The organism is Geitlerinema sp. CS-897, assembly GCF_028368005.1.
Classification (GTDB): domain Bacteria; phylum Cyanobacteriota; class Cyanobacteriia; order Cyanobacteriales; family Geitlerinemataceae; genus Baaleninema; species Baaleninema simplex.
On the sequence record NZ_JAQNCQ010000035.1, the window covers coordinates 1 to 42,604 of the forward strand.

General features: G+C 52.5%; 36 protein-coding genes and 1 pseudogene. 22 read left to right on the forward strand and 15 right to left on the reverse strand.

Features of this window, described 5'->3' with window-relative positions:
* Positions 1–497 precede the first annotated feature (497 nt).
* The gene (locus POG22_RS01665) at positions 498–1,697 is read left to right on the forward strand and encodes a PP2C family serine/threonine-protein phosphatase (protein ID WP_498903242.1); all 1,200 of its coding nucleotides are present in this window, start codon (positions 498–500) and stop codon (positions 1,695–1,697) included.
* Between the two features lie 36 nt (positions 1,698–1,733).
* Complete coding sequence (locus tag POG22_RS01670; protein WP_498903243.1) at positions 1,734–2,216, forward strand: hydrogenase maturation protease; 483 nt, start codon at positions 1,734–1,736, stop codon at positions 2,214–2,216.
* Here POG22_RS01670 and POG22_RS01675 read toward each other — a convergent pair.
* From POG22_RS01675 to POG22_RS01685, 3 genes are read right to left on the reverse strand one after another with little or no spacing between them, the layout of a single operon-like run.
* Entirely contained in the window at positions 2,213–2,920 is a 708-nt protein-coding gene (locus POG22_RS01675; protein ID WP_498903244.1) for a DUF3318 domain-containing protein, read from the reverse strand. The two genes, POG22_RS01670 and POG22_RS01675, sit on opposite strands and share 4 nt — an antisense overlap.
* Before the next feature lie 55 nt (positions 2,921–2,975).
* Complete coding sequence (locus POG22_RS01680; protein ID WP_498903246.1) at positions 2,976–3,143, reverse strand: hypothetical protein; 168 nt, start codon at positions 3,141–3,143, stop codon at positions 2,976–2,978.
* 35 nt (positions 3,144–3,178) lie between these two features.
* Entirely contained in the window at positions 3,179–4,945 is a 1,767-nt protein-coding gene (locus POG22_RS01685; protein ID WP_498903248.1) for a sensor histidine kinase, read from the reverse strand.
* Positions 4,946–5,342: 397 nt separating this feature from the next.
* Between POG22_RS01685 and POG22_RS01690 the strand changes: the two genes are divergently transcribed.
* On the forward strand, positions 5,343–7,055 hold the full coding sequence (locus tag POG22_RS01690; RefSeq protein WP_498903250.1) for an alpha/beta hydrolase: 1,713 nt from the start codon (positions 5,343–5,345) through the stop codon (positions 7,053–7,055).
* A 278-nt stretch (positions 7,056–7,333) separates the two neighbouring features.
* Entirely contained in the window at positions 7,334–8,566 is a 1,233-nt protein-coding gene (locus POG22_RS01695; protein WP_498903251.1) for a hybrid sensor histidine kinase/response regulator, read from the forward strand.
* A gap of 20 nt (positions 8,567–8,586) precedes the next feature.
* Here the strand turns inward: POG22_RS01695 and POG22_RS01700 are convergent, their stop codons facing one another.
* A complete protein-coding gene (locus tag POG22_RS01700) occupies positions 8,587–9,582 on the reverse strand; it encodes an aspartate carbamoyltransferase catalytic subunit (RefSeq protein ID WP_017659320.1) in 996 nt (331 codons plus the stop codon).
* Positions 9,583–9,612: 30 nt separating this feature from the next.
* On the opposite strand from POG22_RS01700, the gene POG22_RS01705 reads away from it, so the two are divergent.
* Positions 9,613–10,101 (forward strand): hypothetical protein, encoded by a 489-nt coding sequence (locus POG22_RS01705; protein WP_017659321.1) that lies wholly within the window; start codon positions 9,613–9,615, stop codon positions 10,099–10,101.
* Positions 10,102–10,337: 236 nt separating this feature from the next.
* On the opposite strand, the gene POG22_RS01710 is transcribed toward POG22_RS01705, so the two are convergent.
* Entirely contained in the window at positions 10,338–12,173 is a 1,836-nt protein-coding gene (locus POG22_RS01710) for a ribonuclease J (RefSeq protein ID WP_498903254.1), read from the reverse strand.
* Positions 12,174–12,228: 55 nt separating this feature from the next.
* Between POG22_RS01710 and POG22_RS01715 the strand changes: the two genes are divergently transcribed.
* The gene (locus tag POG22_RS01715; protein WP_498903255.1) at positions 12,229–12,441 is read left to right on the forward strand and encodes a hypothetical protein; all 213 of its coding nucleotides are present in this window, start codon (positions 12,229–12,231) and stop codon (positions 12,439–12,441) included.
* A gap of 29 nt (positions 12,442–12,470) precedes the next feature.
* On the opposite strand, the gene dapA is transcribed toward POG22_RS01715, so the two are convergent.
* Positions 12,471–13,364, reverse strand: coding sequence for a 4-hydroxy-tetrahydrodipicolinate synthase (gene dapA / locus POG22_RS01720; RefSeq protein ID WP_017659324.1), 894 nt, complete (start codon positions 13,362–13,364; stop codon positions 12,471–12,473).
* 8 nt (positions 13,365–13,372) lie between these two features.
* On the reverse strand, positions 13,373–14,428 hold the full coding sequence (locus tag POG22_RS01725) for an aspartate-semialdehyde dehydrogenase (protein ID WP_051044176.1): 1,056 nt from the start codon (positions 14,426–14,428) through the stop codon (positions 13,373–13,375).
* Positions 14,429–14,463: 35 nt separating this feature from the next.
* On the opposite strand from POG22_RS01725, the gene POG22_RS01730 reads away from it, so the two are divergent.
* From POG22_RS01730 to clpX, 4 genes are all read left to right on the forward strand, one after another.
* The gene (locus POG22_RS01730; RefSeq protein ID WP_150128442.1) at positions 14,464–14,841 is read left to right on the forward strand and encodes a hypothetical protein; all 378 of its coding nucleotides are present in this window, start codon (positions 14,464–14,466) and stop codon (positions 14,839–14,841) included.
* Between the two features lie 140 nt (positions 14,842–14,981).
* Positions 14,982–16,367 carry a trigger factor gene (gene tig / locus POG22_RS01735; protein ID WP_498903257.1) on the forward strand — a complete coding sequence of 462 codons (1,386 nt, stop codon included), beginning with the start codon at positions 14,982–14,984 and terminating at the stop codon, positions 16,365–16,367.
* Positions 16,368–16,522: 155 nt separating this feature from the next.
* Positions 16,523–17,188 carry an ATP-dependent Clp endopeptidase proteolytic subunit ClpP gene (clpP, locus tag POG22_RS01740; RefSeq protein WP_017659328.1) on the forward strand — a complete coding sequence of 222 codons (666 nt, stop codon included), beginning with the start codon at positions 16,523–16,525 and terminating at the stop codon, positions 17,186–17,188.
* Positions 17,189–17,347: 159 nt separating this feature from the next.
* Positions 17,348–18,676 carry an ATP-dependent protease ATP-binding subunit ClpX gene (clpX, locus tag POG22_RS01745; RefSeq protein WP_498903259.1) on the forward strand — a complete coding sequence of 443 codons (1,329 nt, stop codon included), beginning with the start codon at positions 17,348–17,350 and terminating at the stop codon, positions 18,674–18,676.
* Positions 18,677–18,680: 4 nt separating this feature from the next.
* On the opposite strand, the gene POG22_RS01750 is transcribed toward clpX, so the two are convergent.
* The 4 genes and pseudogenes from POG22_RS01750 to POG22_RS01765 form a co-directional block, all read right to left on the reverse strand.
* Entirely contained in the window at positions 18,681–20,975 is a 2,295-nt protein-coding gene (locus POG22_RS01750) for an EAL domain-containing protein (protein ID WP_063716792.1), read from the reverse strand.
* 230 nt (positions 20,976–21,205) lie between these two features.
* The gene (locus tag POG22_RS01755) at positions 21,206–21,652 is read right to left on the reverse strand and encodes a response regulator (RefSeq protein WP_063716793.1); all 447 of its coding nucleotides are present in this window, start codon (positions 21,650–21,652) and stop codon (positions 21,206–21,208) included.
* Between the two features lie 33 nt (positions 21,653–21,685).
* Positions 21,686–23,959 carry an ATP-binding protein gene (locus POG22_RS01760; protein ID WP_498903260.1) on the reverse strand — a complete coding sequence of 758 codons (2,274 nt, stop codon included), beginning with the start codon at positions 23,957–23,959 and terminating at the stop codon, positions 21,686–21,688.
* A 105-nt stretch (positions 23,960–24,064) separates the two neighbouring features.
* Positions 24,065–25,543: pseudogene (locus POG22_RS01765) on the reverse strand (DNA translocase FtsK); the annotation flags it as partial.
* A 75-nt stretch (positions 25,544–25,618) separates the two neighbouring features.
* On the opposite strand from POG22_RS01765, the gene POG22_RS01770 reads away from it, so the two are divergent.
* Both POG22_RS01770 and POG22_RS01775 read left to right on the forward strand, forming a co-directional pair.
* On the forward strand, positions 25,619–27,079 hold the full coding sequence (locus POG22_RS01770) for an AAA family ATPase (protein WP_063716797.1): 1,461 nt from the start codon (positions 25,619–25,621) through the stop codon (positions 27,077–27,079).
* Positions 27,079–27,798, forward strand: a complete 720-nt coding sequence (locus tag POG22_RS01775; protein ID WP_498903261.1) for a ParB N-terminal domain-containing protein — start codon at positions 27,079–27,081, stop codon at positions 27,796–27,798. Before POG22_RS01770 ends, POG22_RS01775 begins: the two co-directional genes overlap by 1 nt.
* Positions 27,799–28,039: 241 nt before the next feature.
* On the opposite strand, the gene POG22_RS01780 is transcribed toward POG22_RS01775, so the two are convergent.
* Both POG22_RS01780 and POG22_RS01785 read right to left on the reverse strand, forming a co-directional pair.
* A complete protein-coding gene (locus POG22_RS01780) occupies positions 28,040–28,447 on the reverse strand; it encodes a hypothetical protein (RefSeq protein WP_498903263.1) in 408 nt (135 codons plus the stop codon).
* Positions 28,448–28,530: 83 nt separating this feature from the next.
* Positions 28,531–30,246 carry an ABC1 kinase family protein gene (locus tag POG22_RS01785; protein ID WP_498903265.1) on the reverse strand — a complete coding sequence of 572 codons (1,716 nt, stop codon included), beginning with the start codon at positions 30,244–30,246 and terminating at the stop codon, positions 28,531–28,533.
* A 282-nt stretch (positions 30,247–30,528) separates the two neighbouring features.
* Here POG22_RS01785 and POG22_RS01790 point away from each other — a divergent pair, with 282 nt between their 5' ends.
* The 9 genes from POG22_RS01790 (at position 30,529) to POG22_RS01830 (ending at position 39,710) form a co-directional block, all read left to right on the forward strand.
* Positions 30,529–30,882 (forward strand): hypothetical protein, encoded by a 354-nt coding sequence (locus tag POG22_RS01790; RefSeq protein ID WP_498903267.1) that lies wholly within the window; start codon positions 30,529–30,531, stop codon positions 30,880–30,882.
* A gap of 67 nt (positions 30,883–30,949) precedes the next feature.
* Entirely contained in the window at positions 30,950–31,315 is a 366-nt protein-coding gene (locus tag POG22_RS01795; RefSeq protein ID WP_498903269.1) for a YtxH domain-containing protein, read from the forward strand.
* A 10-nt stretch (positions 31,316–31,325) separates the two neighbouring features.
* Complete coding sequence (locus POG22_RS01800; RefSeq protein WP_498903271.1) at positions 31,326–31,832, forward strand: DUF948 domain-containing protein; 507 nt, start codon at positions 31,326–31,328, stop codon at positions 31,830–31,832.
* 400 nt (positions 31,833–32,232) lie between these two features.
* Positions 32,233–33,660, forward strand: coding sequence for a hypothetical protein (locus POG22_RS01805; protein WP_498903273.1), 1,428 nt, complete (start codon positions 32,233–32,235; stop codon positions 33,658–33,660).
* Between the two features lie 421 nt (positions 33,661–34,081).
* On the forward strand, positions 34,082–34,534 hold the full coding sequence (rimP, locus tag POG22_RS01810; RefSeq protein ID WP_498903275.1) for a ribosome maturation factor RimP: 453 nt from the start codon (positions 34,082–34,084) through the stop codon (positions 34,532–34,534).
* 99 nt (positions 34,535–34,633) lie between these two features.
* Positions 34,634–35,944, forward strand: a complete 1,311-nt coding sequence (gene nusA / locus POG22_RS01815) for a transcription termination factor NusA (protein WP_498903277.1) — start codon at positions 34,634–34,636, stop codon at positions 35,942–35,944.
* Complete coding sequence (locus POG22_RS01820) at positions 35,941–36,276, forward strand: YlxR family protein (RefSeq protein WP_498903279.1); 336 nt, start codon at positions 35,941–35,943, stop codon at positions 36,274–36,276. Before nusA ends, POG22_RS01820 begins: the two co-directional genes overlap by 4 nt.
* A 5-nt stretch (positions 36,277–36,281) precedes the next feature.
* Complete coding sequence (gene infB, locus POG22_RS01825) at positions 36,282–39,338, forward strand: translation initiation factor IF-2 (protein ID WP_498903281.1); 3,057 nt, start codon at positions 36,282–36,284, stop codon at positions 39,336–39,338.
* 150 nt (positions 39,339–39,488) lie between these two features.
* Positions 39,489–39,710, forward strand: a complete 222-nt coding sequence (locus tag POG22_RS01830; protein WP_017659344.1) for a hypothetical protein — start codon at positions 39,489–39,491, stop codon at positions 39,708–39,710.
* A gap of 301 nt (positions 39,711–40,011) precedes the next feature.
* Here the strand turns inward: POG22_RS01830 and queF are convergent, their stop codons facing one another.
* The gene (gene queF, locus POG22_RS01835) at positions 40,012–40,455 is read right to left on the reverse strand and encodes a preQ(1) synthase (protein ID WP_063717542.1); all 444 of its coding nucleotides are present in this window, start codon (positions 40,453–40,455) and stop codon (positions 40,012–40,014) included.
* A 187-nt stretch (positions 40,456–40,642) separates the two neighbouring features.
* On the opposite strand from queF, the gene POG22_RS01840 reads away from it, so the two are divergent.
* Positions 40,643–41,305: a hypothetical protein gene (locus POG22_RS01840; RefSeq protein ID WP_063717543.1), complete on the forward strand. Its 663-nt coding sequence runs from the start codon at positions 40,643–40,645 to the stop codon at positions 41,303–41,305.
* 244 nt (positions 41,306–41,549) lie between these two features.
* Here POG22_RS01840 and POG22_RS01845 read toward each other — a convergent pair whose 3' ends face one another.
* On the reverse strand, positions 41,550–42,356 hold the full coding sequence (locus tag POG22_RS01845) for a radical SAM protein (protein ID WP_026097435.1): 807 nt from the start codon (positions 42,354–42,356) through the stop codon (positions 41,550–41,552).
* Positions 42,357–42,604 lie beyond the last annotated feature (248 nt).

The window sequence follows — 42,604 nt, forward strand, 5'->3', positions numbered from 1 at the left end:
TTACTATGCAAGAAATCGCTGAAACCCTTACAGTATAAGAGTTTTTGCTAAACTGTATAAAAAGGCAGCTCAAATCGAGAAATCCCTTGCCAGATAAAGGCTACAAGCATTTACCCTACACACCAAGGTCGGAAGAGCCACAAATTTTTTATCAAAATTTCAACTGTTAATTATGTATAGCCAGCCCAACTGATTCGTGAAATCCTGTAATCTGAAAGTACTATAGCACGGCGATCCCAACTACAGAAGGCGTTCACAACTTAAATGATTCTGCTATAGGTTGGGTTGAATTTACGAAACACAACACACCATCGCTCGAAAAACTCAGCATTTGTTATTCTTGAAATTTTATGACGACGAATGTATTTTTTATTTCGAGCATTATCTTGGCATTCGATCGCTCGTCCAAAAATCTCAGTGGTTGGGTTGGGTTTGGCGAGGCTCCACCCAACCTATCACTCAAATTCTCGAACCCTATGAATTGAAACACGCGCAAAATGGTTACAGTCACACCTCCCAAAACAGAATCCCAAAAAGCTGACAATTTCTTCGACATTTGCAATCTCAGTCTAAATAAAAAAGGCGAAGAACTTTGTGGCGACAAGGTTAAATTTATTAAAACCGAGCGTAAAAGTACCATCGTCCTGTCGGACGGGTTGGGAAGCGGTGTGAAAGCCAATATTTTGGCAACTTTAACCAGTGAAATTCTGATTACCATGTTGAACGCCGACGTTCCCCTCGAACAGGTGATGGAAACGGTCATCGGAACGCTACCGATTTGTCAAGTTCGTAAAATTGCTTATGCGACGTTTACGATTATTCAAATCGACCATTTCTCAAATCAATTTAAAATCATAAACTTCGACAATCCTCCGATTTTTTATTTCAAAAAAGGTCGAATTATTAAACTCGAAGAACGGGTCGATCGCATTCTCGAGCGCAAAATCAAAGTCGCCGAAGGAACCCTAGAACGCGGCGATTTTCTCGGTGCGATTAGCGACGGCGTTCTGTACGCCGGACTCGGCGACACCATGAATTTCGGTTGGGGATGGGACAACATCGCCAAATACATGGAAAACCTGTTTGTCCATCAAGTCCCGACAGCGCGAAGTATTCTGCAAAGTGTTCTCGACGAAACGCGATCGCTCTACCGGGGACAGATTGGAGACGATGCGTCCTTAGTGGGGGTTTACGTCCGTCGGCGCAACCCGTTAATGATCTTCACCGGCCCGCCGCTAGACGTGACACAAGACGAAGTGTACGCCGAACGGTTGCTGAGTTTTCCGGGTCGAAAAGCCATCTGCGGCGGTACTACGGGAAACATCGTCGCCAACTATATGGGGGAGACTGTAGAAATGGATATTTCCACCATGCGAAAAGAGTTACCGCCAATTGGAAAACTCAGCGAAATTAACTTGGTAACGGAAGGAATTCTAACGATTTCCAAAGCCACAGAAATTTTGAGAAAATGCCACTGCGATATCGATCGCCTTCCGTTCGATCGCAACGGCGCGATTTTATTGGCACAAGAAATCCTCGAAGCAGATTCGATTTTCTTCCTCATCGGCCAGCAAATCAACGAATTCTATCAAAACCCCTTACTTCCAAAAAATATTTCGATTCGCCGCAACTTAGTCGAAGAACTGGTGCAACTGCTACGCGACCATCAAAAAGAAGTCGATCTCGAATATTGTTAAATTTCAAACAGTTAATTCTCTCGATCGATTGTCTCAATGCTAGTTATCGGATACGGAAACTCACTACGAGGAGACGACGGAATCGGACGAGCGATCGCCGAACAGGTGGCGTCGTGGAACCTTCCCCACGTACGATCGCTCAGCCTGCACCAACTTACCCCAGAACTGGCCGAAGAACTCTCTAGGGTCGATCGCGCCGTATTTATCGATGCTTGTATCGACGGCGACAGCGTCCGTATCGAACCCATCGACGCCGACAAAAACAGCCAAGTTCTCGGCCATTCCCTGACGCCGCGATCGCTGCTGGGGATGGCACAATGGCTGTACGATCGCGCCCCCGAAGCCTGGTTGATTTCCGTTCCCGGCGAAACCTTCGAGTTTAGCGATCGCCTCTCCCCAACCGCCGAAGGTTACGTCACAGAGGTTCTCGCTCTCGTTCGAGACTTATTCACCAAAAACCCCGATTCCTCACAGAAACCGGGGTCAAATACCTCAAAACCATCGAGTCGAATCGATTAATACTCGTAAGGATTCGATTTCGTCGCCGTCGGATTGGGAATCGGATTCGGCGAAGCCGGGGGAGATTGACGACCGCGTTTGGTTTTCGCTTGCGCTTTCGCTTTCGAGGCGCTGCGGCGCAACGCATCCAATCGCGTTTCGTACTGCTTGCGAAGGCGTTTCTTCGGCGTTTGTTCGATGAGCGTTTTCAGAGCGCTTCCCAAACTCTTATAAGCATTCGGTAACGTATACCCGAACCGAGACGCCAAAGCAACCGCTTTTTCGTCCGCCTCGATCGACTCCCGCAACGCCTTTTCGCTGTTGTTCTTCTGATACAGCCGATATCCCGACACGCCGCACAACGCCAAGGCTAGCAACAACAACACGCCGTCTTGAACCCACAGTTCGCCGACCGCACCGCCGAGACCGATCGCCAACGCCGCCATTTCCCACCCTTCGCGGGGAATCGTATCGTTTTGAATGCGGGCGACTTCGTGCCAAAACAGTAAATTCCGTTGGTCGAGGGCGAGGTTGTCCCACTTCACCAAATCGATGGCGATTTCAACTTCGTCCTTACTGAGTTCTTCGCAGCGAATCAAGGGCGGATCGATTTCCGTAGTTTTCTCCACCGTAACCCAGCTTTGCAGTTCTGGGGGAAGCAACCCTCTCAGACGACGGAGTTCGTTAATTTCAGCCTTAGCAGCAGACGTAGCGTAGGAGGTCATAGAACGGATTCAGGCAATAGACGACTAAAGACGAAGATACCTCGATCGTAGCAAATCACCACCGTTTTGAGTTTTCCCAGGCAGTGAGGATACCGGTCGCGATCGACACCAACACCCCCACCCACAATACACCGCCGGGAATAAAACCCAACACCTGAAAACCTCGCAGAATCCAAACCGCAAAGGTCAAACCCACCAAACTCAAAAAAATACGAAACATCATAAAATTCCCAAACTCTCTTGAAATCGCCATCGACGTTACCGTTTTTTCGCTGACGATCGCCCGACCGGAAGCGTGACCGTCACTCGAGTTCCCTCACCCGGTCGAGACTGAAGTTCGATCGCCCCTCGGTGTTTTTCGACGATGCGATAACAAATCGACAACCCCAACCCCGTACCTTTTCCCACCGGTTTCGTCGTAAAAAACGGATCGAATACCTTTTCGCGAACTTCAGCCGACATTCCGCAGCCGTTATCGGCGATCGCGACCCAAACCGTTTCTTTATCAGGTCGGCCTGTCGCAACGACGATCGTGGGTTCCTCCACATCCGCTTCTAAAACAGCATCGATGGCGTTGCCTAACAAACTCATCCACACCTGATTTAACTCCGAAGGATAACATTCGATCTTCGGCAACGCTCCATATTTCTTCAACAAACGGATCCGATTTTTCAAACGGCGGTCCAACAACACCAGAGTACTCTCGATGCCCTCGTGTAAATCCGCCGTCTTTGACGCCGACTCGTCAAGTCGCGAAAAATTCCGTAGAGATTCGACGATCTGACGAATGCGTTCGGCACCGTGTTGAATCGAATCTAATGCCTTGGGTAAATCCTCAAACAAATACTCCAACTCAATTTCTTCGATGGCGATGCGAAGGTTCGCCGTGCCTTCGGGAAACTCCTGTTGGTACAGGCTCAACAACTGTAAAATATCCTCGACGTACTCTTTCGTATGAATGACGTTACCGTAAATAAAATTGACCGGGTTGTTGATTTCGTGAGCGACACCGCCGACTAACTGTCCCAAACTGGACATTTTTTCAGTTTGAATCAGTTGAGCTTGGGTGGTTTGTAAGCGATCGAGCGCGTTTTGCAGGTCTTGATTTTTCTCCTGAAGTAGTTTTTGCGTTCGATCGAGGGCATCCATCGCCTGTTGTCGTTCGCCAATTTTCCGACTCAGTTCGGCGTTCGTCCGTTCGACGGTTCGGTGGGTGTAAATGTAATCCAAAATCAACCCAAATAACGGAACCCCGTAAGCGACGATTTTCAAAAAGTGGGCGATGTTAAAGTGGTTGTCGAACAGCATCTGCGATCCGAACGCCATGTGGAGCTGCGTTACGGCGTTGGGAATCGTGCTGATAATAAGGGCGTGAGAAAACAAGCTGGGATAGAGCTTGTAAAACGCCGGGTAGAGGACGAGTCCCGACAGGAGGAACAGCAATAACGGCACCACGTCCCAGGGTCGCGTGACGAAGGCGTCGGGAAACTGCGTTTCTGGAAGAACGGCACTGGTGGCACACCAGCGAACGACGGCGTAGGCTAGCATCCCGCATCCGAGGCTAATGGCGAAGACAAATCCAATGCTGCGCTGCCATTTTTTAGGTTTGGCGACGAGAAAAACGCTCACTCCAACGGCTGCCAGTACAGCGTTACTCAAGCGACAAATCGCCCAGGTGAAGGGGATGAGGTTGCGGTTGTCGGCAACGACTTCGATAAGGCGATCGGCCGCCAGCGTGTGGAACGCGTCCATAACGCCTGCGAAAAACAAGGCGACGCCGATGGTGGGAGTCGTCACGTCGCGCACGATCGCGAAATGAGCCAACGCCAGTATGACTGTAAAAATCGCCGTACAAAAGGCACTCCATTCGAGTAGTGTATGGGTAAAGCTACCCGCCAGCGTTTGGTGAAGAACGTCTGTCAGTCGATCGGGCGCAATACCGTCGATCGCCTCGAGGTGGAGAAGGTCTTGGGGCGTTCCGAAATCTACTCCTAAGAGGTTGAGGAGCGTCGGAATCGCACACACGAGGACGACCAGAAAGATCGATAATTTGGGAAGTTGGGTTCGGATCTCGTGTGTCTGTGAGGGAATTCGAGCGAACAAGAGCATTCAAAATCTGAGAACCGTTAACAGGTCGATCGACGTTCTAAGACGGGCGATCGCATTAGTCTTTCATTGGGTGAGGGGCAATCCCGACTCCTCAAATTCTACGATCGTTGTTGCGATCTTTGAGAATCCCTCCTAACAGCGAAGGTCGGGGAAACGTTTCGATAATACTCGAGCGCTCTACGATCTCCCCACGGCTTGCCCGATCGAGACGAGATCGAGATCCTTCTAAAAAAACCTTGTTAAAGTAGGGATTAACGCAACTGTTCGACCGGGCAGTTCGGTGGTTCGACCGCTGTTGTGTTCTGTAACTTTAATGGTTTCGTTTCTCAGCCCCGTAGCGTTTTTGACGCGACAGCACAACAGAATTTTGTCTTTGCCGATCGCCAACCGTCGACGATTTTGGGGCAGTCTGTGGGTTGGCTTGGCGATCGCTTGGGGACAGCCTAGCCTCGGTGCAGAACAGGTATCCGCCACTTACGGCGTGTTCGAGCGCACCCTGTCGGTCGATGCCCTCGAAGCCTATGCCAAATACGGACAGGTCGATGGCGAACTCGCTCCCTATTTAAACTTAGCTCCCCGAGACAGCCGCGATACCTTGCGCGAAGTTCTGTCGGCTCGTGCCGATCTCGACCCCGTCGCCGTTTCGCAATTTTTGTATACTCCCCAAGGAGAAGCATTGTTACAACGACTCGGACAGGCAATTCAATCCGGGTCTGGTGGGTCTGGCTTTAAAGGACTGCGATCGGCACTAATCCTCGCTGCGGCAGACGAAGAAGGCTTAACCTTACTGAACGTATTGCGCCACTTTCCCACCCCCACGCTGCGGGTCAATTTCAACCAGACCTTTCGCATGGCGCAACAGTTGCAAACTCTCGTCAGTGCCAACGAAGCGGCTTTAGCTGAGGTGCGAGAACAGTCCCGGCGAGAAGCTGAGGCGGAGAACCTTTCCTCCGATGGATTCGCCGATTTGAGCCAACCGGGACGACTGACTTGGGACGAAATTTCGATGACCTTGCGAGATCCCCGCCGCAATCCCCCTTGGGGTCATCGTTTCCCCGTCGATTTGTACGTTCCGAGAACGACCGAACCGACGCCGATTATCGTCATTTCTCATGGCTTGGGGTCCGATCGCAACGCGTTTCGCTATCTGGCCGAACATTTGGCCTCCCACGGGTTCGCGGTCTTCGTCCCCGAACATTCTGGCAGCAACGCCAAGCATATGGAAGCGCTGCTGGCCGGTCAAGAGCAGGAAATTGCCAAACCGCAAGAATTCGTCGATCGCCCCTCGGACGTCAGCTTTCTTCTCGATACCATCGCGGTTTTGTCCCGCACCGATCCCCAGCTACACGACCGTTTCGATTTCGATCGCGTCGGCGTCGTCGGTCAGTCTTTCGGGGGCTATACGGCCTTGACGCTGGCCGGTGCCGAACTGAATTTAAGTCATTTAGCGCAAACCTGCGATCGCGCTCGGGAAGAGCAATCGTGGAACGTCTCGTTTCTCTTGCAATGTCGGGCTTTAGCGATTTCGGGCCAGCAGCGGCAGTTTCGCGATCCCCGCATCCGAGGGGCGATCGCGATCAACCCCGTTGGGAGCGCCCTGTTTGGTCGATCGGGCTACCAGCGCATCGAGATTCCCATCGCGATCGTTGCCAGCGGTGCCGATACAGTCGCCCCTGCCCTTCTCGAACAAATTCAACCCTTTCGTTGGTTGAACGTTGCCGAACGCTATCTGTTCGTGTTGGGCGGCGGTACCCATTTCTCGACGATCGGCGAGTCCGAAGAGGAAGCGGTGTCCCTTCCGTCGGCGGTGGTCGGGCCCGATCCCAGTTTGGCTCGCGATTACGTCAGAGCGTTGAGTCTGGCGTTTTTCCAAACCTATATTGTCGAAAATTTCGAGTTTCGCGACTATCTCAGCGCTACTTACGTCCGAACGCTCAGCCGCGACCCGATTTCCCTGCACTTGGTACGCCAGCTCGAGGACACCCCCCTCGAAACGGCCTGTACGACTGTAGCAGATTGTTTGTAAGAAATTTCTCGTGAAGTTCACGGTGTCGGTCTTATCGTTCCAGAGTCTTGGTGCGATCGCACTGAACGATCGACCGCGAAATGCGACAATAGTTATAGCTGGGTGCGTCGCGATCGCAACATACAACCGTCGTGCAACCGTGGTGAACCCCAATGATAGAATACCTCAATTTCCAGGGTTCGATACGACACAGCCCACTCGGACGAAACGAAGCCCGACGCTCGAGGTAAGAGTAGGAAGCGATCGATACTACTCGTGAAGAGAATCAAGTATGTGAAATGGAAGACATCCTCATCGTAGACGACCAACCGGACAATTTACGGGTGTTATCGAGCCTATTAGAACAAAAAGGCTACAGTGTGCGTCGTGCCATTCACGGAAAAATTGCTTTGAACGCAGCTCGAGCCGACCCGCCAGTTTTAATTTTGCTCGATATCATGATGCCTCAAATGGATGGCTATGAAGTCTGTCAGCAGTTAAAAGAAAACGAGCAGACGCGCGATATTCCCATTATCTTTCTCAGCGCGCTCGGCGATGTCACTGAAAAAGTCAAAGCCTTTGAAGTCGGAGGTGTCGATTACATTACCAAACCGTTTCAATTTCCTGAAGTTTTAGTCCGCATCGAACATCAACTGACTCTTCAAGCTCTCAAGCAAGAAACTCAACGTCAAAACGAATTTCTACAACAGTTAAACTCTCAACTCGAAGAGCGAGTTGCCAAACGAACTGCTGAACTGCAACAAAAAACGGAGCAGTTAATTTCTGTTGAAGAAGAATTACGACGTGCGTTAGCAAAAGAAAAGGAAATTAATGAGTTTAAAAGTCATATCATTACCACTATTTCTCATGAGTATCGAACGCCATTGACTACGATATTTTCTACGTCCGAGCTTCTCGAACATTACCGCCACAAACTGAGCGAAGAAAAGTTTGTTAAATATTTAAAACGCATTCAAGAATCGGTAAAATATTTAACATCGCTGTTTAATGATGTGATATTCGTCGATCGAATGCAGCTCGGACAACTCGAACTCGATCGTGAAGAAGTCGATTTAAAATTATTGTGCTGCGAGGTTATCGATCGCTTAAAACCTAATATAAAACCCGGACAATCTTTAAAGTTTTCTCATCAAATTATAGAAACGATCGAGCCCAGTATTCAAAATACTTGGGATAAAGATATTTTATTCCAGATTTTACATAATTTGCTGTCAAATGCTATTAAATTTTCCTCAGAACAGAGCGAGATCGATCTTGAGTTAATCGAAACACAACACGCCATTCAATTTAAGATTGGCGATCGGGGTGTGGGAATCCCACCAGATAGCTTAGAACGCTTGTTCGAGTTGTTTTATCGCGGTAAAAACTCGAAAAATACTCGTGGAACGGGCTTAGGCTTAACCATAGTCAAAAAGTGCGTCGATCTCTGTAACGGCGAGATCGCCGTCGAAAGCGAAGTGGGTGCGGGAACCACCTTTACGGTCACGCTCCCTCGACAAAACCTCTCTTGACGCGATCGCTCGAAAGCGTTTCACAGACTCGAACCGCCACCCATGAGATAGAGAAGTGCCATTCGTACGGCGACCCCACTCGTCACTTGAATTTGAATCAAACTCAACGCCGGATCGTCCATCACGTCAGAACTGAGTTCGACCCCGCGATTGACCGGCCCGGGATGGAGCAGGCGAACGTCGGGACGACAAGCTTTCAGGCGATCGCGTGCGATGCCGAAATGTTGGTGATACTCCCGCAAACTGGGCAATAAGTGTTCCGTCATACGCTCGTGCTGCAAGCGCAGTGTCATCACGAAATCGGCATTTTCCAACGCGGGTTCGAGCGCCCAGTGTAACTGTAACCTGTCTGGGTGGTGGAGACCCATCGCCTCGACAAACAACTTCGGCAGTAACGTCGGCGGTGCGGCCAAATGAACCTCTGCCCCACTTTCGGTCAAACTCCAAATATTCGATCGCGCCACCCTCGAGTGCAAAATATCCCCGACGATGGCGATCTTTTTCCCCTGCAACAACTCCGTTCGTGGATGTTCGGGATCGAGAAACCGACAGATCGTAAAGAGATCTAACAACCCTTGTGACGGGTGTTCGTGCTGGCCGTCTCCGGCGTTGAGAACGCCCACGCGAGTTCCGAGTCGCTCCATCTCCCGCGCGATCGCCTGGGGAACCCCGGCTTCCCGATGGCGAATTACCATCATGTCAGTTCCCATGGCAAGGTAGGTCTTGGCAGTATCTAAAATGGTCTCTCCCTTCGTCAAAGACGAAGAACCGGGGGCAAAATTAAGAGTATCGGCAGACAGGCGTTTCGCCGCTAACTCGAAACTGCTGCGAGTCCGAGTCGACGGCTCGAAAAACAGGTTCGTCACGACTCGCCCTTGAAGCGTGGGGACTTTCTTCGTACCTCGGGATAACACCTCCCGAAAACTCGCGGCCGTTCTCAACACGATGTCGTATTCCGACACCGAAAAATCTTCGAGTGAAAGAATGTGGCGGCGCGTCCAAGGGGTTGTAGCCATTACCGAAAAATCGATTGCGGAGGTCGTCTCATGCACAGTATCCAATCATATCTGGTATCGGTCGTTACGGGGGCGATCGTCAGTTTCGGCGCGTCGGGAGCGGTATTCGCCGAGGTGATGCCGAACCCGTTGCCTTCCCCCGCGACGGCTTCGGACATCGAGCAAGATACCGTCGAACTCACGGTGTACCGCCCCGATTTATTCTGCGAAACCCTGTTACCGGAAACGGTAGAAGTGCCGCGAAGCAATCCCCTTGAAGGGGCAGTGGGTCATGTTTTGAAAGACTGGGCGCGGGGCGAGTTCCGTATTGCTGGATATCGCACCTCTCGCGACGCGGTAACGGGGACAGTGACGGTGGATTTGCGCGTTGCCCCCGACGCTCCCCGTCAGTGGACTTCGCTATCGACTTGCGAACAGTTTGCTCTCTTCGGCAGTCTGCGATCGACCCTGACACAAAATCCTCGCCTGCAAACTCAGACAGTGGAGTTCGTCAGCCAAGGGGAGCCGTTGGCGTTTTAGAAAGCTTCTGGAGAGGGGGAGAGGGGGAGAGAGGGAGCTTCCGGAGAGGGGGAGAAAATAAAATCTTTTACCCAAAAATGTAGGGGCGTTGTATGCAATGCAACGCCCCTACGAGGGGTTTTTTTAACTCTTCACTCTACATTCTTCACTCTTCCCCGAAAGAGATGCACCGTCCCCAAGCGAGAGAGGGGGAGAAACTGTCAACTTTTCTACGCCCCCATCCCTCAAAACACTCTCTATGAGGCAACTCGGGCAGTCGATCTCGTGCGTCGGCGTCCCGGTCGAGTCGAACCGTTCGAGGACGAAGACACGGTCGCCGATACATCGGCTTCGGGTTTTTGTAGCAAAATCACCAGAAGTGGGTCGCAGCGCAGTTCGCGGCGGAGCATTCGTTGTAAGTTCCGCTCGATGTGAGATTCCAGACCCGCCCAATCTACTTCGACTTTACTGTTTTCAGTGCGGGCGTAGTCCGACCAGCGATTTCGCAAAACCCCCTCGAGGGTAGCGCGGGTTTCTTCGTTCAAGCGATCGCCGTTGACGCTAGCCGCGACGCCGCGCACGCAGACATCGGGTTGGGTTAGAAGGTTGCCATCGAGGCCGATGGTGGCGGCCACGGTCACCACACCGTCCTCGGCGAGTTGCTGGCGTTCTTTGAGAACGCGATCGTGGACAGTTCCCGCGTGGGAGGAATCCACCAGTTCGATACCGGACTGAACGCGATCGCCCAAGCGAATACTGTCGGGAGTCAGTTCCACCACGTCGCCGTTATCGACGATGAGAATGTTTTCGGGCGGAATCCCCATGCTTTCGCCGGTTTTGCCGTGTCGAACCAGCATCCGGTGTTCCCCGTGAACGGGAACGAAGAATTTGGGACGGGTCAAGGCCAACATAAGTTTGTGGTCTTCCTGACAGCCGTGTCCGGACACGTGAATTCCTTGATGGCGGCCGTAAATCACGTTCGCCCCTTGCATCATCAGACGGTCGATCGTATCGACCACTGCTAGGGTATTACCGGGGATGGGGTTGGCAGAAAACACCACCGTATCCCCTTTGCGAATTTTGATTTGACGGTGTTCGCAGCGGGCGATGCGACTCAGGGCGGCCAGGGGTTCGCCTTGGGAACCCGTGGTCAAAATTAAGACTTTATCGTCCGGTAAACCTTGGGCTTCCTGAATCGATTTGAACTGGCTGTCTTCGCATTTGACGTATCCCAAGTTGCGAGCGTGGGCGATGACATTGAGCATCGATCGCCCCAATACCGCCACGTAGCGATCGTTCTTTTTCGCCAACTCCAAGATCATGTTGACCCGATGCACGGAGGAGGCGAAGGTCGTCACGAGGATACGTCCTGGGGCTTGGCTGAAGGTGCGGTCTAAGTTGGGATAAACAGACCGTTCGGAGGGACAAAAGCCGGGGGTTTCGGCGTTAGTGGAGTCACTGAACAGGCACAGTACGCCTTTTTCTCCGTATTCAGCCAGTTTTTGGATGTCGAACTGTTCGCCGTCTACGGGGGTATGGTCGAATTTGAAATCTCCCGTGAAAATGACCACGCCCACTGGAGTCGTCACCGCCAGGGTGAAACTATCCGCCATCGAGTGCGTGTTGCGAATGAATTCAAAGGAAAAATGTTTGCCCAAACGCACCACGTCGCGAGGTTGCACGGTTTTGAGTTCGGTGCGATCGGCCACGCCTGCTTCTTCGAGTTTGCCGCCGAGTAGTGCCATGGCCAGTCTCGGGCCGTGGATGACAGGAATGTCGAACTGTTTGAGGTGGTAGGGAAGGCCGCCGATATGGTCTTCGTGACCGTGGGTAACGATCGCCCCTTTAATTTTGTGGCTGTTAGCCTTCAAATACTCCATATCGGGCAAGACGATGTTGACCCCGTGCATGGCGTCAGTGGGAAAGGCCAGCCCGCCATCGACGAGAACCATTTCGTCGTCGTATTCAAACACGCAGGTATTTTTCCCGATTTCGTGCAGTCCTCCCAAGGGAATGACGCGCAACGTCGGTGTTGTCGGTTCGGATTGTTTTTTCTTGGTGCGAACTTTGGGAGAGTTTGTCGTTTTAGGCATAATTCGTCCTTGAGTGATTGGTCTTCTTAGGAGAGTTCTTGGAGTGGAGATCGGTTTGAAAGTTGTTCTCCAGCTCGTTTCAAATTCAGTCTTTTTAAGCCTTGCGAGGTCGAATTCGACAGAAACCTCGTTAGTCGTGAAGCTATCTGGGGCGATCGCGTTTCGCCTGAAGTGGCTCTCAGGGCGATCGCCGGTGGGAGTTCCTACGAAGTCCCGTCTGAAGTGGCCGTCGCAGGGTCTCTCGCACACCCACGAGGCGACGCTTTGAGGAACGCGCGTGTCGAGAACGGTTTCGAGTCAGGTTTGACTCCGCAACCCCAACCGATCGAGGACTTCGGCGATGGCTTGACTGACGGCTTCAGATGCTTCGCACAGGGGTAAGCGTGGTTTCCCAACGTTCCAACCGCAATGCTCGAGGGCGCATTTGATGGGAATCGGGTTCGTCGTTAAAAACAGTGCCTTGAATAAAGGCAACAACTCTAAATGGATTTGCGTGGCCTCTTGGTGACGGCCGGCTTCAAAGGCACCGATCGCCTCTTGCAAGCGATCGCCGACGAGGTGGCTGGCCACGCTGACCACGCCTCGAGCGCCCACCGACAACAGCGGCAGCGTCATGGCGTCGTCTCCCGAGTAGATGGCGAATTCCGGGGGCGTCAGACGACGGATTTGAGCGGCTTGTTCGGTGCTACCACTGGCTTCTTTGATCGCAACGATGTTGGATAGTCGAGCCAACCGCGCCACGGTTTCGGGTGTGAGGTTCGTTCCGGTGCGACCGGGAATGTTGTACAGCACGAGCGGGAAGTCCGGACAGGCTTCGGCGATGGCGCGAAAGTGTCGGTACAGCCCCTCTTGAGGGGGTTTGTTGTAGTAAGGAACGACTTGCAACGAACCGTCTAGCCCTAAAGCGGCCGCTTTACTCGTGGCTTCGATGGCTTCGCGGGTGGAGTTCGATCCCGTTCCAGCCATGACTTTCGCCCGACCCGACACGGCGTTTTTCACCACGCGAAACAGTTCGTATTCTTCCTCCCAAGTCAGGGTTGGGGATTCTCCGGTCGTCCCGCACACGAGGAGCGTGTCGCTGCCTCGATCGACCAGGTGAACCGCCAGTTTTTCCATGACGGCATAGTTGACGTTCCCGTCTGCGTCAAAGGGAACGATCGTCGCTGTAATGACTCGTCCGAAATCGACCACGCAACCTCCTAATTCGCCGAGGTGGTCGAGGACAGCGGCGTCCGTTGCGTTCTTCCCGCTTCGGAGACTAGCAACTCCGCGATCTGCACGGCGTTGAGAGCCGCGCCTTTGCGAATTTGATCGCCGCTGAGCCACAGTTCTAGACCGTTCGGATGTGAGATATCTTGGCGGATACGTCCCACGAGAACGGGGTCGCGATCGGTGGCTTCGATGGGCATGGGGAAGTAGTTCGACTGCCAGTTTTCGACGACTTTCACACCGGGGGCGTGGCTGAGAACCTCGCGGGCGCGATCGCGGTCGAAGGGGCGATCGAACTCTAGATTGATGGCTTCGGAGTGGGCCCGCAATACGGGAACCCGAACACAGGTGGCTGTGACACGCAAGTCGGGCGCTCCGAAAATTTTGCGCGTTTCGTTCACCATCTTCATTTCTTCCTCGCAATATCCCCCATCGGCGATCGGGGAATTGTGGGGGAAGAGGTTGAAGGCCAGAGGATACGGCAGAACTTCCGGCGTCGGCGTTTCCCCCTCTAAAATCGCTCGAGCTTGGTGTTTGAGTTCTTCCATCGCCCGAGCGCCCGCACCGCTAGCTGACTGGTACGTCGCGACGACGATGCGGCGAATGGGTTGCACTTGATGCAGCGGCCAGATCGCCACGGCCATCAGAATCGTCGTGCAATTGGGGTTGGCAATTATGCCTCGATGCTCCCGAACGGCTTCGGGATTGACTTCTGGCACCACTAACGGCACGCTCGGATCGAGACGGTAGGCACTCGAGTTGTCGATGCAAACGGCGCCGGATTCGACGGCTTGCGGCAGCCACGCTCGGGAGGTAGATCCTCCAGCCGAGGCCAACAGGATATCGACATCCTGAAAACAGCCGTCAGCAACCGCTTCGACGGCGATCGATTCTCCTCTAAACGACAGGGTGCGTCCCGCCGAACGGGATGACGCCAGCAGTTTGAGATCCGAAACGGGGAAGTTCCGGCTTTCGAGGAGTTTCAGGAGTTCGGTTCCCACCGCTCCTGTCGCTCCCAAGATGGCAACTCGGTAAGATTTGGGCAAGTTGTTTTCCTCCACTACGGTCGGTTGGCGATCGAATGTCGAACGTTTTCCAACGGTTCGGACTTAACGGTATTTATAAGGTGAAACCCGGTTGTAATGCCGAGGATGGCTTCGATAGTCAAAAAACTGATATGACAATTGTTTACAGCCACTCGAATAGTAAGCTGAGCGTTTTAGATATTACCAGCCTTGGATGTCTTTTGACAGCACAGACGCGATCTGTCTTTAAATATTCTAGCGGATTTGCCAAGCTGACTCAATTTACCACAGAAACGGCCGCTTCCAATGCCGAACGAGGGGACAAGGGAGCTTCTTCAGTGAAGAGGGAAGAGGGAAGAGTGAAAAGTGGGGAGTTCTCCTCATCCCCTCACCTCATCGTCCCCTCACTGGTGACTGGCGACTGGCGACTGTAAAAGGCTCGATCGAACTGAGCGATCGATGCAACAATGATAGATTGGACTCGCAAGCCTCGCAACGGAACTAACAGAAAACCGTTGTGAGAGATGTCCGTACCGAACGGTTTGAACTCAGTCGTCCAACATCGAAGCACAGCATGAAAGTTACCCAGCAAAAGCTGCCCGCCTCTCAACTCAGCCTCGAAATTGAAATTCCCTCCGACATTTCCCAGAAGACCTACGATCGCACCCTGGCCAAATTCAAGCAATCGGCCAACATCCCCGGATTTCGTAAAGGCAAAGTTCCCCAACAGATTCTCGTGCGTCGGCTGGGCGTCGATCGCCTGAAGGCGGCAGCCCTCGAAGAAATGATCCAATCAAGTCTCGAGAAGGCGATCGAACAGGAAAACATCGACGCTTTGGGTAACTACCAGCTCAGCAGTTCCTTCGAGGAACTCGTGGCCAACTATACCCCCGGTCAAACTCTGACCTTTTCGGCGACGGTGGACGTGCCGCCGGACGTCAACGTCAACGACTACACCGGCTTAGAAATCCAAGCCGAAGAAATTCCCTACGACGCGGCGAAAGTCGATGCTTTCTTTGAGGAACGACGTTCCGAACACGCCAACCTCATCCCCGTGGAAAACCGTCCTGCCCAAATGGGCGACGTGCTGACGGTGGATTATGAAGGAAAACTGGTTTCCCCCGAAGGCGAAGAATCCGAACCGTTTCCCGGCGGAACGGCTGAAGACACTCAAATCGAACTTAACGAAGGGCGCTTCATTGCCGGTTTCGTCGAAAATCTCGTGGGTCTCAACGCTGAAGAAACCAAAACGTTCGATGTTACGTTTCCTGAAGACTATCCCAACGAAGACCTCGCTGGCGAACAGGCACGCTTTACCGTCACCGTTAAGGATATCAAGGAAAAAGAACTGCCCGAACTTGACGACGACTTCGCCCAAACCCTGAGCGACTACGACACTATGCAGGAGTTGCGCGAGTCGATCGAAAAACAGTTTAAAGAGGAAGCCGAAAGCCAAACCACGGCTAACATCGAAAAAGCGATCGTCGAAACCCTGATCGAGCGCGTCGAGGTGGAACTGCCCGAAACCCTGGTCAAGCAAGAAGTCGATGTCATGCTGACCCAAACGGCCATGCAGTTACAGCAGTACGGTTTGGACGTTCAAACTTTCTACACCCCGGAAAACCTGCCGCAACTGCGCGAACGCTCTCGTCCCGAAGCGATCGAAAAACTCAAACAAGACCTGGGGTTGAAAAAAATCGCCGAAGTCGAGCAACTTAAGCCCAGCGATGACGAGATTCAAACCCGCATGGACGAAGTGCGCGAACAACTCAGCGATCGCGATATCGACGAGACCCGCCTGCGTAGCTTTGTCGAAGACGAACTGGTTTCGCAAAAAGCCCTAGACTGGCTGCGAGAACGCGCTAAGATCGAATTAGTCCCTGAAGGAACTCTGTCCGAATCTGAGGAGGACGAAGTCGAAGCAGAAAGCGACGTCGAAGCGTCCGAATCTGCCGAGTAATTCCTCCAAACTGCCGAGGTCGGCGGCAGCAGCGGCTGTATCGTCGCGCTGCCAGTCGCCAACCATCTAAGGCATAATATAAGGAATACCGATCGCGTCCTCCTGTCGGCCGCACGTTCCGACGCTCGAACACACGCCATCACAGCCGAGAGTCTATGCTGAAATCTTTTGCCTTCGATCGCGACCCGATTAGTTTGTCCCACCCGCAAATTTACTCTAGCGCCCAAGGCACGATTCCGATGGTAGTCGAACAGTCGGGGATGGGCGAGCGTGCCTTCGACATTTACTCCCGACTGTTGCGAGAGCGGATCGTCTTTCTCGGGACTCCCGTTGACGATGCCGTGGCCGATTCCATCGTCGCCCAACTGCTCTATCTCGATGCTGACGATCCTGAAAAAGACGTTCAGCTTTACATCAACTCTCCCGGCGGTTCCGTAACTGCTGGTATGGCCATTTACGACACGATGCAGCAGATTCGCCCCGATGTCGTCACCATCTGCTTCGGACTCGCCGCGAGTATGGGGGCGTTTCTCCTGGCTGCTGGGGCTGCTGGAAAACGGATGTCTTTGCCCAACTCCCGCATCATGATTCACCAACCCCTTGGCGGCGCTCAAGGGCAAGCCGTCGATATTGAAATTCAGGCTAAAGAAATCCTCTACCACAAAAACACCCTCAACCGCCTGCTCGCCCACCATACGGGCAAACCTCTCGAACGCATCGAGGCAGATACCGAACGGGATTTCTTCATGTCGGCAGAGGAGTCGAAAGACTACGGTTTGATCGACCAAGTCATTTCTCAACCTGCCCTTGCCGTTGCTTGATGCCCGATGCCAACGGACGCGGCGCGGATCGAACCGTCGGGCATAAGCTGAAACGCCTTCAGCCGATGTGTCTCGTCTCGCTCTTCTCCAAACGTCACGTTCGCTTTTGTTTGACAACACGCTCACCGATCCTGGCCGAATTCCCGCACGAGACAGCTTATGCCGAACAAGTACGATTCCCACCTCAAATGCTCCTTCTGTGGCAAGTCCCAGGAGCAGGTTCGCAAGTTGATCGCAGGGCCTGGCGTATATATTTGCGACGAATGCGTGGACTTGTGCAATGAAATCCTCGATGAGGAACTGTACGATTCTGGGGCGACAGCTCCCCAACCGACGCCACGCTCGGAACCTCCCGAACGGCGAAGGCCGCGTTCGGCAAAGCTGTCTTTGGGGCAGATTCCCAAACCGATGGAGATCAAGCGCTACCTCGACGAACACGCCATAGGACAGGAGGAAGCGAAAAAGGTTCTGTCAGTGGCGGTGTACAACCACTACAAACGCCTCAGTGTCAATCAGGCCGCACAGGGTTCCGACGACATCGAACTGCAAAAGTCGAATATTTTGCTCATCGGTCCGACGGGCTGCGGTAAGACACTTTTGGCTCAAACCCTGGCCAAAATTCTCGACGTTCCCTTTGCTGTGGCCGACGCCACTACGCTTACGGAAGCGGGATACGTCGGCGAAGATGTGGAAAACATCTTGCTGCGCCTGCTGCAAGTGGCCGACCTCGATGTCGAAGAAGCCCAGCGAGGTATTATTTATATCGACGAACTCGATAAAGTCGCCCGCAAGAGCGAAAATCCCTCGATTACTCGAGATGTATCGGGCGAGGGAGTACAGCAAGCCCTGCTGAAAATGCTCGAGGGAACGGTGGCAAACGTACCGCCCCAAGGGGGACGCAAACACCCCTATCAAGATTGCATTCAAATCGATACGCGCAATATTTTGTTTATTTGCGGTGGGGCGTTTGTCGGATTGGAAAAAATCGTCGAACAACGCCTGGGTAAGAAAAGCATCGGTTTCGTTCAGCCTGGGGAGGGTAAAGGCCGCGACAAGCGTGCGTCGGATTTGCTGAAACACCTGGAACCGGAAGATTTGGTCAAGTTCGGCATGATTCCCGAGTTCATCGGGCGCGTTCCCATCGAGGCGGTTCTCGAACCGTTAGATGAGGAAGCGTTGGTCGCGATTTTGACCACGCCTCGCAATGCGTTGATCAAGCAGTATCAGAAGCTGATGGAAATGGACAACGTGAAGTTGGAATTCCGTCCCGAAGCGCTACGGGCGATCGCTAAGGAAGCCTATCGTCGCAAAACGGGGGCGCGGGCGTTACGCAGCATCGTCGAAGAGTTGATGCTCGATATTATGTACGAACTCCCGTCTCGTAAGGACGTGACCCGCTGTACGATTACACGCGAAATGGTGGAGAAACGTTCGACCTCGGAAGTATTGATGCACCCATCTTCTTTACCGAAACCCGAATCGGCTTAACGGTTCACGCATCGATCGCCGATTCGGCCCGTGCTATCAGCGCGGGTCTTTTTTTAGTCGAGCGCACCGGGGACTTTAGCGATCGCGCGTTCCAAGGGGTCAGGCGATCGCACTCGAAGGGTTTGGGGGGATCGATCCCGAATCCTTGTACGAAATCGACTCCCAGCAAGCGGACTTTTTCTAAAATGGCGTCGTTTTCTACGAATTCGGCGATCGTCTGCAATCCCATGACGTGGCCGATATGGTTGATGGCTTCGATCGTCGCCGCGTCGATAACGTCGTGTTCGACGTTTTTAATAAAGTGACCGTCGATTTTGAGATAGTCTACGGGAAGGTTCTTGAGGTAGTTCAGCGACGACATCCCGCTGCCAAAGTCGTCGAGGGCGAAGCAACAGCCGAGTTGTTTGAGTTGGTAAATAAACTGCGCGGCTTGGTTGAGGTTGCGAATGGCCACGGTTTCCGTGATTTCAAAGCAAATGGTGGCCGGAGATACGTGGTGCAGCCAAAACTGCTCTCTCAGAAACGCCAAAAACTGCTCGTCGTTGAAACTCGCCCCCGATAAGTTCACCATATACAGCGGTTTGAGGTCGCTGTGATTTTCTCCAGCTAAGGCCAGGCGAGAAAACAGCGTCCGCACGACCCAACGATCGATCGCTGGCATCAAATCGTAGAGTTCGGCGGCGGGCATGAACTCGCCAGGAGCGACGAGGTTGCCGTCTTCGTCCCGCATCCGTAACAGTAGTTCGTAACGATCGCGCGATCGCCGCTGCACGTCGCTAGGAACGATGCGCTGGGCGTACAAACAAAAGCGGTCTTCTTCTAAGGCTTTGACAATGCGCGAGACCCATTCCATATCGCCGTGACGCCGCACGATATCGCGATCGTCGTGTTGGTAGACGTGGAACCGGTTGCGTCCGCCTTCTTTGGCGGCGTACATGGCGGTATCGGCAGCACTCAAGACCTTGGCACGGCTTTCGGCGCGGTCGTCGATTTCCACTAAGCCGATACTGACGCCGATCGTGAAGGTTTTATCGTGCCAGAGGAAGCGGAACGCCCGCACGCGATCGATCAGTTTCTCGACCACCGATCGCGCTTCTTTTAACGAACACTGATACAACAACAGCCCGAATTCGTCGCCGCCGAGTCTAGCGAGCAGGTCGCTTTTTCTCACGTTGCTGTGCAGCAACACGCTGATTTGACGCAGGAGTTCGTCTCCGGCGGAGTGACCGCAGGTATCGTTGACGATTTTGAAGCGATCGAGGTCGAGATAGCAGAGAACGTGGCTTTCTTCGCTGCGGCGTCCGTCTCCGATCGCCCGTTCCAAGCGACGCTCGAACTCGCGGCGGTTGACCAATCCCGTGAGGGGATCGTGGCTGGCTTGCCAAGATAGTTGACGGGCCAGCGATCGCGCGGGGGTCACGTCGCGACAGACCAACACCGCCCCGACGATTTCTCCTTCGTTGAGGCGAATCGGTGCCGCCGACAGCTCGACACAAAACTCTTGGGTGTCGTTGCTTCCCACCAAACGATGGTCTAAGGGATCGAGACAGACTCCGTCGCGCAAGACGCGATCGAGTAGGTTTTCGACGGGAGTGCGCGTCACTTCGTCCCACAACCGCAATACGGTTTCGATCGCCTGTCCCCACGCGGCTTCTGACGTCCACCCCGTTAAGGTTTCGGCTACGGGGTTGAGGGACTGCACGCGGCCTCGAGCGTCGGTGGAAATGGCGGCGTCGCCAATTGAGTGCAGCGTCACTTGCGCGAGTTCTTTTTCGTGAACTAGGGCTTGTTCGATACCCTGGCGATCGCGAATTTCCCGTTTTAGCTGTTCGTTGGCTCGAGCTAACTCTAAGGTTCGCTCCTGCACCCGCGCTTCTAGGTCGTTTTTAGCGCGGCGCAAGGCTTCTGAGGCTTGTTTGCGTTCGATGGCGTAGCGAAGGGATTTGACCAACAGTTGGCTGTTGACATGGCGTTTGACGAGGTAGTCCTGAGCGCCCAAGCGCACGGCGTCTAAGGCCAAGCTATCGTCGTCGGCGTTGGTTAACACGACAACGGGCAGTTCTGGCGCGACGGCGACGATGCGATCGAGAGATTCTAATCCTTGACTGTCGGGTAAGGTCAAGTCCAGCAGCATCACGTCGAACCGACCGGCTTTCAGGGCGGCGATCGCCCCCTCGAGACGAGAAACGCTCGTCCACTCGAACGCTGTGTGACGAACGCTTTTTAGGTGTTCTTGGAGCAATCGCGCCTGGGCGGGATTGTCTTCGACCAACAAGATCGCGACGGAGTTTTCGGACATTATATAAAAGTTTATGTATCTTAAAGTCTTCTTTCTATTATGCAAGTTTGCCGCGAAAATTGTATAATAAATCACTTCAAACAATACAAAACTTAGTATTTGTTAAAATAACATAACAATTGGATCGAGCCGAACGAACGACTACGTTCGGCGTTGAAAGAGTGTCAACTCAGCGATCCCCAAAGAGTCGAGAGCGTGACGATCCCGACTTCAGTAGCAATGACAAACTGTCAGATAGCGCGATCGATGCGATCGGACGGAAGCGTCACAGTTTCGAGCCAAAATTGCTGAATTCTATCGACGATCGATAACAGTTGTCTTAAATTTTGGGGTTTTTTAATATAGCAGTTCGCGTGTAGGTCGTAACTGTCCCGAACGTCCTGCTCGTTGCCCGAGGTCGTCAACACCAGCACTGGAATGTGTCGTAGGGTCGGATCGCTCTTGAGTTCGGCTAAGACTTCGCGGCCGTCTTTGCGGGGTAAATTGAGATCGAGTAAAATCGCGTCGGGAAGCAGCACGTCAGCGTATTGTCCCTCGCGACGCAAGTACGCCATCGCCTCGATTCCGTCTTTCACCGCGATCGTTTCGTGTAATAGCTGACTTTCCCGAAAAGCTTCGCGAATCAAGCGCACGTGGGCTTGATTGTCCTCAACCAGCAAAATAGTGCGACATTTCATGGTTGTTTCGTCCTCATCGAACGTAAATCGAACTTAAGATATTGGCTCTTGAAGTTTGGGAAGCGTGAAATAAAATGCCGCTCCTTCTCCAAGCTGGGAAACAACCCACATCCGTCCGCCGTGGCGCTCGATAATCCGCTTGCAAATCGCTAATCCAATTCCCGTACCGGGATATTCATCTCGGGTGTGGAGGCGTTGGAAAATCGAGAAAATACGATCGGCAAATTGTGGGTCGAGACCGATGCCGTTGTCGCGAATGGAAAACACCCAGGCGTTCCCTTCGTCTCGGGCGCTGGCGTGAATTTCTAAGGGGCGATCGCTGCGGAACTTGAGGGCGTTTCCTAGTAAGTTTTGAAAAACCTGCGTCAGTTGAGTTTCGTCGGCTTTCACGACGGGAAGGGTATCGTAAGACAGTCGCGCCCCCGTTTCTTCGATGCGACCGCGTAGGTTCATCTGTACTCGTTTTAACACGGTTTCGACGGAGACTTCCGTGAAGGGTTTTCCCCGAGATCCCACTCGCGAATAGGCTAACAAATCTTCAATCAGGCGCTGCATATGGGTGACGCCCTGCACGGCGAAATCGATGAATTCCTTGGCGTCATCGTCGAGGCGATCGCCGTAGCGCATTTCCAGTAACTGTACGTAACTCGATACCAAGTTTAGCGGTTCTTGGAGGTCGTGAGAGGCGACGTAGGCGAACTTTTCTAATTCTGCGTTCGATCGCTCCAGTTCTCGCGTTAATTTTGCCAGTTCTTCCGCTTGACGCAACACGATTTTAAAAATCGCGTCCCGCAAAGCCAGGGCTGCTTCCAGGGCACTCGATCGCCAGGGAAGGGATTTTCCGCGTACCAACTCTCGCCATTCTTTAAACGATCCCCGAGGGGACAGGCGTACCGTTCCATCGTCGTCCCGCGTTTCCTCGATCGCGTCGTAGGGATTTCCCGCCCAGCGTACCGTCTGTAAGGTTTCGGGGCGGAACCAGAGCAAATAATGACCCAGGTTTTGAGAAATCGCCACCGCTAAAATCCCGCTGGCCACGTTGCGGAAGTCCTTCGCTTGGGGAACCCACGACGACAAGCGATCGCTATAAAACAAATCCTGTTGGAAATGAGGCTCGAGCTGGGTGACGAGGTTGCGAATCTGGTCTTCAGAGGGGGTATCGCCCACCGTCTGACAAATTCCGTTGAGAAAAATCGCCGCCCCCGACGCTTTGACGATTCCCAGCAGAACGCTGGCGTTATCGGTCGCCCCCCGTACCCAGTCTTTCGCCTCGGACATGGCCTCGACCAATTGCGAGAGCTTGATTTGCGAGGAGACGCGATCGTCGTAGGCGCTGCGGTCTTCCTTGACGGACAGTTCGATGGAGGTGGTGCGAGCGACAAACTCGCAGGCGTCGCGGATTTCGGGGGACAGCTCGGTCGGTTCTCGATGGTGACAGGAAACCAACCCCCACAGGCGCTGTTGTTTCGTCAAAGACATTACCATCGTCGATCGACTTCCCATGTTTTCCAGATAAACTTGGTGACAGGGGACGACACCGCGCAGCCACGACCGACCTAAATCGAGGGGTTTGTCCGTTCCCTGGGGCGTCGGCGGGACGAGAGAGGCTTCCTCGGCGCGAACGTCGGGAATCCACCGCAGATAGTTCGCCGCGAAGAGGTGACGACAGGAACGGGTATCGGCGTCGGGGTAGTGGAGTCCCACGTAAGACTCGAGGTCGGGGTGTTTGGATTCGGCTATGACGCAACCGTGACCGTCTTCGTCGAATTGGTAGGCCATGACGCGATCGAATCCGGTGAGGTGGCGCACGGCGTTGACGGTGGTTTGACAGAGATCTTCGAGGGTGGCCGACTGTTGCAGTTGGCTGACGATCGATCGCACCTGTTGGTAAAAGCGAGAAAAATTCATCGATCGCCGGGTTCCGTTCGGCTCGAATTCCAAGACGATCAGTCCGTCATTGTTGCGGTGAACGCGCGTGTGATAGGTGCGGCGATCGTGGGGGTGAGAAATCTCGAAATCGAGAACGAGGGGGGTGTGAGGCGTCAGGTCTGGAAGTTCGCTGTAGAGGCGTTCGAGTTGAGCGGCGCTCAGCAGTTGGGAAAGGGGGTGTCCGACGACAGCGTCAGGTGAGAGTCCGAAAAACGGTGAGATCGCCTCGCTCACCTGTACGATCGTCGAGTTGGATTCGTCAACGACGACGAGGACGCCGTGAGATCCGACGCGATCGTAATGTTCGATCGGGGAGCTATCCTCGAGATCGATGTCGGAATACGAACGGGGATGGGGGGGATTGGGCGTTGAACTCACGCGAGCGATCGCTCCTCTGTCTACTTCACGTTACCTCGATACGTCCGAGCGACAAATCTAAGTCACTCCAATTGTACTCAAAAATATGTTTTTTCGATCGAAATTCTACTCGAGTGTAACGATATTAGCAAACAAGCTTTGAAGGCGATAAAATTTCGATCCTCTTAAATACAGTAAGTCTCCTTTCCCTAATAAATTGTTGGCTCGTGTTTTTTTAGAGCCTAAAATAATATCGGAATCGGCTTCGCTTGCCGTTCGCAATGCTACGCGACCCGGTAAGTTGGATCGAATAATTGGTGTTACCACTTGCGCCTCTGGTCTTTGCGTGGTGATAATCAAGTGAATTCCAGCAGCTCTTGCCATTGCGCCCAATCGTTTAATCGAATATTCAAGAGTTTTTGCCATTTCTTTATCTGCCATAAAATCGGCATATTCATCAAAAATGCAAACGATTGGTGGTTTAGGTTCTTTGCCTTTTTGTAATTGATATTGATTGTATTTCGGCAAATCTTTACAACCACTTGCTTCAAATTTTTGATAGCGAGATTCCATTTATTCGACCAACCCAGCCATCAATTCGATGGCGCGATCGCTATCTTTCACAACAGGCGATAACAGCCAGGGCATTTTCTCGAATTCCGGAAACGTCACCCGCTTCGGATCGACGAGAGCAATTTTCAAATGTTGGGGCGATCGACGCTGAATCAAACTCAACAACAGCGCCCGTAAAAACTCACTTTTTCCGCTTCCCGTCGTTCCCCCCACCAAGAAATGACAAGTATTCGGATCGGACAAATCCGCTTCGACAAGTTTTCCCTCTAAATTCACGCCGATCGCAATGCGAACTGGTGCCGTCGGCGGAAGCGTTTCCCGTCAGATATACTGCTCGAATAAGGCAAATTGGCGATCGCTTCGGGGTAAATCCACACTCACGAAACCCGCCTGGGGAGAAATCATCGGCGGCGACTCAATACCCAACTGCACCTGCAAATCGTCCGACAGTCTCAACAACGACGACACCTTCACCCCCAACTGAGGCTTCAACTTCACCCGTACAAACGAAGGCCCCACCGCCGAACCCCGATAAGAAACATCGACGCCAAAGGCGCGAAACACCTCCACAAGCCGCGTTCCCCATTCGTCCGCATCCGGTTCTGGTTGCGGTGGTGTCGATGTTGTTTCGGATGAGGGTTTCTCTGAAAACGTAGATGAAACCGTTGACGTAGAGTTCGATATATTTTCAGAGAAAGTCTTCCGCAAAACTTCAGAGTCTCTCGCCTCCTCCACTCCGAAATCGTTTTGACAAGATTGTTGCTGCGGACAAATTTCGCACAAATGGCGATTGGCCGTTTTCGTCGGGGAATTGGGGGAATCGAACTCCCAGCGCACCCACTCTCGCATCTCTTGTAACCGTTGAGGAAGGAAATTCCGAACCATCTCCCGCAGTTCCTCCCAGTCATAGCGATAGGCTTGGAACTGTGGAAGGACGCAATACACTGCCGCGTCGATGGGTTGTTGCTTCTGCTGGGGTAGCAAATCGGCGTACGATCCCACCTGTAACACTTGCGCTGAAGGATCGGCGGGCGATCGAATTTGCGACGGTTCAGTATAGTAGGATAAAAAGTAAGAGTAGAATCAAAACATTGGAGACAGCCCTCCTTGAACTTTCAACCCTCGCTGTGTCGTAACGAGAGCGAAGTCGAAAGTAAACTTATCGTTCAATATTTACTACCTCAACTCGGCTATCCTCCAAACACTTGGCATCAGGAGGTCGCGTTTGGTAGTATCCGTTTAGACTTTCTTGCCTTTGCCACCCAGGTCTTACCGTTCGTCCTCGATGCCAACTCTCCGCTCAGCGTTGTTTTTGAAGCGAAGAGTCCGCGAGAAAATTTAGATTCTCACGTTCGCAAACTACAGCGGTATCTGACTCAGTTGCAGGTTCGCTATGGTTTGTTGACAAATGGGAAAGAAATTCGTATCTACCATCGAAAGGGAAAGCGTACCGAATTAATTTTTCAATGTTTGGGCGACGAAGTGTCCGATCGAATCGATGAAATTCGTCAGCTAGTCGGTAGAGACAGTTTAAAGCATTACATTCCGCAAAAAGCGAAATTTTTGAGTTCTTCCGACCGAGAGCGATCGCAGACTTCCAAATTGAGTTTACCGGAAGACGAAAGCATTACAATAAAGCTGTCGAATTCGCGTCAAGATACGCTAGCTTCATCAGAAGCAAAACAGATAAATCAAGTTTCGAGGAAATATTTTGTGAAAATAATTGCCGTTTATCACAATAAAGGTGGAGTTGGAAAAACAACAACCGTTGTCAATCTTGCTGCCGCACTACGAAAACAAGGAAAACGAGTTTTAGTGGTCGATCTCGACAGTCAAGCCAACACGACATTTGCGGCTGGATTAGTCAAGTTTGACGACGAACAATTTGACGATATCAAAGATAGTAATATCTATCACGTGATCGATTCTAGAAGTAAATATTCTATCCCAGAAGTTGCTCGAACGAGCCAGTTTTGCGATCCGGAGTTCGATATTATTCCCGCTCATATTAGCTTGATGGAATACGAGCGAAAGCTAATTGAAATTGAGCCGGCCAAAAAGCGGTTGTATGATAAACTCAGAAAAATCGACGATCGCTATGATATTGTAATTATTGATACGCCACCCTCCTTAAACCTTTATGCTAGAATTGCGCTCATTACCGCTGACTATTTGATTATTCCATCAGACTTGAAACCTTTTGCTAATGAAGGTTTAAAAAATGTCAAAAACTTTATTGAAGATATTGACGAATTTCGTGGAATGCTTGGAAAATCGTCTTTAAATATTTTAGGAGTACTACCATCCAAAGTTTCAACTAATAAAAAATTCAGGGACTATACCTTACCACATCGAGAAAAAGTCATTCGAGAACGTTATGGTTTTGAACTGATGACCTCTCGCATTTTTGAACGAGAAGATTTAGCTAAGTCTGTTGACAACATGATGACAGTTGGCGATTTAGATATTCCAGATCCCAAATCGATTTTTGATTATAAGCCTGATTCTCAAGCTGCCGAAGAATTTGAAATTTTAGCTAACGAAGTAACGAGTAAAGTAGGATTATAATGAGCTTAGACTTAAGGACTTCTTTAGTTGATATTGCGAGCATCACCTCTACTACACCTCGATCTACATTTTCAGAATCAAAACTGGAAACTGTAGCCCGATCGATATTAAAATCTGGTGGTTTAGTCAAGCCAATAATTATCAAGCGTATTGGTCTCGACAGTTATCAAATAGTTGCAGGAGACTTTGAATATTATGCGTCATTGAAAGCCCAAGAAATCGACGACAATTTTGAAATGATTCGAGCCTTTATCGTCGATTCCGAACAAGAAAGCTTCGTCGTCGAACAAGCATCGGAGATTGCAAAACAGTATGAAATTAAAGCAATATCAGTTCCTTCATCTGAAGGGTCTAGCGAATTAGAATCTCGATTGTCTAATTTAGAGCTTAGGCTCGAACAATCTCTGAACGATATTCGTCGTGAAGTTTCTCAAGAGAGAACGCAAATTTTCGAGCGATTTCAAGGTCTGGAAAGCCAAATTTCTGAACCTATCGATCCATTACACGAATTGAATGTTTTGCCTTACGATAAAATCGCCATTCGTCTCAAACAGGCGAAAATTGCTAGAGCTGAAAAACTAGCAAAAACTATTTGTGAAGCTCGCAGTAAAAAATCTGATGGTCAATTTGAAAACTATCTGGATGTCGTCGAATCAGTCAAGGGACTCGGACAAAAGACAATTTTAAGTATTATTGACGACTGGTCATCGCGTCGCTAACGGAGGGTGCATCTCACTTTTGTAAAAATATAAGTGTAAAAATATAAGTCTGGAGTAGGTTGGACTTCGGCAACGCTGCCGTCCATGAGTGGAGCGATCGCGAAACCCAACCTACCTCAAACTGGGGCAAACCCGTGTTTGAGATTCGGATTCCGCATGAATCCTGCTATCGGCCAAAACCAGCCCCCCAGTATCTCGACGATACCGGGGGGCTTATCGCGTCTCTTCTGAAAACCGTCCGTTAACTGTCCGAATCTCCGCCGAGAATGCGAATTTCTCCCAAACTAAACTCCTCGAGTTTCAATGCTTTCGTCCCGCCTTTTTCCAAACGACCTAACAACGTCATCAGTTGATTCCACACCAACACCGCCGACAGCAGCGAAACCACCGCCGAAAAGCCGTAAGCAAAGCGATCGGGAATCGCAAAAAACAGCAACGCCGCCGACAAAAACCCCACCGCCGCGATCGCCATCCCAGTAAACGGGAACAACAACTGCAAACCGCGAAGCGACGCTAACAAGCGACTCGATCGCGATTTCGACCATTCCTTCAACGTGCCGACCAGCGTAACGTAGAACGTATAAGCACAGATCGCAGCCACCAACAAACTGACCGCCATCAAAAAATAGGGAGGATCGGAATAAAACATCGTCACAAACCGCCTAAATGCAAAATTGACCCAAAAAAATGGGAAAGACTCGCGAACTTTCCCAAGTTATACCTTAAACGGGCTTATGGTTGTTGAAAAGCAGCAAAAGCAGCCTCTGGAAACCAATCCGATGCGACCTCCGAGGCGCGACGCATAGAAAACTCCGAAATCGCTTCAACCGCCACATCCCATAATTTTTCCGGTTTCACGTCTTCTTTCACCAAATTCCAAAGACGCTGTACCTCTTCCGTGTGAAGGCGATCGTCTTCCGTCAACGCCAGTAACAACTGACGCCGCAAAAACTTCCCTTCGTCCGACAGCAAATATTGCAATCCCAGTTGCGCCGTGGGAACGATATCGAAATTTCCATCCGTTTGGGCGATTTGGATGAGGTTTTCCAACCGGTGCCATTGGAACTGTCCGTCTTTAAACAACACCTCCAACAAACGGCGACGTAACTGGGGCGATTCTCCCTGTAGCAAACGCTGTGCTAAATAAGGATAGCCAATATCGACGATTTTAAAACTGGGGTCGAGACTCAAGGCTAAACCTTCTTGAGTCACCACCGATCGAATAATTAACGCAAACTTCGCTGGAATTCGGAACGGATACTCGTACATCAATTCCGAAAAGCGATCGGTGACCGTCTTAATATTAAAGTCCCGAACGCTTTTCCCCAAAATGTCCCCGAGAACCTCTTCTAACGCCGGAACGATGGGGTGAATGTCTGTTTCCGGCGCGAGAAAGCCCAGTTTTACAAAATCTCGGGCGAGATCTTCATAATCCTTATTCAGCAGGTGAACTAAGGCATCGACGAGGGTTTCTTTCATCCATTCTTCGAGTTGATCCATCATCCCGAAGTCGATGTACGCCATTTGATTGTCTTTTGTGGCGAACAAGTTCCCAGGATGGGGATCGGCGTGGAAAAAACCATGTTCGAGTAGTTGTTGTAACCCGCTGGTGACGCCTACTTCAATAATGGCTTGGGGGTCGATTCCCGCCTGTTCTAAATTGGTGGTTTCCGTGAGTTTGTATCCGTGAATCCACTCGAGAACTAAAACCCGTTTACTGCAATAGCGCCAGTAAATATCGGGAACTTTGACGCGGGGATTGTTGCGAAAATTGTGGGCGAATTTTTCAGCGTTGTGACCTTCGTTGATATAATCGATTTCTTCAAATAGTTTCGTGCCGAATTCATCGACTACTAAAACTAAATCGTGACCTAAATTTAACGGTAAAAATCGATCGATCCAAGTGGCCGCCCAGCGAATCAGATATAAATCTCGGGTAAGAATGGGGAGGAGATTGGGACGTTGAACCTTCACCGCCACTTCTTCCCCACTGTGGAGACGGGCGCGGTACACTTGTGCCAAACTGGCCGCTGCGATGGGAGAGGGAGAGAGTTCTCGGAAAATCTCTTCTGGCGTCAAATCTAAATCCGCTTCGATAATGCGTAATGCGGTGTTGTTATCAAACGGCGGAAGTTGGTCTTGAAGTTTGACGAGTTCTTCGAGAAAGTCTTTACGGATTAAATCCGGTCGCGTCGAGAGGGCTTGGCCGACTTTGATAAACGTCGGGCCGAGATGGGTGAGGGTTTCTCGCAGTTGCTTGGCGCGTTTGGCTTTGTTACGCTCGGGGCGATCGAACCATTCATCGAATTTCAAGCCCAGGAAAAATCCAGCCAAGAGCCAGAGAACCACGATCGCACGCCAAACCGCTTCCCAGGGACGACGCTGGAAGTAACGGGCGATTGCTTTGGCGTTGTAGCACCGTAACTCAGCTAAAGGGTGAGGATTCACGCTAACTTTTGCCTCTTTCAGAACGAACGACGGTAGGGAACTTTGGGACGAAACTCGCGTTGCTTTAGACTTTCTTTAGACTAAGGACTTTAGAGATCGATATGACAGTTCCTTAACTAAAGTATACAAAACTACAGAATCTTTGGAGTCGAAATAAACCTCGACGCCCGCCGGTCAAACTCTCAAATTCCCCGAGATCCCTATTGCTGTAGATTCGCGACTTCGCTAGGATCGCAACCATCTCGCGTCGTTTCTCGAGCGATCCCCACTGAGATTTCTGTCATGTTTTCCGTCCCGTTCGATCGCGGCGAACTCGTTGCGGTTCTCAGCATCAACCTGTTCCTTTCCCTCGGAGGATTCGTCTTGGCCGGCTCTCTCTGGCAAGTGCGATCGCGCCTGTCCCAATTGGCCGACACGCTATCTGAGGTCGAACGTCACGCCGCCGAAAATTTGCCCCGAGTTCCCGACCTCCTGCGCGATCGACAACAGCAAATCGTCCAGGCCCGCGATCGCTACCATCGCCTCCTCCACACCCTTTCTCTATTCCAACAACTCCTACAGCTCAGTCTTTGGCTGCTGCGCCTGACACGCCAAAATAACCGTTTCAACCCCTTCACCGAGTCTCCCAATCGATAGACTCCCAAACGTCCAGGGAGAGAAAAGCCACGTACAATAAGGATCGAGACTCATTCGATCGAAACCCATGCCGAACAACCGAACAGGCGCGTTTATCGGGGGAGTGTTACTCGGTGGCGTCGTCGGCGCTGTCACCGGCGTATTACTCGCACCGCGATCGGGACGCGAAACGCGAAAACTCCTGAAAAAATCCGCTCGAGCCATGCCCGAACTCGCCGAAGACCTGACCTCCAACGTGCAACTGCAAGCCGATCGCCTTTCCGAATCTGCCCTGCGGAACTGGGAAGATACCCTGACGAGACTGCGCGAGGCTGTATCCGCCGGAATCGCCGCTTCCCAAGCGGCTGCTCGAGACGACGAATCTGAGACGTCCGAGCCTCCCGCAGACTCCCCAAACTCCCAACCCTCCGTCCTCAGCGATCGATCGACCTAACCTCAAACCCGTGACCGAACCCGTTTTTTGGCTAGGACTATCCCTGGGAATAGTCGCCTTCAGTCTCGTGGCTGTGACTCTGACTTTAATTCCCGCCGTCCGCGAACTCCAACGCGCCGCCAACAGCATTGAAAAACTCGCCGATACCCTCTCGCGAGAACTGCCCCCCACCCTCGAAGTCTTTCGCTCGACCGGATTAGAAATTGGCGAACTGACCGACGAGGTGAGTACGGGGGTTAAAAGCGCTGGCGAAGTCGTCGGTCACGTCAACCAGAGCGTCTCGAGCGTCAAGCAGCAAACTCAGCGCGTGCGCGGAACGACGCGGGGTTTTGTCGCCGGTGTCAAAGCTGCATGGCAAGTATGGCAACGTGGAGAGCATCCCGCGACCCGCAGCGAACCGTCGGTCTCCTCTTCCTCCCCGATCTCGTTTGCTGAAAAACCTGAAGACACGCAAAACGGCAATTCCAAAGCCGTCTCCGAACCCGAGACGCCGATGGTAGATGAGGAGATAAGGTGAAAGGGGGATAAGTGCGTGAGTGGGGAACAGATGCGGGCTACGGTTCACTCTCCACTGTTGGCAGCTCACTGCAAAAGCGGCTCGTACGGAATCCGATCTCAATGCTTCGGCTCTCTTGGTGCACGTACGCTCAGCGGCTCGACTGAGGCTTCGACGGTGAGCGCTCAGAGTTGAGTCCGAGCGGAGTCGAGGACTCAAATACGGGTTTTGCCCAACTTGACAAGCCCCTCTATCCCCCCAACCCCCCTTTGAAAGGGGGGCTAAGGGGGGATGTCGTGAAGACTTCTTGAAAGCCAACAAAAGCGGTTTGTGACGACGGTTCACTTTCCCTACGGTTTACTTTCGCATCTTGCAAACTGTCCTGAAAACCGTTATCAACTATCAATTATCAATTATTCTCATGCCTTCTCGATCGCGTCTCGTCCGAAAGCGCAAACCCCAATCGCTCTGGTTTGAAAAACTTATGGCGATCGTCGCCATTCTCGACGTAGGCTTCGTTCTTTTCGATCTCAGTTACGTTCCCTGGCGAGATTTCTATTACCGTTACTTGCCCGCAGCGTTCCACGAAACTTACGACAAAATCAAAGGTATCGAACCCCATCGCGATACCCAACAATATCTCGAACTCGTCGATAACCTCGAAGAACAAGTCGCTGCGACCGGCGTTCAGTCTTCCCAAGTCGAGCCGATCCTCGAAGAACTGAGACAGCAAAGCGTGGCCACTATCGACGAAAACCCGTTTCAAATTGCCAATAAAACCGGAACTCTCGAAAAAATCAAAAACGAAATGCGCGATCGCATGGAGGAAGAATCCGCCAAAGATGCGTTTCGTCAGTTTTGGAATCAAAACCATCTTACCCCATCGAATTGGCGCCAAGAAATCGCGTTTTTTAACGAAGAAATTGCTCCGAGAATGGAGACGAATTACTATCGTTCTCTCAGCGTTCGCGGTACGTTTACCGATCGCTTTTGGGCGATCGACATTTGGTTTATCGGCTTGTTCGGCATAGAATTTATTGCCCGAACTTGGCTGATTTCCAGACGAGTGGGTATGCCCTGGAAAGAAGCGTGGCTGTTGCGGTGGTACGATATCTTTTGGCTGATTCCATTTTCAGGATTGGGCGTTCCCCTGCTCGGATTGTTGCGGATAATTCCCCTGATCTTTCGCCTCGATCGATCCGAACTGGTCAACCTCAAACCCATCCGCGCTCAAATCAATCAAGGAATCGTCGCCGCTCTCGCGGGAGAAATTACTGAAACCGTCGTCATTCGCATTATCGACCAGTTACAGAACGCCATCGAAGAAGACGCGATCGCCGACTTTCTCCACTCTCCAAGACGACAATACATCGACCTCAACGATATCGACGAAATCGAAGTCTTATCGAACCGCTTCTTGCATTTGAGCGTATACGAAGTGCTGCCGCGCATCAAGCCCGATCTCGAAGCCTTGTTGCACCACAGCCTCACCGTGGGGTTGAAAGGAACGGCGTTTTATACCAGCATTCAAAGCGTTCCCGGCTTGAAAGACGCCCCCGATCGCATCGTCAAAGAACTCGTCGAACAGACGACCGATACCCTGTACGGTCTCGTCCGAGGGGCGATCGAAGATCCCGTCGGTGCCAAACTGTTCGAGCGCCTCGTCCATAAATTCACCGAAGCCTTGGGCAGCGAAGTGGGAAAACCCGATAATATCGATGAAATCCAAGTTTTACTGTCCGATTTCCTCGAAGAAGTTAAAATCAACTACGTGCGGCGATCGGAAATCGAAGACGTTGAAGTCATCATTCAAGAAAGCAAGCGACTGCGGGAAGCCGCACAGAAATAGACGATGGGTCGACGGCATGATGGGAACTCTCCCCCTCTCCCCCTCTCCCCTGCTCCCCTGCTTCCCCTACTCCCCTACTCCCCATCACTGTTGCGGAAAAATTTTTGATAAGCTAGAACTGCTTGTGGGCTTACCCGGCCTTTTCAATTGAGATACCTCGGCCAGTTCGGCGCAGTGGAGATCGAGCTGCGAAACTAACGGCGTCCGGGCCAGACCCCAGGTATTCGATAACCCAGACGGTCGGGCATACCACAGACGCTCGGTGGAAGAACGTCGAAAGATCACCAGCGATCCGATCGTCTTCCTTTGGCCAGTTTGGCACGTCGAAGGAATCCCTCGGCCTCGAGATTAGAAACCTCTCGAAGTCGCCGAAATTTGGTGAAGTGGGTGCGTACCCACTTTTTTTGTTGCAGTTCGCTTTATGACCCATCCCCCGATCCCCAAAATTTTAGAATTGGCAACCCCTGTCGCCGCAGATTTAGGCTTAGAACTCGTCGGGGCGGTTTTCCAAACAAACCAGCGCCCTCCGGTGTTGCGTGTCGATATCCGCAATCCCGACGGCGATACGAGTCTCGACAACTGCGAAGCCATGAGTCGCGCCCTCGAAGCCGCTCTAGACGCTAGCGATGTCATTCCCGACGCTTACGTGCTAGAAATTTCAAGTCCCGGTTTGTCCGATACCTTGACCAGCGATCGAGACTTCGTCGCCTTCAAAGGATTTTCCGTGACCGTCACGACCACCAAACCGTACAAAGGTCAAACCTCATGGAACGGCCAGCTCGTGAGTCGAGACGCAACCCACGTCAAGCTCAGTTGTAAAGGCCGGATCCTATCCGTTCCGCGAGAAGCGATCGCCTCAGTTCGTCTCGACTGACGCGGCGCTCCCCCCGTAGAACCCGTTCGCAAACATCCGTGCGTTAACGAAGGTTAACGTTCGATACCAAGCACCTTACCAACCTGGAGGAGATCGACTATGTCTATGGTTAGCTTGCCCGGACTGGCAGATATGATCGACAACATCAGTCAAGAGCGTAACCTGCCCAAACCCGCCGTTCAAGCCGCACTGCGAGAAGCCCTTCTCAAAGGCTACGAACGCTATCGCCGCACCCAACGCCTCGACGGAACGCAATTTGACGATACCTATTTCGACAACGTCGAAGTGGAACTCGACATCGAAGAAGAAGGCTTTCGCGTCTTAGCCACCAAAACCATCGTCGAAGAAGTCAGCGTTTCCGATCGCGAAATTTCCCTCAAAGAAGTCCGAGAAGTCGCCGCCGAAGCCCAACTCGGCGATACCGTCGTTCTCGACGTGACCCCCGAACGGGACGATTTCGGGCGCATGGCCGCCATTCAAACCAAACAAGTCCTCGCCCAAAAACTGCGAGACCAACAGCGAAAACTCATTCAAGAAGAATTTCAAGACCTCGAAGGCGAAATCTTACAAGCTCGGGTCTTGCGCTTCGAGCGTCAATCGGCCATCGTCGCCGTCAGCAGCGGTTTCGGCCGTCCCGAAGTCGAAGCCGAACTGTCCAAACGCGAACAACTTCCCAACGACAACTACCGCGCCAACGCGACGTTTAAAGTACTGCTCAAGCGAGTTTGCGAAGGCCCCCATCGCGGCCCCCAACTGCAAGTCTCTCGAGCGGACGCAGGACTCGTGGTGTACCTGTTCGAGAACGAAGTTCCCGAAATCGAAGACGAAGTCGTACGGATCGTTGCCGTGGCCAGAGAGGCCAATCCTCCCTCTCGTTATGTCGGACCGCGAACCAAAATCGCCGTCGATACCCTCGAGCGAGATGTCGATCCCGTTGGAGCTTGCATCGGCGCTCGGGGATCGCGCATTCAAGTCGTGGTCAACGAACTGCGCGGCGAGAAAATCGACGTGATTCGCTGGTCGCCCGATCCCGCGACGTACATCGCCAACGCCCTATCTCCGGCTCGCGTCGACGAAGTGCGCCTCGTCGATCCCGAAGCCCGACAAGCTCACGTCCTCGTTCCTGAAAACCAACTGAGCCTGGCGATCGGCAAAGAAGGACAAAACGTGCGCTTGGCGGCACGGTTGACAGGATGGAAAATCGATATTAAAGATACGGCCAAGTACCTACGCGACCTCGAAGCGTCTCGAGACACGACCCCGGAAGCCGACGAACCCTCCGAGCCTGAAGCCGTTGCGGTCGTCGACGCCCCCGAGGAAGACGAGAACGTTACGGAAGTCGCCGCACCGACTTCTAGTCCCGAAACTGAGGAAGAATATAAAGAAACACTGACGAACTCTCAAACATGAAACCCAACGTTCGGCGGTGTATAAGTTGTGGAAAAGTCGCCCCCAAAGATGCCTTTTGGCGGGTCGTCAGAGTCCATCCATCCCATCAGTTACAATTAGATCGAGGGATGGGGCGATCGGCGTATATTTGTCCCCGAGCCGATTGCCTAAAAACCGCCCAAAAAAAGAACCGACTCGGACGCACGCTCAGAGCCAGTGTACCCCCATCGGTTTACTCGACCCTTTGGCAGCGTCTGTCAGAAATACGGGAACGACGTCCGCCCAACACCGACGAATCACAAGACGAATCCACCATTCGCCAGGGACAAGCAAATGATGACATAAGAGGTTAGATTGGATGAACAACGGCAAAGTTAGACTGTACGATTTATCTCGGGAGTTAAACGTAGACAACAAACAGATACTGGCGTTTTGCGATCGACTCGACATTGCCTATAAAAGCCATAGTAGTACCATCACAGAGGCAGACGCCGATCGCATTCGCCAAGCGGCCCGAAATGCCGTTGTCACTGCGCCGCCCCCCCGTCAACCCAAATCCCCCCCCAAACCGAATCGCAAAAAGCAGCAAATCTTGAAAATCGAGCACAAACCGCGTAACGCCCAATCTGTCGAGTCGGACGACATCGAGCGACCGGCTGTTAGCGCCACTCCCTCCAACAAGGTAACGCCTGAATTGGTTGACAAACCCGTGCGACCTCAATCGCCTTCGTCCCCCAACGACGCCAACGCACCCGCCGCATCCGAGGCAGAGGTATCTGCGCCGCCCCAGCATCCGAGCCAACCGGCCGAAGATCTCGAAACGAGCGCTTCAGAGCCGTCTTCAGACACCCCTTCAGAGCTTTCAGCGCCGTCAGACAACGAGGCAGACGTACCGAAACTCATCGGTCCGCCGCCGCGGCCGCAGCCTCCCAAACCCAAGGTGGAAAAACCCACTCCCGCTCGCAACAGTGGGACAGAGTCCTCTCGGCCTCGCAAACGGATCGAGAAACCGCAACCCCCTCAAGACCAAGAAGCGGCGACGCCGCCGAAGCCCAAAGTGAAGCCGTCGAAACCGGCGGTCAAAAAAGAGGGCGAGGACGATACAGAACCCAAACGACCCGTTCCCAAACTCAAACGTCCGCCGGAACTGGTGCGGCTGAACGCTAAAGCCAACGCGGACGACAGCGAAGCGATCGACGAGGAAACCCAAGCTAAGGGCAAGGACGATAGCGTCAATGAGGAAGACGAGGTCGATACCCTGACCCTCAAGCGTCCGAAACCCCCTCGCAAAGCGAAAGCGAAAAAACGCCGCAGCGACGAGGAGGAAACAACAGAGTTTGTCGAAAAACCCAGTAAAGCTCCCAAATCGAAGCGTCGCAGCCGTCCCATTGACGACGACGACGACGATTTCGAGGCCGACCTGCACGACAGTAGCCAAGGCGCTGTCGAAGTCAGTCGCTCGATCGCCCGCCCGCCCAAACCGCCGAAAACCAAATCGGAAAGCCGGCCGACCCCCGGAGCGCGCAAACGACCGACGCCATCTCGCGGGGGCAGTGACAGTGGCTCGGGGCGCAGCCAGCGACGCGATCGCCGCGAACGGACGGTCAAGCCAGAACGTCCCTCGGAAGTCGAACTGACGAGCAGTTTGACGGTGCGAGAACTGGCCGACGTGCTGTGCGTTCCCGAAACGGAAATCGTCAAACGGCTTTTCATGCAAGGTCTGGCTGTCAACATCACTCAAACCCTAGACATTCCCACCGCTAGCATGGTGGCCGAAGAACTCGGCATCGACGTCAGCACCCCCGAAGCTCAATCGGAAGCTCGCAAAATCACTGAAATGCTCGATGCGGCGGATTTGGAAAACCTCCAATTACGTCCGCCGGTCGTCACGATTATGGGTCACGTCGACCACGGGAAAACGACCCTGCTCGACTCGATCCGCAAAACCAAGGTGGCTCAAGGGGAAGCCGGAGGCATTACCCAACACACCGGAGCGTATCACGTGGACGTGGAACGGGACGGTCAGATCCAACAGATCGTTTTCCTCGATACGCCGGGTCACGAAGCTTTTACAGCGATGCGGGCTCGAGGCGCTCGCGTGACGGACATTGCCATTCTGGTGGTGGCTGCCGACGACGGCGTGCAACCGCAAACCCTCGAAGCCATCAGCCATGCTAAAGCGGCAGGCGTCCCAATAGTGGTGGCCGTCAACAAGATCGACAAAGAAGAGGCTAACCCCGATCGCGTCAAACAAGAGCTGATGGAACACAATCTCGTTCCCGTCGAATGGGGCGGTGATTGTGAAATGGTGGAAGTGAGCGCCATTAGCGGCGACAACCTGGATACCTTGCTCGAAACGCTCTTGCTCGTAGCTGAAATTGAAGAACTTTCAGCCAACCCCGATCGCCCCGCGAAAGGAACGGTCATCGAAGCGCACTTGGATAAATCTCGCGGTCCGGTGGCGACGCTGCTGGTTCAAAACGGAACGCTGCGTGTCGGCGACGTTCTCGTGGCGGGTTCTGTCTTCGGTAAAGTTCGCGCTACGATCGACGATCGCGGCAATCGCGTCGAAGAAGCTAAACCGTCCTTCGCGGTAGAAGTGTTGGGGATGAGCGACGTTCCTGACGCCGGGGACGAATTCGAGGTCTTCACCAACGAAAAAGAAGCTCGGGCTGAAGCCGACCGACGCAACGAAGAGAAACGCCAGTCTCGTTTGCAGCAGACCATGGCCTCTCGCCGCGTTACCCTCAACAGCCTCTCGGCTCGCGCCAGCGAAGGGGAACTCAAGGAACTCAACTTGGTTCTCAAAGCCGACGTACAGGGATCGGTCGAAGCGATTCTCGGCGCGTTGAACCAACTCCCCCAAGACGAGGTTCAATTGCGGGTGTTGTTAGCAGCCCCCGGTGAAGTGACTGAAACGGACATCGACTTAGCAGCCGCCAGTAGCGCCGTCATTCTCGGATTTAACACCACCCTCGCCAGCGGCGCCCGTCAAGCTGCCGATCGCGAAGGGGTAGACGTTCGTGAGTACAGCGTGATTTACAAGCTGCTCGACGATATTGAAGGGGCGATGGAAGGTCTCCTCGAACCCGAACTCGTCGAGGAAGAACTCGGTCAGGCCGAAGTTCGCGCCATCTTCCCCTCCGGACGCGGTCAAGTGGCAGGATGCTACGTGCTATCCGGTCAAGTGGTTCGCAACAGCAAGGTTCGGGTTCTGCGCGGCGGAAACGTGGTTCACGAAGGCATTCTCGACTCCTTGCGCCGGATTCGCGACGACGTTAAGGAAGTCAACAGCGGTTACGAGTGCGGTATCCGACTCGATAACTTCAACAACTGGAGTGAAGGCGATGTTATCTACGCCTACCGCATGGCAACCAAGCGTCGAACGCTGTCGTCGTCTTCGTCGTCCCGCTAGCCGCTAAGGGACTGTCAACGATAAGAGGCGCGCTCGGTCGCGTCTCTTATTCGTTTGGCGTTTCCCGCCAGATTTGGCAGCAATCTCGAAGTCAGTGTTAGACTGAAAATTAACAGAGCGAAACAATTAGCGTTCCAAGTGAGGTGCAATATGGCGAGTTCTGCATCGGCCTATAACGGTTCTGCATCGACGACTCCCAACGGCGAACGCCAAACTCGGGTTTGGGAAAACCTGAAAACTGCGATCGCCGCCAGTTCTGGATTCCAACGCTGGAAACTCGAGCGGCAAGAACGCCGTTCCTTCGACCGACAAAATCTCGATCGCCAAGTTTGCGATTACCTGCGCGAAACTCTGGAAACTCTAGCGTACTAACCGATCCGGGATCGACTGACGGCGATGCACGGGTGGCGATCGACTGCGAACCCCTCGGTAGCGTTCCCCCGGCTTCGCCCGTTCCCCACGACACTCGATCTGAATATATCGCTCCGATCGGTCTCGCCCCGAAATTCGTCCGAGGGGTCGATCGCTACACTCGAATTCCCCGGACTTTAAGAACTTCTCAAGTTAACAGCACGAAATCAGTTGTTGGGCGATCGTACCTCGACCCCGACAGTCAACGGCGATCGAGGCAGCGATCGCACCCCACACAGCCTCTGCTAATACCGATCGCCTCTTACAGAGAATCACCTTTGACGTGTTGCACCTCAATAACCGTGTGGACGTTACCGCGTGGGGAAAAATCGGCTTTTAAACGAACTTCCAAGGGATCGCAAGCGGCCACGAAATCGTCGAGAATTTGATTGGCCGATTCCTCGTGAGAGATATAGCGATCGCGGTAGCTGTTGATATACAGTTTGATCGCCTTTAATTCCACCACGCGCTCGTCGGGAACGTAAGTAATCTCGATCGTGGCAAAATCGGGATATCCCGAAAACGGACACTTACAAGTGAACTCCGGTAGCGTTATTTGAATCTCGTAGCGGCGTCCGACGCGAGGATTGGGAAACGTAATGAGTTTGCCCTCTTGAATTTCCCGTTCGCCATATTTGACCTCGGTTGCCGTTTCAGCCGTCTCGTTCTCCGAAATACTGTTCGAGACTGAATGCAAATCGCTCATATATGCTTGACCTTCCCTTTAGTGAATCAGTGAATCTCAAAAATCGCATGGCTCGAACTCCGAAAAAGAGTTTCGATTTCCACCATTTTGGGGCATAGTTAAAAAACGAGGGGCTGGAACCGAAGAATCCAACCCATCAAGTGGGCAACGCGCACCGACTCAACCTATCTAGATTAGCAAGCTACCCATGCAACATCCAAACCCCTACGGTTCGGGCAGTCCCAACGGACAGAACCCCTCTGTGCCTTTAACGGTGTATCGCGAACTCGCTGCCGAACTTCAAGCCACCCAAGCGATGCTGGACTCCCTTCACCTACAAAACCAGCAACTGACGCGGGAAAATCAGTCTCTGAGCCAACACAACCAACAACTGCAATCTGAGGTGGCAAAAGTCGTCAACTCGACACTCCACATGAAAAAAGTAGCTGACGCTTTAAAATCTCAACCTCACCTCACGTCTCATGTCAATTCAGAACGGGTCTCTCCACCCCGTTCGCCTCGCACTCAGAGTAGCGATCGCCCGCGCGAAACCTTTGCTCGTCCAGCCGTCACGCGCCCGGACAAAAGCTCCGATTTGCCCCCCGTGTATCCCAACTCGCCTCACGTTCCACAGTCGATGGAAGACCCGTCTCTGTCAAGCTCGTTTTCAGACTCGGAGTTCGATCCGAGCGCGAACGTTTTTGGGGAAGATTTCTCCGATCGAGGAGGACTTTGGTTGTTAGCGGGAATTGCGGCGATCGTGGTGACGGCATTTGGAGCGGGTTATTGGCTCGTTCGTCCGCTGCTCGATCGCCAACCCTCGCAAATTCAACCGCAACAACTCCAACCCCCCTTTGACAGCGAACAGTGAACAGTCGTAGGGTGCGTGACTTGAAAAATCGGGTGTCGATCCTGAGAGCGATCTATCTGTCACGCACCGCCAACGTACACCGCCAACATACAAGGGTGCGTGACTTGAAAAATCGGGTGTCGATCCTGAGAGCGATCGCTCTGTCACGCACCGCCAACGTACACCGCTGACCAATGAAAAAAGTTGGATGTAGACTTTGACGTTGCCTTTTTGCGTCAAGCACCGACGCCATCTCATCATCTCTTTATCGAGAAACGTGCGATCGCGTCGGCGTAAAGCGAACTGGAATGTGGGTTTCGGCCTGAATTCGCGCGGCAATTTTCTCTAATACCTCGAACGGAACCTGTTTGAGAACGCGCACTTCGTAGGGGCGACTGGCCGCCTCAGAATGATTGCCTCGCGTTTCTAAGTGCGGCGTTACGGGTTTCGGACGAGTGGGCGTGTTCAGTTGAATGGCATCGGGTCGTAACAGATTCATCAAGCGTATGTATTCCGCCTGTTGTTCTTCGCTCCACTGCGACAGCAGCATAGTTTGGATTTCGAGAATCCCGGTGTAATCTTGACGGAGTTCCTGCAACCCCGCCCAGATACTCTGCCAGTTAATGCCAAACACCGGGCGATCGATGCGTTGGAGATCGGCCGGAAAAACAGCGTCGAATTTTGCTGCGACGCGATCGGCTTTCGACAGAGCCTGTCGAACTTCGAGATCGCCGAGTAACGTCGCGTTGGTTAACACGACAATGGATTTTCGCGTGAGCTGTTCGACCGCCACGATCGCCTCTTCTAAATTGAGTGCGAGCGTCGGTTCGCCGTTACCGCTAAACGTAATGACATCGACATCCCACGGCGCAAAGGCTTGTAAATCTTCCAGTACCTTTTCCGTCGGAACGAAAACTTGACGTTGGGCAGTTCGCACTTGGATTTCCCCAAGCTGACAGTAAGCGCAGTTGAAACTACAGGTAGACACCGGGCCGATAAGGTCGATACCCAGGGATTTACCATAACGCCAAGATGTAACAGGACCGTAAACAGAGATAAAATCGTCGGACATGGGTAACTTGTAGGGTAACGGCGAGTCTCGGGCAGCAGTAGACGAACGACAACGAGTTTAAAAGAGAGCTATTAGACGAAAATGTAGATATGGAAAAACTGAGGGTCGAAATAGGGTTTGCTGAAAAAGTTATCAAAAGCTGGGGGTGGAAAATGAACAAGAAGCCGTCTTGCTCAAGGTATAAATCTGAATTGACTTAACTCGTCCACTTTATAAGTTACAATAATATTTCTCGACAAAATTATGAA

Coding starts and splice junctions, on each gene's coding strand:
- POG22_RS01665 (WP_498903242.1), top strand. CDS start 498: ATGGTTACAGTCACACCTCCCAAAACAGAATCCCAAAAAGCTGACAAT.
- POG22_RS01670 (WP_498903243.1), top strand. CDS start 1,734: ATGCTAGTTATCGGATACGGAAACTCACTACGAGGAGACGACGGAATC.
- POG22_RS01675 (WP_498903244.1), bottom strand. CDS start 2,920: ATGACCTCCTACGCTACGTCTGCTGCTAAGGCTGAAATTAACGAACTC.
- POG22_RS01680 (WP_498903246.1), bottom strand. CDS start 3,143: ATGATGTTTCGTATTTTTTTGAGTTTGGTGGGTTTGACCTTTGCGGTT.
- POG22_RS01690 (WP_498903250.1), top strand. CDS start 5,343: ATGGTTTCGTTTCTCAGCCCCGTAGCGTTTTTGACGCGACAGCACAAC.
- POG22_RS01695 (WP_498903251.1), top strand. CDS start 7,334: ATGGAAGACATCCTCATCGTAGACGACCAACCGGACAATTTACGGGTG.
- POG22_RS01700 (WP_017659320.1), bottom strand. CDS start 9,582: ATGGCTACAACCCCTTGGACGCGCCGCCACATTCTTTCACTCGAAGAT.
- POG22_RS01705 (WP_017659321.1), top strand. CDS start 9,613: ATGCACAGTATCCAATCATATCTGGTATCGGTCGTTACGGGGGCGATC.
- POG22_RS01710 (WP_498903254.1), bottom strand. CDS start 12,173: ATGCCTAAAACGACAAACTCTCCCAAAGTTCGCACCAAGAAAAAACAA.
- POG22_RS01730 (WP_150128442.1), top strand. CDS start 14,464: ATGTCGAACGTTTTCCAACGGTTCGGACTTAACGGTATTTATAAGGTG.
- tig (WP_498903257.1), top strand. CDS start 14,982: ATGAAAGTTACCCAGCAAAAGCTGCCCGCCTCTCAACTCAGCCTCGAA.
- clpP (WP_017659328.1), top strand. CDS start 16,523: ATGCTGAAATCTTTTGCCTTCGATCGCGACCCGATTAGTTTGTCCCAC.
- clpX (WP_498903259.1), top strand. CDS start 17,348: ATGCCGAACAAGTACGATTCCCACCTCAAATGCTCCTTCTGTGGCAAG.
- POG22_RS01750 (WP_063716792.1), bottom strand. CDS start 20,975: ATGTCCGAAAACTCCGTCGCGATCTTGTTGGTCGAAGACAATCCCGCC.
- POG22_RS01755 (WP_063716793.1), bottom strand. CDS start 21,652: ATGAAATGTCGCACTATTTTGCTGGTTGAGGACAATCAAGCCCACGTG.
- POG22_RS01775 (WP_498903261.1), top strand. CDS start 27,079: ATGAGCTTAGACTTAAGGACTTCTTTAGTTGATATTGCGAGCATCACC.
- POG22_RS01780 (WP_498903263.1), bottom strand. CDS start 28,447: ATGTTTTATTCCGATCCTCCCTATTTTTTGATGGCGGTCAGTTTGTTG.
- POG22_RS01790 (WP_498903267.1), top strand. CDS start 30,529: ATGTTTTCCGTCCCGTTCGATCGCGGCGAACTCGTTGCGGTTCTCAGC.
- POG22_RS01795 (WP_498903269.1), top strand. CDS start 30,950: ATGCCGAACAACCGAACAGGCGCGTTTATCGGGGGAGTGTTACTCGGT.
- POG22_RS01805 (WP_498903273.1), top strand. CDS start 32,233: ATGCCTTCTCGATCGCGTCTCGTCCGAAAGCGCAAACCCCAATCGCTC.
- rimP (WP_498903275.1), top strand. CDS start 34,082: ATGACCCATCCCCCGATCCCCAAAATTTTAGAATTGGCAACCCCTGTC.
- nusA (WP_498903277.1), top strand. CDS start 34,634: ATGTCTATGGTTAGCTTGCCCGGACTGGCAGATATGATCGACAACATC.
- POG22_RS01820 (WP_498903279.1), top strand. CDS start 35,941: ATGAAACCCAACGTTCGGCGGTGTATAAGTTGTGGAAAAGTCGCCCCC.
- infB (WP_498903281.1), top strand. CDS start 36,282: ATGAACAACGGCAAAGTTAGACTGTACGATTTATCTCGGGAGTTAAAC.
- POG22_RS01830 (WP_017659344.1), top strand. CDS start 39,489: ATGGCGAGTTCTGCATCGGCCTATAACGGTTCTGCATCGACGACTCCC.
- queF (WP_063717542.1), bottom strand. CDS start 40,455: ATGAGCGATTTGCATTCAGTCTCGAACAGTATTTCGGAGAACGAGACG.
- POG22_RS01840 (WP_063717543.1), top strand. CDS start 40,643: ATGCAACATCCAAACCCCTACGGTTCGGGCAGTCCCAACGGACAGAAC.
- POG22_RS01845 (WP_026097435.1), bottom strand. CDS start 42,356: ATGTCCGACGATTTTATCTCTGTTTACGGTCCTGTTACATCTTGGCGT.